This is a genomic window from Defluviitalea raffinosedens, assembly GCF_016908775.1.
GTDB lineage: Bacteria > Bacillota > Clostridia > Lachnospirales > Defluviitaleaceae > Defluviitalea > Defluviitalea raffinosedens.
On record NZ_JAFBEP010000009.1, the window covers coordinates 57,672 to 109,936 of the forward strand.

Sequence of the window (52,265 nt, forward strand, 5' to 3'; positions counted from 1 at the left end):
GGTCATTCTCCATAATTTCAGAGATAATGGCTACTATTTCGGAAATCCCATTTACCTGCATAAATATTATTTTTCCTATTATTTAGATCCTCAGACAGAACTTAAATTTGATGCAGACGATTTATTCTATTATGCTTCCCATAAAATTCACAGGAAAAACGGGTATTTTTATGTCAATGACTATGGATTTCAACAAAATATTTTAAACCGTTATGGTATCAGAAATTTTGCCGTTAAAGACAGGGATTATCGCTTTAAAAATGGGGACGAATATGACTTCAGACATTATAATATAGAAATCATAAATCCTTACTACGGCGTATGCCAGGAATTCAGAAAAAACAAATTGGTTTATGTGGCCAGAATCAATATACATGGCACCTGGACCATAGGAGTTTACTCTTCTCCTGTTAAAGCTGCCATAGCCTATAATAAAGCTGTGGATTTCGTATTGGCTCATGGAATCAGCTCAAAAAACTATGTCAAAAATTACATTGAAGAACTGAATTCCACACAATATCAAGAAATATATTCAAGCATTAAAATTTCTAAAAAGCTAAAGGAACTTGCCAAAAAGAAGACTAATTGATCCACACAGTTGTATTTCTTGGAATGGTATCATAAAACCATTTGCTGTCTTCAACAGAAAATCTTATACAACCATGGGAAGCCCTTTTCCCTAAAACATTATTTTCTAAAACATAAGTACCAGTTACATCCATAAGCACCGAGTGGTATAAGTAGTCCCCCCAAATCTGAACCCAGTTTTTGCACATATATCCTTTTCCAAAGTACGCGCCTCGTTCTTTGATTGTAAAAAAGCCTCTGGGGGTGGGAGTAATATTGCGTCCCGTAGAGCAAAGCATACTGCGAAGCAGTTTCCATCTTCCATTTTCTTTTTGGAATACATGAGTAATTTGTCTGTCTAAATCTGTCCATACAAAATAATTGGTTTGACTTGTAAATCCTTTTTTGTTCACATATGTTTCCAGTTGTTCTTTAGTCATTCGATTTTTATTGGTAGGAGGGTCCGGGGGGATGGAAACGGAACCCCAAGGAATCCTTCCTGTTTTTCCTGTGGACATACTTTTGCATTGATACCAGCTTCCGTCCTCTCCGTATAAAATTTCCACTTTTTCTCCTTTAGTAAAACCACCCACCGATCGCTTCATTGTCCCAATAATAATTGAAGGTTTTACCAGAGAAAAAAGATTCTCATCCGAGTCTTTTGAAATACCACACACATAATCAATCACTCTTTGGGATTTATAATAGTTTATGTCTTTCTCGTACAGAGGATTTACTGACAAGCTGGTCTTTTTAATGATTGTTCCTATATAAGCTTTCTTTTCGTATGATGCATATTTTTCCAGGTGGATGGTTTCAGAACCATTCTTAGGAATGCTGTAAAATATATCTTCATCCGTACTGAAAGATCTGCTTTTTTCATCATACCAAAGGTGGACGATTTCCACATCGATGGAAGCATTATTGCAATTATACACTTTATTGCCCAGCAATTTGACATTCAGTCCGTCGTTGGTCATATCATTGTTTAAAGTCAGTTTTACTTCTTTTCCATTCCATTCCACACTTCCAAACAGAGATAAATCATTAACATATATTAATGAAGAATTATTTACACTATAACAGGGAATTTTTCTATTTCCTATGTAAACAGATGTGTTTGTGTAAACCACCTTATGGTTTACTAAACTTTCTTCTCTTTTCTTTATTTCTTCTGTAGACAATCCTGTTATTGCCTGATCCTTAGCCCTTTGTATGCAAATGGCTTTAAGCGCATCATTCCAGTCCAAATTAAAGCCATATTGCTTTAAATCAGATAAAAAGATCACCGTTGAATCATTATATATAAAGGATGGGATCTGATAGCCGTTGATAAAAACTTTGGACTGATTTTTCTTTAAAATTCCCATATATGTCCCAGAGTCTATTTTCTTCGCAGCACTTTTATAAGTGGTCATGGATAAAAGTTTCTTAATCTTTTCTGCTTTATTTGTGCCAGATACTGCTTTCATTTTTCCCTTAAATGCCTGAGGATTTGCTTTATAACTTTTTATGCGGTCTAAAATAATTTCAAAATGCTCTGTTTTTACAGCATGATTGTATCCAAATTCTCCTTGATTGATCCCATCAAACAAATATTCTGCGTAAGCTGCTTTTATGTATTCTTCATTCAATTGGCCTTTTATATCACTAAACAGAGGATCTTTTGAATAAATCGGCTGAATATTTAAGACATTGCACATTATTCTTGCTAAATTTCCTCTTGTAAGGACCTGATCTTTTTTTCTATTGGGAATCCCTTTTAAATATCCCTGATTTTCTCCAAATATGATATAATCATCAACAATTTCATTCTCTTCTGTAGGTGTAAAAATTTTGACCAATTCTTTAATGCATTCTTCCAGGGTAATATCTATGTTTTCTATCTCATCTTGTGTTGTTGCATTCTTCGCATTTTCTTCTTGTGTATGACCATCTTCCTGAATCCTTTCAGTTTCATTTCCTGATTCTGTTTCCTCTATTTCTTCTCCTTCTTCTGCCACAGATCCTTCTTCTAGGTCCTGATCATCTTGTCCTGAAATTTCTTCTGTATTAGTTTCCTTATAAGTCTCTTCTATTGCTCCTGTGATCGTTTCGTCTGCATACGCAACCAAAATCGTATTAGAACCAATAAATGATGATAATATAATAATTGCTAAAATAAATATCACCCTATAAATCCATAAAAGAAGTAGTTTTCTTGTTTTCATTCTCAGTCCTCCTATACGTAATTGATGTAAAAACATAAATATAATACCAATTTTTGTAAATTATTTCAAGCAATTTTCTCTTTATTGTTTTGAGAGAAAATACATAAAATATTTGTGAGACAATTGCATTTAATCTGCAAAACTGCTATACTACTGTTCATGAGACTTATTCAAAATTATGTATGCATATGGAGGTCTAAGCAATGAACGAAAACAATGGTAAAAGATTTATTTGGTTATTTGCAGGATTATTCGTAGTATTATTGGTTTTTGCTGGATTAAATCACGCTTCTGGCAGAGCAAATAATACATCCAGTGTTTCATTGGATAAAATGATTAAGGCAATCGTTGAAAGTGATGCCGTGGTTTCTGACATCCCTGATATGCTTCCGGATGAAAGCATGGTTCCAGAAGATCTCATTCCTTATTTAAGAATAGAAAAAGAACGTGCTGCTACTCAAAAATTAGTAGGAGATCTCTTCTATGTTTATGTTCCAAGCACAGGTATCTCTTCCTTGTACTATTATATCAATAGCAGTACCATTCCTCTTTATCATTCCAATGAAGGAATTCAATTTTCCGATGAAACCTTTGCTCCATTCCTGGAAAAAGTAGAGGAAACCTATGCACAAACACTGTAACAGAGATTGATCAATTCCATTCTAAAATGATTCTAATGATAACCGCTCGAATTAATCGAGCGGTTTTGTACTATAATGATTATAGAAAGCTATTCATGAGGTGCCAAAATGGAAATTCAACTAGAAATACTAAAATACATTCAATCTTTTCGCTCTGATTTTCTGGATCATTTTTTTGAACTGATTACTCTGACTGGTGAAGAAACTTTTTTAGTTCTTGTTTTTAGCTTTATCTATTGCTGTATTCATAAAGATTTCGGTTATAGATTAGGATTTTTCTTGCTGAGCAATGTCATATTTAATTCAGGTCTCAAGAACTTTTTTCATACAGCAAGACCTATAGGAAAACTAGGCATTACATCCCTTCGTCTAGAAACTGCTACAGGTTATTCTTTCCCAAGCGGTCATACTCAAGTTGCTTCGGGCTTTTGGATGATGATTATGAATTATGTCCATAAAAAATGGATGTATATACTGGGAGCCTTTATGATTGCTCTTATAGGATTATCCAGATTATATCTGGGGGTCCATTGGCCTGTAGATGTGATTGGCGGAATTGTGTTCTCATGCATTTGGTTTGTTTTTATAAATGTTTCAATGAACTACGCAGAGAAAACTCAGAAGTCGTTAATTTTTGTTCTTATTTTTATGATTTTAGGTTTCATCATTGTTATGGTTCGTGGTGTCAATGAAATCAAAATGTTTGGATGCCTGACAGGATTATTTTTTGGTTATTTAATAGAAACTAAATATATTCATTTCAAAATTCAAGGCAATTTGGCAAGACGAATAATCAGCTGGCTTTTAGGCATTATCACGCTAATATTGATTAAGTATGGACTTAAAGCCATTTTGCCTTCCAATAATATTTCCTATTTTTTACAATATGTATTGATTTGCATGTGGATTATTGCTGGAATTCCATTTTTCTTTATCAACATCATTCAAAAAAACAACTAACTGTTTGAGGAGCTATACAAATGAATTTTATAATATTTGATCTGGAATTTAATCAAGGCTTTGATTTTAAAAAAACAGGAAAACCTGCCAACAACCCTAAATGCCCCTTTGAAATCATAGAAATTGGAGCAATCAAATTAAATGAATCTTTGGAAGCAGTAGAATGTTTTCATTCTTTAATCAAACCTAAAATCTATAAACGTCTGCATCCTTTCGTTAAAGATATCACCAAAATTTCTAATGAAGATTTAAATCATGCTCCAAGTTTTTCTGAAGTGTATAAAAATTTTCTAAAGTTCATTGACAGTGAATATGATGTTTTCTGTGTGTGGGGTACTGTGGATTTGAAAGAACTATACCGAAATGCATTATATCATCGACTTCATAAAAAACGGCTGCCTCAAAGATATATAGATATTCAGTCTATGGCTGCAACATATCTGAATAATCCTACAGGAAGCAGTATAGGTCTTAGAAATGCTGTAGAATTGCTGAATATTCCTCTTGACAATGAGTTCCACAATGCTCTTTATGATGCCGCGTATACTGCTGAAATATTCAAGCGTTTATATCATAAAAACATCAAGCCTGAAACCTATAACTATTTACCCCTCTCCACAGTCAAAAAAGCTACGCAGCCTAAAAATAAGAAACGCCTGGATAAAAAAAGTTTATTCCTACAGTTTGAGAAAATGTTTAACAGACAACTGTCCTCTGAAGAAAAGGAAATGATCAAACTAGCCTATAAAATGGGTCAAACCAATCAATTTATGATCGATAACACTAAAAAAAGCCCTTAATCCTTCACTGGATTATGGGCTTAAGTTGTTTTACGTTCGATTAAGCTAATCGGCAAAACATTTTCTCGTTCTACCTGCTTGCCCTCTATTTGATCAATTAAAACCTTTATAGACAACTCTCCCATTTCTTTAATTGGCTGTCGTATGGTGGTTAAGGGAGGCACTATAAAAGAAGCAAAACCAATATCGTCATATCCTACAATTTTTAAATCTTTTGGGACTTCTTTACCTACTTCATTTGCAACATGAATGGCAGCCGTTGCTATCATATCACTGCTGGCAAAAATACCATCTATATCCGGATGGTCTATGAAAAGACTATAAATCAGTTTTTTATAATTATTGAATAGATCCAATTTCGCTTCCTTAACAATATATTCCACATTTCTTCCTGACGCAACATCTACAAAAGCCTGATATCTTTTGTTTGCCGGAGTATTAATTTCCAATGGCCCACTTATATGAGCAAGTTTCCTGCACCCTTTATCAATCAAAAGATTTGTAGCCAAAAATCCTCCATTATAGTTGTCAGATGTTACATAAGGTATGTTGTCGGATAAATCTCTGTCTAATGCCACAATGGGAAATGTAGACGAAAGATAATCTGAAGTATCTATTGTATGACTCCCCATTATGATCCCATCTACCTGATTTCTCTTTAACATTTCTACATAATCTTTTTCCTTGGCTTTGTCCTGATATGAATTGCAAATCAAAACTTTATATCCCATTTCGTATGCATAGGCCTCAACATAACTCGTAAACTCTGCAAAAAACGGATGGGAAACATTAGGAACAATCAACCCTATAATATTAGACTTTCTCCTGTACAATGAACGGGCAAGTTCATTGGGTTGATAGTCTAATTCTTTCATAGCTTCATAAACTTTCTTTCTTGTTGCCTCGCTAATATATCCTCTGTTATTAAGTACCCTTGAAACTGTCGTTACTGTAACTCCTGCCAACTTCGCTACGTCTTTTATTGTTGCCATAGTTTCAATCATCCTTTAAAGAAAGCATAATAACTATTTCTAATTTTATCACAAGGATATGAAATTGTCCACGTCATCAGGCTGATGGTGTTCTGATCTTTCAAGATGTTTTTAACAATTCACTTAAATAACGTATTCCAAAGTTTCCCCGTCATCATTAACATATTCTATTACTGATTTATTCCTTTCTAAATCTATAAACAGCGTACAATACTTATCTTCTTTTTTCCAGCTCAGTTGAATTTCGTGATGTGAAGTATCTATAACTTCAAATTCTCCATCAAAAGCGGGATATTCATTTCTGAATCTGATCAATCTTAAAAGCCTTTGTACGACCTTTTTTTGAATGGACTGCTCAATTTCATCAAGACTATAGTTATGTCTGTTCAGTGCCCGTTTTTCACCAGTTTCTTTGAAACTGTCATAATCATTTTCTCCTGCTAAAAGACCAACATAATATACTTGTGGAATTCCAGGCGCAAAAAACTGTATTGCTCTTGCTGCCATATAAGCGTCATCATCACAGTTAAGGGCCGAATAATATGTGCAATCTATCTGATGAACATCAAAGCCATCTTTGCTCTTATGTTCTTCAGATAAAATAAGACTAAGCTGGGCACCTCTTTCAAGACATATCTCCACTACTTTCCTTGCATCATTGGTATCCAGTAAATCATCCAAATCCGGTTTAACAGGAATGCCGTCATGACAATCCAGCATTGTAAATTGATTCTTAGGCCTATTTTTCAGATAACTGCAAAGTCTTTTACTGGATTTCATAATGAGGGTTTCTAATATGGTATAAGGAAGAATAAAATCATAAATCCAGAATCCTCTCTTTGCTAATTTATATTGCGTTAAATAATGTGCGTGAACTTCCGGCAATAATTCAATGCCTAACGAATCTGCCATTTCCTTAATCCAATCTAAGAATTCATAAATTTCTGGTTCAACAAAAAAGCAGCTTGTTCCTAATTTCTTTATGACATATCCCACAGCATCCAATCTTACTATTTTCACATTGTTTCTGCTAAAATTCGCAAAGAAATCCGTTAAAAGTTGTTTTGTCTTTTTTGACTTTATATCTAAATCAATCTGTTCTGATGGATCGGTTTTCCCAAAAGTAGTCCATACTTTTTCTTCTTCTCCAGTACTTTCTATAGTAAAACTAGAATATGGTACCTGCCTTCTGAGAAACATTTTATCAATGTCTTCTTGTACTGGTTTTCCATCTTCCCAAAGTTTATCAAGAGTAATAAATAAATCGGCATACTCCGAATCTCTGCCTTTCTTTAAGAAGTCTTGAAAATATGCCGATTTTTTAGAAATATGATTCACCATCAAATCTAAGAGCACATCGAATTTTTCCCCTATTTTCTGAATATCATTCCATGTACCAAACCCAGGCTCTATTTCAAAGTAAGTAAGAGGAGCAAATCCCCTGTCCCCCGAAGAAGGAAATGGAGGTAAAATATGAACACCCCCTTTAAAAATATCTGGAAAATATTTCGTAAGCACGTTATAAAGGGTTTGCAAATCACCCCCGAGTGAATCCGGATACGTAATGAGCTGTACTTTATTTTTTAATGCCATAATCAAGCCTCCCTTTCAACAGAACTATAGTTTATAAATTCTTTTAATCTCTTCAATCCTGGGCAAGTCAACAACAGCCCCCAAATATTTGAGTTTATACGCACTGACTGCAAAGCCTAATTCTAAAGCCTCTCTGATGGTATAACCTTTTACGATTCCTGCATAAAATCCTGACCAGAAAGCATCCCCTGCTCCAGTAGTATCAACGACTTCCTTGGCCAATGTATAAAATCGTATGGTTTCTTCTCCGTTGGAAACAATCGCTCCATCAGCCCCAAGTGTCATAATCACCAGCTTAGCACCTAAGTTTAAAAATTTCTCAATTTGATGAACGGGAGTATCTTCTCCAAACAACCGTTTAGCATCATCTTCAGAAGGTTTAACAATGTCCACTTTACGAAGCATTGATCTTATATATTCTGTACCATTTTCTCCTCTTTCCCATATCATTGGATGATAGTTTGGGTCAAAGCAGATAAGTACTTTATTCTTTTTTGCAATATCGACTAGTTTTTCAATGGTAGTCCTGGAAGGCTGTTTTGAAATTGGCCAACAGGAAAAATGCAAAATCTTCGAATTCTTTACGGCTTGTTCCAGTTTTTCTGTATACTCCAAATGATAATCTGCTTCTCTGTAAAAAATGGGAATGGGACTATTTTTACTTTTCGATACAACTACTAAACTGGTTGAAAAATTGGTTTTCTCAACACAACTGCTATCAATTCCTGCTTTTTCTAAATGATGCGTTAAAAATCTTCCAAAGCCATCGTCTCCAACAGCAGACACCACTAACGAATGAATACCCAGTTTCTTGGTGTTCATGGCAATGTTAGCTGGTGATCCTCCAAAAAACTTATTAAAACTATCACAGTTAAAATCATCGCAATAATCGGAACTGATCATATCTATAAGCAATTCCCCTACTGCCAAAACATCATTTTCTCTGTATGGAAAATCAATAGTTTCGTTAAAATTAAACATTATTACACCTGCCTTAATCTTGTAATAGAAAATGTATGTCAACCGATTGACACTTTATTGAATAAAAATATAAGAGATTATTTAGCCTTTGTACTATGTCTATCTAACTAGTTTTAAAAGCTTCACACCTCTCATTTTTCTAGCCACATGCTTTTAACCACCCTTGAAATTAAACCGCATACTCATAAAATCCCCCTTAAATTTCTCTGCCTGTACTCATCATTCTTTATAAAAATACAAATCCAATGAAAAAATCAGTTTCTAAATCTGTAATTACACTTTATTATACATTGATCCAATAAGTATGTCAAACGGTTGATATAATTGTTGTATATTTTTTCGTTTGAGCAACCCTTTGACATATGTATAAAACTAACAATCCTATGATCTATTTTATCAAAAAAAATAGGCAGTCATTTAAAATGACTGCCTATTCTGATCTAACTTAATCGATTGATGGATTGCTCAACTTCTTCTGGTACCATGCCACTGGCATCAATGATCGGTACCTTGGTTGAAGTTGTTTCAATACCCATAACATTCTGGTCCATGCCTGTTACAACAATAGCATCTACATTTCCCAAGCTTTTAACTGCATTTTCTGCACTTGTATCAAATTCCTGAACATTATATCCTTTGCTGCTTAAGTAATCTTTGATAGGTGATAAACCTTTTTGAACTCCTATGTTTTTCATACTCATGCCTCCTTTAAGATTATTATTTCAAAGGGCATGAGATTCTATTCATTTAATCAAAATTTTAATCCCTTTAATTTATCTTTCAAAAGATCACCTATAGTCACTTCTTCTTCATTATTTTGAACATACTGCAGCACTTCTTCGCTCGTTCCGTCTTCTGCTTCACGAATACTTAAGCTAATTCTCTTTTCTTCTGGTTTGAGTTCTATAATCTTTGCTTTTACTTCATCTCCCACAGAAAGAACTTCTGTAACTTTTGCAATATGCTTATCCGTAATCTGAGAAATATGAACCAATCCTTCTACTCCTGGCTCAATTTCAACGAAAGCCCCGAAATTTGTAATTCTAACCACTTTGCCTTGCACAATATCATTGACTTTATATTTTTTAACAGCTTCTTTCCAGGGATCTTCTTTAACATCTTTCAAAGCAAGAGAAATTCTCTCTTTCTTTTCATCGAAATCCACTACATAAACTTCTACTTCGTCTCCTACGGAAACGACTTCAGCAGGATCTAAAACTCTTTTCCAAGATAAGTCGGATAAATGAATCAATCCGTCTACTCCTCCTAAATCCACAAAAGCACCAAATTTAGCCAATCTGGTTACAATACCTCTTCTCTTTTCTCCTTTTTTAAGAGTCTTCCATATTTCTTTTTTCTGAAGTTCTCTTTCTTCTTTTTCCACTTCTTTTCTGGATAATACAACTTTGCGGCTTTTCTTATCCAGTTCAATCAGCTTTACTTTTAAGGTTTTTCCAATATACGCATTTAAATCTTCAACATAATTTATAGAAAGCTGAGATGCGGGAATAAATGCCCTGATTCCTTTTATAGGTGCAACAACGCCACCTTTGACTACTTCTTTGACTGTTACTTCTATGGGCGTTCCAGCCTCAAAATAGTCATTCAGTTCATCCCAAACTACCACCTGGTCTGCTTGCTTTTTGGATAAAATCACATTACCTTCCCCATCATCCATCTGAAGAATAAGTACATCTATTTCATCATTGGGCTTTAAAATATCTCTGGGATCAATATTTTCATCATCCGAAATTTCTTGTCTTGGAATAATGCCATCCGCCATATATCCAATATTGACCAACACTTCATTTTCATTCACTTTAATGACTTTTCCTTTTACAATGTCCCCACTGCGAAGTCTCTTCATAGACTTCTCAATATCTTCCATCATTTGTGCCATTGTCATTTCTTCTGTATGATTATTTTCCACTTAAAACATCTCCCATCTATGCAAAATAATAATTATTAATATAATACACCATAATCAAAAAATTATAAAGGCATGCATCATCGTTCCATCTGTTCCCTGGAAAATGAATAAGATCATAAATTGGCAAATAATAGATCCAAACAATATGATTACAAAACTATAAAGTGCAAATAATATAACTGCAATAATATAAAAGGAAAGGATAAACTCTATGATTCGCATTGAAGAATGCTGGACCGCTGTAGACCAAACTGGTTATTACGGAACAGTTTATGATTCTATGGAAGATGCTTCTTTAGTCGAAAAAGAAGACCCGAATTTTAAAGTAACAAAAGGTTACAGACTTGTAGACGAATATGGCAATCCTGTTCCGAATACAGAAAGTATTTATTTCGATCTGACTGAAGCAGAAGAAGCATTGGAAAGTGTAAATATAGAGCAATTTTTCTAAACATCTTTGAGGTTTCTCAAAGATGTTTAAATTTTTGTTCGGTTGATTTTATATCCAAATATTCCTCCGCAAAATCCTCCTACAATATGGGTAAGCTGTGATATAGAATCTTTATAAAGCAATCCGGATATGATCTCTCTTCCCATAAAGATAATCACAACAATAATCAATGTTAATGGAATGGTTCCTTTCTTAATATTGGCAAAAGAGCTCAATAAAATCAGCATAAATACAACTCCGCTGGCTCCAAGCAAAGCAGTATCAAAGAATAAAATGTTAATTACTCCTGTGACAAACGCTGTAAAAGTAATCATGATCAACATATTCAAAGAACCATACTTTTCTTCCAGCATGGGTCCAATTAAAAGAATGAGTAAAAAATTATTCATATAGTGTTCCCAGCTGGCATGTCCCAATACATGTCCAAAAATCCTTATATAGAACAAAGGATCCTTGAGAGAACTTCTATAAACCGAAAAGAAAAGCATTGTAGTACTGTTTTTAGTCCATTCTCCTAAAAGATAAGCCAAAAGTGCCAAAAAAGTCAAGGTCAGGATAACCGGCGCATTGTAATGAATCTTTTTAATCATAATACTCCCCCATAGACTACCTGGATTTTTTCTTTTTCTTTGCAACTGAAAAACCAAAAGTACCTAAAGGCCTGGCCAAACCGTAATATGTACCGTGGGAATAGCAAATGGGTTTTGCCTGATCCAAATGAAATTTCTTATTGTCGTCTAAGTAATGATCATCCACGTTCACCGCTACTACTTCTGCTAAAAACATATGGTGAGATCCCAAAGGAGTAATGCTCTGTACTTTGCACTCAATATTTACCGGACATTCTTTAATTAAAGGGGCACCTACTATACTCCCATTTTGCGGTGTCAGATTCATTGCTTTAAATTTATCAACATCTCTTCCTGATCTGACTCCACAAAAATCCGTTGCACGAACCAATTTTTCTGTTGTAAGATTAATCACAAATTCTTTCGTTCTCTCAATCATTCCATAGGAATACCTTGAAGGTCTTAAAGAAATATAGGTCATCGGCGGATTCGTGCAAACCGTTCCTGTCCATGCTACCGTAATAATATTCATTGATCCGTCTGTATCTTTACAAGTCACTAAAACCGCCGGAAGCGGATAAATCATATTGCCTGGTTTCCAAGTCATCTTTCCCATGTGTTTCTCCATTTCCCTGCTCATCATTATTTTATATTACATTCAAAGTTGTATCATGTTCTTGCTTTAAAAAATTTTTCACTAAACATATCCCGATTAATACGTTCCAAACCATTATATTTTATCATAATTCATCTCTATAGATCAAAAAAATCACGTCAAAAAACGTGATTTTATTTCTTTTCATCTTGAAAAAGAGGAGAATAGATTTTTTCTTTTTCTATATATTCCTTGGCAGCTTCATCTAGTTTTCTTGGCTCTCTTTCTCTTTTTTCCTGATTCAATACACCATCTTCCATTTGAATCAGTTCCATTTCCCGCCGTGTAAAACTCATAGCATCACCTCATATTAAGTATTTGAAAATACATATGAAGTTATACTATGCCTCCATTAAAAAGATAAAACATGTGTGTTTTCATAAACTGTGAATTGAAACAGAATATCTTTATACTCCTTTATTTCGCCTTCTTCAGCCATTTTCCAGTATTCCAGTTTATCCAAATCAGGGAAAAAGGTATCTGCCTCATATTGATTTTTTATCTTTGTGACATATGCTTTAGAACAGTAAGGCAACAGCAAATTATAAATCTTCTCTCCCCCTATAACATATATATCATTACTATTGTAGTTCTCCAGAATCTCAAAAAGATTTTCAAGAGAATGGCAAATGATGGCTCCATCTGCTTTATACCCTTTATTTCTAGTCAATATAATGTTGATCCTGTCAGTTAAAGGCTTCTTATTGGGAAGAGATTCAAATGTAGCTCTTCCCATAACAACAACCTTTCCTAAAGTCTTCTCTTTAAAAAACTTCATATCTTCCGGAATTCTTTGGAGTAAATCTCCTCTGCATCCAATCCCCCAATGGTTGTCCACTGCTACTATCAAATTCATATCTTTCACCTTTCTACACTGCCACCGGAATATCTTTAACGGGCTCTCCGTATTCATACCCTTCTAATTTAAAATCATCCACTGTAAAGTCGTAAAAATTCTTAATATCCGTATTGATAATGAATTTGGGGGCTGGATAAGTCTTTCTTTCAATCAATTCTTTTACGATGGGAATATGTCTGTCGTAAATATGGGCATCCGCTATCACATGAACTAACTCTCCAACCTCCAGACCACTAACCTGTGCAAACATATGGATCAATACAGCATATTGGCATATATTCCATCCATTCGCCACTAAAATATCCTGGGATCTTTGGTTAAGAATAGCATTTAATTTATTTCCTGTAACATTAAAAGTCACGCTGTAGGCACAGGGATACAAATTCATTTCATGAAGATCATGATGATTGTATAAATTCGTCATAATCCTTCTGCTGTATGGATTGTTCTTCAAATCATATAAAACTCTGTCAACCTGGTCGAATTCTCCTTCTTTATACTTATGCTTAATACCCAGCTGATATCCGTATGCTTTGCCTATGGAACCATTTTCATCTGCCCAGGCATCCCAGATATGACTGTTTAGATCCTTTACGTTATTGGATTTCTTCTGCCAAATCCAAAGAATTTCATCTATAGCCGCTTTAAAATTAATTTTTCTTAACGTTAAAATAGGAAATTCCTTAGATAAATCATATCTATTAACAACACCAAATTTCTTGATCGTATGGGCCGGTGTTCCATCTTCCCATTTTGGTCTTACTTCCTGTCCCTCAGAGCTTATCCCCGTTTCTAAAATATCACGACACATTTCTATGAAAGCCTTATCCGCTAAACTCATAACCAACTTCCCTTCTTTCTGTATTATTCATCATAATAATACTTTATAATCTCTGCTGCTTCAATAGATAATTGCTCATTGACAATTTTAAGCAATATGTATATTTACTGACTAAAATCGTTACTGCTCTTTACTTATAGCTTAGCGGAAGGAAAGCATAAATTTATCCGTATTAACCTCATTAACTGTTATTGACTTTATACATTTAATTATATCATTTTATTTCCATTAGCGACTAATTCGAATTTTGCATTTAAAAAATCAGCCGCCCTTCTGCACATAATCATCCTGGCAAGAAAGATTTCAAAATACTCTACAAGAGAAGATATTTTCATATCGATTGTTAAGTCCAGCAAAATTGTTCTTTTTTGTTCCTCAATGATCACTTTAGATTTTTCTACGGCATAATTTACCCTGTCGTGAATATCAAAAGTAACAAATTCTTTATTTCTCACTCTGCTTCTTCTTACATCAGTTTTATCCGCTAAAATCAATGCTGCCGATACAGGGTTCGCAGCCGCCCCTGTTGATTCATCGTGGTTTCCAATAGCCGCAATGATCGTTGCTATTTCCACAGGATCCATTCCGAGCCTTGAAAGAATATTAAAGGCCATAACAGCTCCTGTCTGGGCATGGTCTATTCTATTCACCGTATTGCCTATATCATGAATATAACCTGCTATTCTCGCCAGTTCAGCTTCTCTTTCAGAATAGCCCAGTGTAAGCAGTATTTTTGCCGCTGTCTCTGCTACTTTTGTCGCATGGACTACGGAATGATCTGTATAGCCCATTACTTCTAATAATTCATCGCCTTTTTTAATATAGGTGTTAATCTCTTCATTGTTTTTAATATCCTGATATGTGATAAGTTCCATTTCAATCCTCCTAATCTCTACACATTTACTAGATAGTATGTACAATAAATCATCATGCAAACAAAAAAGCCGAGGAAAAACCTCGGCACTAAACTAATCTCTACTATTCTATTATTTTATAAGCCCAACAGACTGTTGATTTTTTCTCTGTCAAAACCCACAACAATATTTCCATCAATATCAATAACAGGTACTCCCATCTGGCCAGACTTTTTAATCATTTCAGCAGCTGCTCGCTGATCAACAGCTACATTGATGTCTTTATACTGAAAATCATTTTTCTTTAGATAATCTTTTACCATATGGCAATAGGGACAGGTTGGCGTAGAGTATACCGTAATATTTTTCATGCTAGGGCCTCCTTAAAATATTATATTGTATTAATATAATATTATTATATTACGATATCTAAATATATCAATTCTGTATTTCTTTCATCATGGCTTAAAATTTTAAAATAGCCCTGCTTTACTTAAAATATTTACGTTTATCTTAGATTTTGAATACATTCATATAATGATTCAATTATCTTTTCTTGTTGGCTGGTTCCACATTAATGGGTTTACCTTTAATTTGAGCATTGTTCATAATCTTTAAGACATCTTTTGCGTATTCCTTTGGAACTTCAACAAAGGTATATTTATCATAGACATCTATGGTTCCTATCAGTTTTCCTGATAATCCTGTTTCACCTGCAATTGCCCCTACAATATCTCTCGCTCTTACATTTTGCTTTCTTCCAATATTCATAAACAAACGTACCATACCTGGTTCAGAGCCAGTATCTTCAAAATCAAAATCTATCTCTTCTTCTGTTTCCTTTCTCATTGTCATTTTAAGAAGGGCAGCAGCTAAATCAATCGCCGTATAATCTTCTTCCAAAAGGCGTTCTGCAATCTTAATCTGTTTGCTTAAATCCTCATTTTCAATAATGTTCTTGATATTTTCTATAAGAATTTCCATCTTCGCTTCTTCCACATCATTTAGACTAGGCACTTGCTGATGTAAGATTTTCGTCTTGGTATACCTTTGGATATCTTTTAATTTATAGATTTCTTTTCCTACCACAAAAGTAAACGCTTTTCCTGAGCGTCCGGCTCTTCCTGTTCGACCAATACGATGTACATAATATTCTTCATCCTGGGGCACATCATAGTTAATAACAATCTCTACATCATCTACATCAATACCTCTTGCTGCTACATCCGTTGCTATAAGTATTTCAATATTACCATTTCTGAAGCTGTTCATTACCCGATCTCTTAAGGACTGCTTCATATCTCCGTGAAGACCATCTGCAAAATATCCTCTGCCCTGAAGATCGCTTACCAGTTCATCAACTTTCTTTTTGGTATTACAAAAAATCAGTGCCAGCTTAGGATTATACATATCGATTAATCTTGTAAGAATTTCGAACTTATTTTTTTCCTTTACTTCAAAATAATACTGTTCAATGCTTGGCACCGTTAACTCTTTATGCACCACTTTTACTATTTCCGGATTATTCTGATGAGCCTTTGCAATTTCTAAAATCTCTTTAGGCATAGTTGCTGAGAATAAGACCGTCTGACGGGTCTTAGGCATATCTTTTAAAATGGTCTCGATATCTTCTCTAAAACCCATATTCAGCATTTCATCTGCTTCATCCAAAACCACCATTTTCACCTTGTCCAGTTTTAGAGTTTTACGGCGCATATGATCCATTACTCGGCCCGGTGTACCGATAATAATTTGCACACCTTTCTTTAACGAACGGATTTGTCTTTCAATAGGCTGTCCTCCATAAATCGGAAGCAATTTTATCCCTTGAAGGTATTTTCCTAACTTTCTTATTTCTTCTGCTACCTGAATAGCCAGTTCCCTGGTTGGACATAAAACCAAGGCTTGTAAATTCTGATCCTGGGGATCAACCATTTCTAGAATTGGTATACCAAAAGATGCGGTTTTCCCAGTACCTGTCTGGGCTTGACCGATCACATCTTTTCCTTCTAAAATATGTGGAATTGCCTGAGCCTGAATGGGTGTGGTTTCTTCAAACCCCATATCCCGAATCGCTCTGTTTAATTCCTCCGATATGTTTAATTCTTCAAATCTTACAGTTTCCATATAACTCTCTCCTATTATTGTTTTATCTACAGTGTCTCCAAAGAAATGCAATTTTCATTCAGCAATGCTGTTTCATTTTATCACTCGTGTATACGTATTTCCTCTATGCCTTCATCAGTTATTTTGATTTTTCCTTCTTTAAATAATTTCCCAATAGCTCTTTTAAAGGCTCGTTTGCTCATATTAAATTCCTTTTTGATAAGATCTGGGTCACTATCGTCATTAAAAGGAAGTTTGCCTCCTTTAAGCAGTAGTTTTCCCAAGATCAGCTTAGCATCTTCATCCATTTGGATATAAGATTTTTCTCTTATGCTGATATCCAATTTTCCATCTTCTCTTACCTTTACAACTCTTCCTTCTATTTTGTCTCCCTTTTTATAGGAACCATACAATTCATTTTGCGGGATCAATCCATGGTACTTATTGTCCACAGCTACCAGGGCGCCAAGATCTTCTACTATTTTATAGATTGTCCCCTGAATCTTATCATTAACCTGATATGGAGAATTACTGTTCAAAAGTTTAGAAATATCCATAGTTGCGCACAAGCGGTTGCTTTTATCAACATATAAACCAACTAAATATTTTTTCCCTTTACGCACCGGAGAAGTCTGCTCTTTAAAAGGAAGAAACAAGTCCTTCTCCAATCCCCAGTCTAAAAAAGCTCCTATTTTACTGACTTCAACCACTTGTAAAAATGCCAGTTCTCCAAGGGTCAATCTGGGAGTCCTGGTAGTAGCAACGATACGATCTTTTGAATCTCTATATATAAAGACATCTATCTCGTCTCCAATATTTTTATCTTCAGGTATCTGCTTTTTAGGTAGTAAAACATCATCATCACTTTTGCCGTCTTTCTCATTTAAATAAGCACCGACAGAAGTCATTCGCTTAATGGTTAACTTTTGAATCTTTCCTAATTCAATCATACTGCATCTCCTTGATCATATATTCCTTATTGCTTTTCTTCTGGACAATTATATCGTATCATATTGCGTTATATCCTACAAACATTTCCTGCAATTTATCTTATCAAAATACCAATACCCAAAAACAAAGCCATTGGAATATTCATGAACACAAAATTCTGTACTGCAGTAACAAAGGTATCTTTCTTTGTCTGTTTGCTCATAAATGCCTTAATATTCTTATTCACAGGAATAAGTGTTAATAAGATCAATAAAGCAAATACAGGAGTAATTTTTAATAAGGCTAAAATGGCAATATCAACATAAGCAATATAATATAATGCTCTGAAAAGCTTTAAAGCCTTATCTTTTCCTATATAAATAGGAAGCGTATATCTTTTGTTTTCAATATCATCTTCAATATCACATATATTATTTGCCAACATAATGTTTGCAATTCCTACAACTGCAGGCAGGGCAACAAGAAAAATAAGGATTAATTCTTTGATATTGATATTTATTAATAATGAAGACTGTTCAAGTAAAATCCCTGCTAAGTCTGAATTATATACGTGAATATAAATCGAAAGAAATATAATGACAAATCCCATGAAAAAGCCTGAAAAAATCTCTCCCAAAGGCATTCTTGAGATCGGAACAGGTCCGAAAGTATATAGTATGCCAACAAGAAATGAAACCATTCCAAGTAAGAGCACAATAATACTTGTATTTAAGAACAGCACAATCCCCGACAAAGATGCTATAAGCAAAAGACCAAATATTGTAATGAGTACATCCGATTCTTTTAATTTATCCCTGACTATGGCATTGTGAGACTCATATCCATATCCATAGGTTTTATTGGCCTTTTTATAATCCAAATAATTATTGATTGCCGTTGTAGCCATATCAAACGCTATAAGAGAAAAAAACATCAAAAAAAAGTTTTTTACATTAAAACCGTTAAAATGATAAACTGCATATGTGCTCCCAATCAAAAACGGAATAACACTTGCAACTTTCGTTTGGATTTCTACTAATTTCAGAAAACTGCCCACTTTCATATTCATTTCCTCCTATGTTACAGTTTGCATACAAATATTTACTTTTAACTCAGTTATTTTACTATAACTGGCTTTATAATTCAAATTTTTATCTATCTGTTCTTCAAAAAAGATAATCAATATTATTTTCAATTGATAATTACTATAATCTTTGTAAAACTGTACACAAAACAATTTCTTTTTAATATAATGATTATTATAGTTTCAATTGATAATAAACAATATGCAATACATAGGGATACAGCCGGGCCAATGACATCTTTTCAACTACGGAACAATGATTCGGGAGGAAAAATTCTATGAGTGAGTCAAAAAAAGTTAAGATGGTACTTTGGACAGTCTTATTTGCCAATATAACTGTAGCACTCATTAAAATCACCGTGGGGCAAATCATTAAAAGTACCAGTATGACTGCTGATGGCTTTCATTCTTTTACTGACGGAACTTCTAACATTGTAGGCTTAATCGGTATTCATCTGGCCGCTAAACCAAAAGACAAAGAGCATCCTTATGGCCATAAAAAATTTGAAAACCTGGCTGGTCTTTTTATTTCCGGAATGCTCGGGATTATAAGCATTAAAATCATTACGGAAGCTTTCTCGAAATTTAAAAGCACCGTCCCTCCTGCTGTTTCTTCTGAAAGTTTGGTGATGCTCATTCTTACATTAATGATTAACATTTTTATAGCTGTATATGAATATAAGCAAGGTAAAAGTCTAAAAAGTACTATTTTGATTTCTGACTCCATGCATACTCGAAGCGATATTTTTATTTCCATAGGTGTATTGATTACTCTGATCTGTGTTCGTATGGGCATTCCAGCAATCATCGATCCTGTTGTATCCATCATTGTCTCAGGGTTTATTATGCATGCAGCATATGAAATATTCCAGACAACCTGTGGTCCTCTGCTGGATCAGGCAGTTGTTGATGCTGAGGAAATAAAGAATATCGTTTTAAGTTTCGATGAAGTGAAAGATGTTCATGAAATCAGAAGTCGGGGCAGAACAGATGAAATGTATATAGATCTTCATATATGCATAGATCCTAATACAAGTTTTTTAAAATCCCATGAGCTGACAGATGCCATCGAAAAGAAACTGAGGGATAAAATCAATGGAAATATGGAAGTGAATATTCGAACCGAACCTTTTAACCATCTTCTTTAAAAACAGTTGCAGAATTAAAAATACAGAAAATAAATTTGATATTTTTGATATGATCATTCATAATAATACTATTACTTTACATTATACTAGGAGGAATTTATATGGAGGGAAAAACCCCCAGTGAATCCATGGTTGAAATGACTGAACTGGTACTTCCTAATGATGCCAATGCTCTCGGCAATTTGCTCGGAGGCAGAATGATGCACTGGATTGATATTGCCGGTGCTATGGCTGCTATGAGGCATTCCCACAAAGCAGTTGTTACTGCCTGTGTGGACAGTTTGGATTTCAGACACCCTATTCGAGTGGGTGAATTGATTATGCTTAAGGCAAAATTAACCTGGGTGGGAAAAACTTCTATGGAAGTCAAAGTGAAGGTTTTTGTAGAAAATATAGAAACTGGTGAATTAACTTTAACCAATAAAGCATACTTGACTTTCGTGGCCTTAGATGAAGAAGGAAAACCCACACCTATTCCGCCTCTCTATCCTGAAACTGATGAGGAAAAAAGGGATTATGAAGAAGGAGAAGAAAGAAGAAATGCAAGATTAAATAAAAAAAGGGCGAGATTATAAATCTTGCCCTAAATTTTTTCCAATCCAACAGGATAGTGATCCAATCCATGACATCATCATAGATCATTACATCTTTTAGCTCATCCTTTAATCTCTCTGATACACAAGAGTAGACTATCCTCCCCTTCATTATTGGCTCTGGAATTAATGATCCTTAACCCCAGCATTGCTTCTCTTGAATTTTGGATTCTTAAAATCAATTTCCTTATGGACTACATTCAGCTTCCCACAGAAAATGGGATAATATTGAATAAATAATTTCGTTAAATATTTAAATAATAAAAGTGAAAACTATTTTTTAATGGAGGCCTAAAAATGAAAAAAGAAAAAGGATTTGCAAGCTTTACTCCTGACCAGGCTAAAGAATTTATGAAACAAGAGAAGCAAAACAAACCTCAGGATCCCTATGCAGGAGAACAAAGACATAAGCAAAAGCAGCAAGCTATGAATAAAAAGCACTAACGCCAATAAACCCATAGATGCTATTCTATGGGTTTATCTTATTAAATATTTCATCCGGGGTCTCTATGACACCTTTAGGATTTAACTTTATCAATTCTTCTCTGCTTCTAAATCCCCAGAGAACCGACACCGGTTTCATCCCTGCGGCTTGTGCTGTTTTATAATCCACTTCACTGTCTCCAACATAGACGGATTCATAAGGCTTAAAACCACCTTCTGCTGCAATCGCCAAAGCTGCTTCTGGATTTGGTTTTTTAGGATATCCTCCTTCGTCTCCGATGACTTTTACAAATTTCCATTTGCCTAAAAACTCTTTTACAATGTATTCCGTTATTCTCTGATCTTTATTGGTATTAATCCCAATAGCATATCCTTCTCCAGTCAATCTGTCCAGCATATCTTCAATCCCCGGATACAAAGATATCCCCCTGGAATAAAATTGACTATATACTTCCAGCATTTCTTTATAACATAAATCTATGGTTTCATCATCCCTATGATTTTGTGGAAGAACTGTCTTAGCAAGGCTTCTTAAGCCATTACCCACAAATCTCCTGTAAGCTTCTATCGTATGGACAGGGAAGCCATGATTTTGCAATACTTTATTCATTGAAAAACCAATGCCTTCTATTGTATCTACCAGCGTTCCATCCAAATCAAAAATAATCAGTTTATTTCTCATAACATTGTTGCTCCCTTCAAACAATATCTCCTTTGCATATTTTTAAACACTAAGGAATTTATATGCGTCCTATAAAACTATAGCACAGTTGAAAGATTATTACAAATTACTCTCCATCTGCATCTTTAGAAATAAACCGATTTCTTTGCTTTTCATATACATATCCGATAGCCCCAACCATATCACAAATGGTTTGCTCCGACAGATCATATCTTTCACATAATTGATCCAAGTCCTTACATTCATCTCTTAATTTCATATTCAACCAGCTAAGTAATATATAAGGATCTCCTAAAGGTACATAACTGTTCATCTGCTCATCTCCTCTGCAACATATCTTAAAACTATTGATATGTTATAAATTTACCATGAGTTACATCATAAAGTCCATTGGTTGTTATACGTATTTCAGGAATTACCGGTAAAGCTATAAAAGACAACGTAATAAAAGGGTCCATATCATCTGGAACTCCCATTCTGTGGGCATGATCAATCATAGTCTTTAGTCTGGAATGCACTTCATTAAATTTCAAATCACTGATCAATCCCATAATCGGTAAAGGCAAAGTTTCAAGCACCTCACCGTTTTCAACAATCGTATACCCCCCCTGAGTGCGAACCAGTTCCTTCACTGCCAGCAGGATATCACGATCATTATCTCCAATAACAATAATATTATGAGAATCATGGGAAACGCTGGAGGCTATGGCACCGTTACTAATGCCAAATCCAGTCACTACTGCAAGACCTATTTTGCCCGTTGCTTTATGCCGTTCAATAACAGCAGCTTTATTATATACTTTGTCAGGCGCAAAATATCCGCCTTGACAAGGCACCTCGGTTTTTAAATGCTTTGTAACGATTTGCTGATTGATCATTTGAAGGACTGAGACGGGATTATGGGATATCTTAATCGATAGCATTTCTTCAGTAATTTCTTTGATTTTAACCGTATTTTTAATTTGATCATCAGGCTTTGGAATCACTATTGGGGTATGGCTGCCGATTAATTTTCCCTTATGATAAACAGAATCTATTTGGATGCTTTCTAAATCTTTTAAAATTACTAAGTCTGCCTGGTATCCGGGAGCGACAGCCCCTAATTTTTTTAATCCGTAGCATCTAGCAGCATTTATTGTTGCCATCTTTATGGCTTTTAAGGGACTTAGACCCAACGAGATGGCTTTTTTAATATTATAGCTTATATGTCCTTCTTCTCTGATTTCTTCAATATGTTTGTCATCCGTACAAAAAGAAAATCGTGAAGTGTCAATATTTTTCTCTATAATTCCTTTTACAATAGCCTCAAGATTTTTGGCTGCTGACCCTTCTCTGATTAATACCTGTATTCCATTTCTGCATTCTTTTAATGCATAATCAAAATCACAGCATTCATGGTCCGTACTGATCCCTGCAAGAACATAAGCTGCCAGCTGTTCATCGGTTAAGAACGGAGCATGGCCGTCAATGACTTTATCTCTGAACAAGTCCAGCTTTTCAAACATGGATCGTTCAGCATTCACTACAGAATGATAATCCATCACTTCCCCCAAGCCCAGTATTCTTGGATGGTTAATGTATCTTTTCATTTCCTCTGCTGTAAACATAGATCCATTATCTTCCATAGGCGTTGCCGGAACACAGGAAGGCATCATGACAAATACATTGGCCGGAACTTCATTGGTCTGTTCCAAAATATATTCTATTCCATCACAGCCACTTACATTAACGGACTCATGAGGATCAACGATAAATGTCGTTGTGCCCCATAAAACTGCATTATGTATCAGTTCTGCCGGAGAAACCAAAGTGGATTCCAAATGAAGATGGGAATCAATAAAACCAGGACACACATATTTCCCTTCCAGGTCCATTTCAGTTTTTCCTCGATAATTTCCCCCCCCAACAATATAACCGTTATGAATCGCCAAATCTGCCTTATAAATTTCTTCTGTAAACACATTTATGATGTTTCCATTTTTTAAGACCAAATCAGCATCAATCTTTTTTAGGGCGGCCTGAGAAACTCTTTCATATTCTTTATAATGCATATAATCCTCCTTTTTACATAAATTTAACAACAAAATTTATAAGGAACTCATTTTATATATCTATATCTCATCTATCAATTTTCTAATAAGTAAAACATTTTTAAATATTTTATTTATAAATAATATATTATATCACAATATATTTTAGGAGCAAAGTTTTTCAGATCTCGCTTTTTATGAAAAAAAGACCCGGTTCCCCGAGTCTTTTGCTTTTAAAGTTATTCCATCTTATTATCATAATCATCCAAAAAATTATACTTAACATTACCTTTCGTATAGCCAATAACGGTATTCAAATTCACATTATGAACACTTCTGAAAATATTCATTTCAATGTTTGGATTGGTTTGTCTGAATTTCTTTATTAATGCTTTCATTTCCTGACGCTTGGAACCTCCGCCACTGTCCCCAAGCATGCAATTTTCTGTCAGTCTGCAGGCACATTGGATAAACTGCAGATCATGATGCCTTTTCCAGGCAATAATGTCCTCTTCTTTAACCAAATACAATGGTCTGATCAATTCCATTCCTTTAAAATTTGTACTATGCAATTTAGGCATCATGGTTTTTATCTGGCCGCTATAAAGGATACTCATTAAAATCGTTTCGATTACATCGTCAAAATGATGTCCCAGAGCGATTTTATTGCATCCTAAGTCCTGAGCATTTTTATACAGATATCCCCTTCTCATTCTTGCGCATAAATAGCAGGGAGAATCCGCAATATCTGCAACAATATCATATATATCCGTATTGAATATTTTTATAGGGATATTAAGATACTCCGCATTATCAATGATTCTTTGCCTGTTTATGGGATTATAACCCGGATCCATTACTAAAAACTCCAGCTCAAATTTAACCTTTCCATGTCTTTGCAATTCCTGCATACACTTGGCAAGAAGCATGGAATCCTTGCCTCCGGAGATGCAGACCGCAATCTTATCTCCTTCCTGAACAAGCTCATAATCGTTAATTGCTGTAATAAATCTGGACCAAATTTGCTTCCTATATTTTTTTATGATACTTCGCTCGATTTCTTTGTACTTTTCCATATTCCCATCCTTACTTTACTAACTTTTTATAACACTGGTCGAAGCATTTCAGAAAAGTTTCTATATCTTTTTCTGTAGTATGATGGCTCAGACTCACTCTTAAGGTACTAAGAGCCAATTTTCTGTCCTTTGTAATGGCATAGACTGCTCTCGAAGGCGTATTGGGAGCGCAACAAGCAGATTTAGTAGAAACATAAATATCATAATTTTCTAATTCCCTTTGAAATGCCATTGTATCAGCTCCCTTGATACTGATATTTAAAATATAGGGAACTGCATGATCGGTACTATTGATCCTAACATTTGGATATTGCTTCAAATGTTCTCGCAATGTGGCATTAAGCTGTTTTACATAATTATATTTGCTTTCCAGATCATCGGTTGCCAAAATCAATGCTTTTTCCAGTGCTGCCACTAAGGCAAGGGTCGGCGTACCGCTTCTGAATGGGGTAGTGCTTATTCCTCCATGAATAAGAGGTTCGATAATGATATTTTCTTTTTTGACCAATACTCCACATCCGTTAATACCATAGAATTTATGGGGAGTAAATGTAGCCAGATCAACTTTCTCTAATGAAACAGGAATCTTCCCTATAGCCTGTGTAGCATCCACATGGAAGAAACAGTGAGGATAATTTAACAGGATATCTCCTATTTGCTCAATATTCTGCTCAATTCCCAATTCACTGTCCACATAACCTATTGAAACCAGTATAGTATCTTCTCTTAATAATTCCTTCAAATGGTCTAAGTCTACTAAACCATTCTCCAAAATATCGACATAATCTATTTCATAACCTAAATTTTGTAATGCTGTCAGAGGTCCTGTAACGGACGAATGTTCCAGATAAGTTGAAATAATATGCCTGCCATATCTTTTATATCCGTTTGCAATGCCTTTAATGGCTAAATTGTTGGCTTCCGTAGCTCCTGAGGTATAGATGATTTCATTTTCTTTAACCCCAAGCAGATCAGCAATATTTTTAGTACATGAATCCAGATATGCTCCGGCTTCTCTTCCTAATTTATGAGATGAATTCGGATTACCTATATAAGATTTTGAAACATTATAAAAAACCTGTAAAACTTCTTCACAAACAGGTGTAGTAGCGGCATGATCTAAGTAAATCATTTTATTACTCCTCTTATAGTATCATATACCTAAAATTACTATGAATCATGATACGTTTTTAAATAATATTTGTCAATATAAAATTATTTCTATAACATATAACATTATGGAATAAACTTTATTACTTTTCATAAGAATTATAAATTTTTAACTGTTGACTTAATCGTTTAAAAGTTATAATAATAACTATAAAAATATCAACAATCATGATTCTTTAGAAAGGTTAATACTATGAAACTCAATTATGAAATCTGCTACGGTACTTTCATAAAACGCCCCAATCGATTTATTGCTCATGTGAATGTATCAGGAAAAGAAGTGATTTGTCATGTTCCAAATACCGGAAGACTGAAAGAATTGCTATATCCGGGAGTAAAAGTGATGCTTTCCTATCATCCTTCTTCCACAAGAAAAACCAACTATGAGCTTAGAATGGTTCAAAAGGAAAACAGCTGGATTTCAATTGACTCTCAGCTTCCTAATGCTCTTGCCCACGAAGCCGTTTTAAGCGGTATCATTGAAGAGTTAAAAGGATACCCTGTTATCAAAAAAGAAGTATCCTATTCAAACAGCCGTTTTGATCTTCAGCTTATGGGGGAAGATGGCATTTGCTTTGTTGAAGTTAAAGGTGTCACATTAGAAAAAGATCAATGGAGTTTCTTTCCGGATGCCCCTACAGAACGGGGACGTAAGCACATTGATGAAATGATTCACGCAGTTAATAACGGGTATCGTGGAGCAATACTTTTTGTCGTTCAAATAGAGTATGCAAAAGGTTTTAGTCCAAATGTTGCTATGGATCCGGCCTTTGCACAAAAAATAAAGGAAGCTCAAGGAGCAGGAGTTAAGATTCTCGCCTACAGATGCAGTATAGCTCCTGATGAAGTAAAAATCGTTGAAAGCATCCCTGTAAAAATATAAAAGCACTTACATGTTCAAATTCAACCTGATATCAGCTTAATATATACTTTTCTGTTTCTGGGGCCGTCAAACTCGCAAAAATACACGCTCTGCCAGGTCCCCAGCACCAATTTCCCTTCATGTATTATGATGGTCTTTTCTGCACCCATGTACGAAGATTTTAAGTGGGCATGGGAATTCCCTTCTATATGCCTGTAATCCCCATGTACAGGAAAAACTTTATCCAATGTTGCTATAATGTCCCTTACAACATCAGGGTCAGCATTTTCATTAATGGTAATACCAGATGTTGTATGAGGACAATATACAACGGCAATACCATTTTGAATTCTGGATTTTTCTACCGCCTGCCTGATTAAATATGTAATATCTATAAACTCTTCATTTTTCCTCGTAACCACTTGAAATTGAAATAAACTGGTTTCCATAACAATTCCTCCTTAGAAAAATAAAATTATTTCGAAACAAGAAAGATCAGGTCTTGAAAACAAGACGAATTTTCTTATTTCATAAAAAAGTTTATATTGTATTTATAATACTGTCAATTTTGATCAAAAATTATCATTAAAGCTTATAAAAATCTTATGTTTTTTTCGTTAAAGGTGTATAATGTAATTATAACAATGTTATTTGCAATATAATCAACTTCTCACAACACTCATGTGTTCACTATCAGCAGAGCAACTTTTCAGGGGGGAAATAAATGCTCTCTAAGGATTCATACATCTTTAATCGTATAGATTGGTATTTAAACATCTTTAATAACATCTCTGACTTTATTTTTCTTATAAAAGTAAACGACGACGATGATTTTCGTTATTCATTTATAAACAAAGCAGCAAAGCAATATACTGGTTTAACCGAAGATGCCATTGGACGAACTGTTCATGATATGCTGCCTAAAATATTAGCTGATTCAATCATCCATCAGTATAAATATGCTATTGCTCAAAAACATTGTATTACATATGAAGATCATGGCTTCTTTGAATCTTTTGATTCTGATAGCGATGAAAACTATAAATATTTCGAGTCAAAAATTACTCCTCTGTTTAATAATGAAGGGATCTGTACCCATATTATTGCTATTGTCAGAGAGATTACTGAAAGAAAAAGAAAAGAAAAAGCCCTGAAGGACAGCGAAAAGAAATATAGATTGATTGCCGATAATATGACAGATCTTGTCAGTATTATAGATCTTAACGGAAAAGTAATCTATGCTTCTCCTTCGCATAACGCTATTTTAGGACATGCACCCGAAAATTATGTCGGAGAGAGCTTTTTTAATTTCATTCATCCCAGCGAAATTGAAGAAGTTAAAAATCAAATCCAGGATATGTTAAAAACCAAAGAATCAGCCACATTGGAATTTCGTCATATGCATTCAGATCATTCCTGGCTGTGGCTGGAAGTCAAAATGTCTTTGGTTCTGAATGAGGATGAAAATCCAAAGCATTTTCTTTTGGTTGCAAGAGAAATCATGGAAAGAAAATTGTTTGAAGAAAAGCTAAGGTATTTGGCCTATCATGATACCTTGACCAATTTGCCCAACCGAAGGCTCTTTAAAACAAAATTAACTCAGTGTATCGATGAAGCCAGCAATCTTAATGAAAACATTGCAGTAATGTACATAGATATTGATCGCTTTAAACAGGTTAATGATACATTAGGTCACGATATAGGAGATAAATTATTGTGCCAGTTTTCTCAAAAAATAAAAGCTTGTCTGAGAAAATCCGATGTATTGGCCCGTCTGGGTGGGGATGAATTCTGTATTTTATTAAGGGTCAATCAAAAAAAAGATGCCATCAGTATAGCAAAAAGAATTATTAACGATATTCAGCCCAAATGGAAAATTAACTCCTGTGAATTTAATGCTACTTTAAGCATCGGAATGGCTTTTTACGAAGATGGCCTGGACGAAGAAACTCTGCTTAAAAGAGCAGATATCGCATTATATCATGCTAAAAAAAGTGGAAGAAATACCTTTCAAATATATAAATAAAACACAAAAAGCTGGATAACTGCTCATACAGTTTCCAGCTTTTATGTCTTTTATAAACCTTTTTATTCGTCTCCTTCATTGTACTTTGATAGAATTTCACGAATCTTGTCCTTATTTTCTATAACGTAGTCAATGAGAACTGGATCAAATTGAATTCCTTTTTGCTTTTCAAGGTAATCCATCGTATCATCAAAGCTCCAAGCTTCTTTATAGGGGCGTTTATGGGTCAGGGCATCTAAAACATCCGCAATGGATGCAATTCTGGCTTCAATAGGAATGTCCTCTCCTTTTAACCTGTCTGGATATCCTTGCCCATTCCATTGTTCATGATGGTGTCTTGAAATATTATATGCAATGGTCCGCAGCTCATGATCCAATATGCTAAAAAGCTCCAAACTAATCTCTGTATGTTTTTTCATAATTTCAAATTCTTCAGAAGTAAGCTTGTCCTTTTTATTCAAAATACTGTCAGATACAGCAATTTTGCCAATATCATGAAGAGATGTTGACAGTTCAATGTTTTTGATCATTTCATCAGGCAATTTCGCCCATTTTGCAATTTCTGCAGCTATTTTCGAAACTCTTTTTGTATGTTTACTTGTATTTAAGTCTCTTTTTTCTACAATTTCGCCCAGTGCAAAAATAAGATTTCTCTGGTTCATTATGCGAGTTTTATTTGCCAGAAAATTATCCAGTGCTGTCGATACATTTGATAAGAATACTTTTACGAGATTCAAATCAACCTCTATATTATTATGATGGATATAAAAATAATTTCTGTTGTTTGTAATTCCTTTATGATAAGCAAGCAAATAATCCTCTGAGAGTTTGATGAAATCCTCATCATGATGCTGATGAATAAGTGCTAATACCTCGTCATCTATATCTGAAAGCATATTGACTTCACTGCCAATAAATCTTTCATATTCCCCTGTAGCAGCATACACTACTAATCGATTGCCTTTATCTGAAATAACAAATCCTTTTTTCTCTTTAGTATAAGCTTCATTGATCAACATGGAATGGGTTGTATTGGTGATCAGATTATTGAATTGTACGAGAATGCCTTTAAAAAAATCCTGAAGTGACCTGTATTTAAATAAATCTTTTGAAGCATTGAGGATCATTTCAAGACCGGCTTTTTGATTCTTTATAGTAATAATATTTCTGTAATTCCTTATAGCAGAGAAAATAGTGGTATAAAGCTTTTCCACCGTTAATTCTGTTTTCGTTTTGTAATCATTGATTTCATAGTTTCTGATGATCTCTTCTTCCAGGGCGGCCCCCGGCTGCCCTGTCCTTAAAATAATCTGAATATCGTAATTTTTAAGCTTATCCCGAATAAAGCTTACTATTTCGATGCCCGATTTTTCCGTTTCCATAACTACATCCAGTAAAATAACAGCGATATCGTCATGTTGCAGCAAAATTTGCTTTGCTTCCCGTTCACTGTATGCATGCAATAACTTTAATCCAAAACTTCCGAAATCCAAACCATCTAAAACCATGTCAGTAATAACATGTACATCTCTTTCATCATCAACAATGAGTACCTTATAATACACCTTTAATCTATTATTTTCTTTGAAAATATTTGAAATTTTTCCATCTAAAGCATCTAAGGGAATATTATTACGAAAAGATACCTGCTCTGAATCCTCTGCATTAAGGTAAGACATTTTTTAACCTCCCAGTGTAGCATTGCAACATTTTGATATGAAACATCCTGATCTTTTAGAATTCCATAATTTTAAACTAAGATCTGGTGCAGATAAAAAAGATTTTTATCATATGTAGATTCTCAATCCAATTTATCAGTCCCTGAATCATTAAAACTATAATCCAACTTTAAAATGTATAAATATCCTATCCATTGATAAATCCCAACTCTGTTTCTATATAAAACATATAATTTATATAGAATGCATTCTCATTTTTATTAGATAATTCGAATAAAGTTAAATGTAGGTTTATAAGCTTTTATGTCGATTTTAAACTAATTTTAACTACTTTGTCAATGTTGCAATCTTCCTACTTACACTTAGATAGCTCTATATTTTTAATTCCTTTAGGCATATTCAATGAATCTTGAGATTTTCTAAGACCGTACATGCTTTATCGTAGTCCTTCTTATGCACATACACATAATATACATTAGAATATTTCACATCTTCCCAATGAATATGGAGGCTCTCTTCTGAAGGATGAAAACGAGTGATAATTTTATACCTGTATTGAATGCCATTGCGGGTCAAAACATCAAGTACTTCATAGAATTTTTCCGGAGAGAAACCAACATAAACTTCTTTTCGATTCAAAAATATGATCATAATGGTCCCCCTTTTAATTAATTTGGTTCAATCACATTTCCATTGTGATCTTACCCCCTATACTTTAAAATATGATTTGATTAATAAAAAGTGATATTCTTAAAAATTTTTTTAAAAGAATTATCCTCTCATTTCTGAAAAATTTCAGAAAAAATAAGCAGACTATGCCACTCAAAAAATAGTCTGCTCTTCTCGATTTATAATCTATAAGTTTTTTAAACCCTCATCATATCTGTTATCAGCCCGTTAAATGATTTTTAGTAAAATGTGCCTTTCCTTTCCATCGTATTTCTTCATGGTTTTAACGATCTCATATCCCAGCCCGGTGAAATTATTTAAACTATAAACGTTGCCAGGATGGACAGTTGCCATTAGATATGTAAATCCATCTTTTCTTAAGATAGTTTCTGCTTCCATCATAAGCAGTTTCTGCAATCCTTTACCCCTAGAAGAAGGAAGAGTAGCAACAGATTCCATATGAGCTACTTGACTTAATTTACTATGATCCAAACCAATATCATAACCTAAATTATCTTTTTCATATTTTGGAATTCTCACAATGAGAAAACCCATAATTTCATGATCGTATACTCCTTTAAGGATAAAACCTGATTCATGAATATGCCTGGTAATAAACTCCTGATTGTCTGCACAGAACCATTCCGGATCCTGAATAGCTTCTTTTACTGTATTCATAATCTGAGCAATTCGTTCTACATCTTGATCTTGAGCTTTATCGATTACAATATTCATTCTTTCACCCTTACACCCTTCCTTATTGATTTCTATCCTCAGTATAAACTTATAAAGATGATTTCATTGTAATATTTTTAAAGATTAGATTCAACAATCAATCATAATACACCAAACACTGGTTCTTTCAATCTTTCACGATAAATAAATACAACATCTAAGATATATCGATTTTTCTCCACAACTCAGATTGACAAATATCTGTATTTTATTATAGTATTAATCATTAAATCCATTACAGAAAAGGTGAAAAACATGGGTAATAAAGCCAAAACTTTTTTATCATATTACAAACCATACCTGGGATTGTTTATTGCAGATATGGTTTGTGCATTTATAGCCGCAGGAATCAACCTGATATTTCCTCTTATAGTCAGATACATAACAGGGGATGTCCTGAAATCCAGTTCTGAAATAGTAGTGGGATTAATCATTAAAATTACACTGCTTATGCTGTTCTTAATATTAGTGGAATTCTTGTGTAATTATTATATTACATCCTATGGGCACATTATGGGGGCCCGTATGGAACATGATATGCGCAATGATATTTTTGAACATCTTCAGAAACTATCCTTTAGTTACTATGATGATCAAAAAGTTGGACATATTATGTCTCGAATCACCAACGATTTATTCGACATTACGGAACTCTGCCATCACGGTCCCGAGGACCTTTTGATTTCAATTACTAAATTGGTTGGATCATTTATTATCTTAATGAATATTGATTTAAAACTGACAATTATCGTGTTTTCATTTATTCCGCTTATGTTTGTATATGCTTATTATTATAATATGAAAATGCGTGAGGCCTTTCTGAAAAACAGGGAAAAGATTTCCCTGATCAATGCCGGACTGGAGGACAGTCTCTCCGGGATCCGTGTAGTCAAATCTTTTACCAATGAAGAAATAGAATTAAAGAAATTCAAAGAAAACAATGTTGAATTTGTAAAAAGCAAAAGTCACAGTTATCACTACATGGCAAAATACCACAGCGGCATTAACGCTTTCGGCTCTCTGATTTACGTTGCTTTGATTATTGGAGCTTCTTTTTTCATTATGAAAAATCAAATCAATACCGTTGATCTGATTACATTTTTGCTTTATATTAATACCTTCCTTGAACCTGTAAGAAAACTCGTCAATTTTGGCGAACAATTTCAAAATGGTATTACTGGATTCGAACGATTTTATGAAATTCTCTCCGTTCATCCTGATATTAAGGATTCAAAAGATGCTATAGAAATTAGGGATGTCAAAGGCGATATTTCCTTTGAAAATGTTTCCTTCCAATATCATGGAACCACCGATGCGGTTTTCTCCAATATTAATTTAAAAATAAATGCCGGAGACTATATCGCTCTGGTTGGTCCTTCTGGAGTCGGAAAAACAACCCTGTGCAGCCTGATTCCCAGATTTTATGAAGTAACCAGCGGAACCATCAGGATAGACGGCACAGATATCCGGGATGTCAAATTAAAGTCATTAAGACAAAACATTGGAATCGTTCAACAGGATGTATACCTGTTTACCGGTTCTGTTATGGAAAACATTCGATATGGTAAGCCAGATGCAACTGATGAAGAGATTATAGAAGCAGCAAAAAAAGCCAATGCCCATGATTTTATTATGGAACTGCCCAATGGATATGATACGGATATCGGGCAAAGAGGAATCAAACTCTCCGGAGGACAAAAGCAAAGGATCAGTATTGCCCGAGTATTTTTAAAGAATCCTCCCATTCTTATATTTGACGAGGCAACTTCCGCCCTGGATAATGAGAGTGAAAAAGTCGTTCAACAGTCTTTAGAAAAATTGGCAAAGAACAGAACCACATTTGTCATCGCCCATAGACTTTCCACGATCAAGAATGCTAAAAAAATTCTGGTACTCACAGAAAACGGCATAGCAGAAGAAGGCAGCCACGAAGAACTATTGGCTATGAATGGTTTATACGCACAACTTTATAATATGCAATTTAAATAATACAATATAAAAATCGAGGAAGTTTAGAAAGCTTCCTCGATTTTTATAAAATCAAACAATGTTCAGGGGGTTTTACTTAAGTAACTATTATGCAATATCCAATAAACCCAGAATACTCGACTTATTATGGATCTCAAGCATACCATTCTTAAGGGAAGATATTTCTCCAATGGATAATGCTCCTTCCAGAGGATATTTCAATTTACTTTGAATATTAGTCAGTTCTTGTTTGAAAAATTCTCCTAAAAACATGGCTCTGGAAATGCAATCGAACAATAGTGGATGATATTTCATCGGAGCGTTCATAGAACACTCCCTGGCAACTTCCATGGATGAGTTCAATAATGTATCTTTATTTCCCTTAAGCACATAGATCACAGAGTTCTCCGGAACATCCGCAATACAAATAATTTCTCCCTTTTCATTCAATGCAATAGGATCTCTTACAACCAGTTCCTGCCCTGTATTTTTGACTATGCCAAAAGGATGATCTTTGGCTATTTCAAAGAAGTCTGTACTATATAATATTATATCTTCTTCATTTTCTATTATTTCCTGGTATACATCAAAAGCATTTCTACAATCTATTTCAGTTAAAGTATTTTCATTAGATTTTGTTATCGAAAACGGGCCTGCTAATTTTTCCCATCCGTGTTTTACACATAAAGTAGACTGATTAGGAATGATAGAAACAACAGCAACGTCTTCAAATACTCCTTCATTATTGAAAATGCAGGGTCTGTGTTCTAAATCGTAAAATCCTGCTCCACCGCCTACATAGGTTACTCTATTTCCCAATTTATTATAAATCGTATCTGTAAGTTTTTTCATTTTACTGGATAGTCCATCCGCAAATACAATCGCAGTACAAGAACCAATACTATCCAGGTCAACGTCTACTGACAATAAATTGGGCGCTACTAAAGATGTAAAATAAGAGTGATATTTATGTACAATGAATCCTTCTCTAATATCTTGGGTTTCTACCAAAAGACTCGGAAAAATTCCTCCAAAAAAATTAATATTTTTGCTGTTCAAATAACTAATCAGGTCATAAATAACTTTACTGGATTGTTCTCCGACTATAATCATTAACTGATCCTTTTCTTTGATTTCTAATTGATCTACATATGATTGTAATTGATTAATTGTTTTAAGATACATAATTATCCCCCTTTTTAAATTATTGCATCTTGAAATAATTATACCAATATTCAGAAATTAATTCAATAATTTCTTTCCAGGTTTTCGTTATTATTTTACAAATTACAACTATATTTCCATGTCATATTCATCATATTCAATAAAATCCCAAAGTTTGATTAGAAAAATTTTAAAAATTTTCAAACTATCAGTAGCCATTATCCTCAAAGTCAAAATAAAAGACAGATTAAGGGGACATCAAAAATATCCCTTTCTTCTGCCTTTTAATCATGCTTCTCAATCTTATTTTCTGTTTCAATCCTCTATTTCAACCAAGCAAATTTTTTTCTCAAAACCTCCTCTGTACTTTGCTTTTTCTTCCTGGATTCTTCGTACTTCTTCTCAGGTCGTATTCTTTTGCTTTATAATTCCGCTAAGTACTTCTAAAATGTCTGCCAATTCTTCTAAATCATCACTTTCAATAAACTCATTCACTTCTTCGGTCAACTTACTGACTTTAACGATTCTTCTTCATCAATATCATTCAAATTATCCAATAGTACTTTCAGCAATGCAAATTTATATGTGGTTTGTCAATACCATAATAATTACCCTTATCTATAAATTGTTGCAAATCATTATACATTTCAATATGTATCAAATATTCTACAAATCCTATTATACCTACTGAAAAAAATGAAAATTTCCCACTCCGTTGACAATATAATTTAAATAATTTATATTGTTAATTAGTTTAATAGTGTTACGTACGTAGGTGATCATATGAATTTGCTAGATACAGACTATACATATACTTTCCCTGCAATACGCGGAATTCAGGCAAAACGGGAATATTTTATTACCATGTGCCCACTTAAATTAATTCCTAAGTTGTTTTTTAATGATCTTCAGGATGTTCCTCCGGAATATCGTGCTCAACGGGTTCTGAATAAAACTCGTATTCCTGAAATAACTAAATATATTATCGATAATCCTGATGATTATGTATTTTCTTCATTAACTGCTTCTATTGATGGTGAGTTTCAATTCGTACCCTTCAGTGATGAAAATGTATTTCATGATTTGGGGAAACTGGTTATTTCTATGGATGCAAAGTTTTTAATTAACGACGGGCAACATAGAAGAGCAGCCATTGAGGAAGCACTATTTCAAAATCCTGATCTGGCCAACGAAACAATTTCAATAGTTCTTTTCAGTGATCGTGGATTAAAACGCAGTCAACAAATGTTTGCTGATCTTAATAAACATGCTATCAATACGACAAAATCCATTGGCATTCTTTTTGATCATCGTGATCCAATTCGTAATCTTACATTGGACATTATTGATCAAATTCCTTTGCTAAGAGATTTTACGGATAAAGAAAGCAATTCACTTTCCAAGTATTCGTCAAAAATATTTATTCTAAGCAACTTATATGAAGTAAATTGCAGGTTGATTTTAAATAATAAAAAGTCAAAATTAACAGAAGAAGATCAACGATTTGTTCTCTCATTTTGGTCATACCTTTGCGATTCTATTAAAGAATGGAATGATGTAAAAAATAAACTTTTAAGTGCCCGAGAACTTCGTTCGACGTACATACATTCACACGGTGTAGTTTTAGAAGCTTTAGGAATTGTGGGGAGCTATTTTTATAAAAATAAGCAAAAAGATATGAAAAAATATCTCGCTAAATTAAATAACATTAATTGGAGCCGGCAAAACATGGTTGATTGGCGAGATCGAGTCATTCGTTCAGATGGACGTATTGCAAAAAGCAATACCTTTGTGATACGTACATCTAACTTAATCAAACAAAAAATAGGGCTAGAATTAACGAATGAAGAACAGAAAATTGAACTAGAATTTTTACATCAATATAAAACCCAAAATCAATGATCATAATAATTGGAGAGAAAAACATGAATAAAATTCAATTAGAAAATTTATTAGATGAGCTTGAATATGTTTATAAATCCGATGACAGACCCTGGATCATAGGATATAGTGGAGGAAAAGACAGCAGCGTAGTAGTTCAACTGGTGTATATGATGGTTTTACGATTGTCGGAAAAAGATAGAAAAAAACATATCTATATTGTATCCTCTGATACATTAGTAGAAAACCCAATTATTAAAAGTTATCTCCACGCTTCAAGCGCAAAAATCCAAGAACATGCAAAGCAACATAACTTACCTATTTCTTCTGTAATTGTACATCCTGATCCAAAGCAAAGCTTTTGGGCAAATATTATCGGCAGAGGCTTTCCTACTCCTAAAATGAACGGACGTTTTCGCTGGTGTACGGACCGATTAAAAATCAGGCCTACCAGTGATTTTATAAAAAGCATTATTGATACTGAAAAAAATGAAGTGATCATTTTACTCGGGGTACGAAAACAAGAAAGTGCATCCAGAAAAAAAAGCATTGAAAAAAGAGAAATACATGGAAAACATCTTTCTCCCCATCCTATTGACAAAGCTTACGTGTATAATCCTATTGCAGAATTATCAGTGGATGATGTGTGGGATATTCTTAATATGAATGGTCAAATAACCCCTTGGGGATGGGATAATAGTCAGTTAATCCAGCTCTATAGTGATGCGCAAAGCGGAGAATGCCCTTTTGCAGCCGTTACAAATACTGGTGATCATACTCAAAGCTGTGGTAAATCTCGTTTTGGTTGTTGGACCTGCCCTGTTGTAAAAGATGATAAATCATTAAAAGGTTTTATAGTTGCAGGTCATAAAGAATTAATTCCCCTGGCTAAGTTCCGAGAATGGCTGATCAGTATTCGAGATCTTGACCAATATAGGGAAAGCAAACGCCGTAACGGACAAGTATATGTTCGCGCTGATGGTTCCCTGGGCCTTGGTCCTTTTACCTGGGAAGCTCGTCAAATGATTTTAAGAAAATTACTTCAGTTAGAAAAACAAATGGACTATCCTTTAATTACTATAGAAGAATTAAAAGCTATTGATCAAATTTGGGATGAAGAACTGGATTTATCAAGACGAGTTTTAGTAGATCTGTATTATGAAGAAACAGGTAAGAAACTCCCCTGGCATGATCTTAAAAAGCCTTTATTTGACGAGAAAACTCTGGATTTACTAAAAACTTATGCAAATCAATACAATCTTCCTTATGATTTGGTCAAAAAATTAATCTTATTAACCCATGAAAATAAAAATTATTCTAATCCTCGAATTCTGAAAAGCAAATTAGAAAAAGTATTCAATCAGCAATGGCTGCATCATGATTATATAGATGACTACTTAAAGGAGTTTGAAGATGAAACTGAACAAGATTATGCTAACTAACATTGCTTCCTATGAAGGGACTCACGAATTTGATTTTACCATCTCAGACCCAGAACGAAATATTATTTTAATCGGCGGCCAAAACGGTGCCGGAAAAACTTCTTTATTTAAAGCTATTCAATTGGCATTATACGGCCCCCTCTACTTTAATTATCAGGGAGTGCATCATGCCTATCTTCTGAAAATCAGAGAGTTTATAAATAATCGGACATTTACTCAAGAACATGTAGAAGCAAGTATTGAAATCAACTTTGATATCGCTGAAGGCCGTGAAGTCAACGTGTATAATATCAAACGCAGCTGGACTTTCATTGATCAAAAAATGAATGAATCCGTTGTGATTCATAAAAATGGTCATGAACTCAACAAGGACGAAGTAAATTTCTTTGAAAACTATATTCAAACCGTACTTCCTCCTCGTTTGTTTGAGTTTTTCTTTTTTGACGGTGAAGAGATTGCCTCTTTTTTCTTAAGCTCCAGATCAAACACATATATAAAAGATGCTCTGCTCACCCTTTGTGATTTTGATACCTTTGAATACATAAGAAAGTATTCTAAAAACTATGTTCAAAGAAATCAAAATGATGATGCCTTAGAGGAAGTTCAGAAGGCATATGATCATCATTTAAATCTAATTTCCTCTGTAAAAAATGAAATCTATGACATTGAAAAAAATCTGGAGTCTATCATTGAAGAATTAGAAGATGTTACAAGAATTAAATCAAATTTGGAACATTCTTTTAAAAATGCAGGAGGTTTATCCTTTGAAGAAAAAGCTGCTCTAAATGAAGCATTAAAATATCAGGAAGAAATCAGAGTAAAAGAAAGCTATAAGCAGCGCGTATTTTTTGATGAATTGCTTCCTTTTATCCTGGTTAAAGATGGAATTGCTCAAATTAAAGAGCAATTAGAAAAAGAAGCTGAAGTAGAACAATATAATTTAATCAAAAGCAAATTAAACAGTGATTTTATCACCTCGATCCTAAAAAAAGAGCTTTTAAAATCCACCACTTTTGAATCCCGGTTAGAAAAAGAAGCTGCAGAAGAATTGTCCGTTTCTTTGTGTCATCAGATTCATGAACAATTAAAACCACCGTTTTCTTTAGATTACTTTACTCCGATCCATGATGTTTCAAAAGAGCAAAAAACAGCCATTGAACAGTTCATTAATAAGATGGAATCTTTCAATCCTCAAACCATTCTGGAGTCAGTTGAAATAAAGAATAAAGCTCAGCAAATTATATCGGAGATTAATTCGAAATTAAGGAACTCTATGCCTGAAGAAGATGTAGAAAAATATATTCAGGAGCTTAATCGTATAAATGAACAACAAATAAAATTAAACGAACAGAGATTAATAAAAGCAACCGAACTAGAATCAAAGCAAAATGACTTAAATAATCTTCTTAAAGAAAAAGAACATTTATATGAAACCTTAAAAAGTAATGCCCAGAATAAAAATATATATGAAATCACAAGTGCGTTAAGCAATATGCTAAATGCATTTATTATGGATGTTTCTCAGCATAAATTTAATGACCTCAAAACAGAATTTTTAACCATGTTTAAAAAAATTATAAGAAAAGAAAATTTTGTAGATGATCTGGAAATCAATGACCAGTTTGATATACTTCTATATCGTAAAAAAATATACTCTCTTAACGAACTTCGACATCTTTTAAAGAATGTCGGACTAAAAGAATTCAAAAAACATTTAGGACATAACTCCATGGAAATTCTGATGAAGAAATTTTCAATAACCAAGGAAAATCAACTGGAAGATGCTCTGGATCAAGCTTTGTTTAACGAAGAACTTGATCTGTTTGAGAAAGTAAATATAAAGCAATTTTCTAAAGGAGAAAAGCAAATTTACATTCTATCCTTATATTGGGCAATGATTAAAATATCATCCCATGAAATACCTTTTATTATTGATACTCCTTATTCTCGAATCGATACGGAACATAGGGACAATATATCGACACTCTTTTTCCCTAAAATTAGTCACCAGGTAATCATTTTATCCACAGATGAGGAAATTAATAAGCATTACTACAGCAAGTTAAAACCTTTTATTGCCAAAGAATATCTACTGGATTATGATAAAGTTAATAACAAAACCTATGTGAGAAATAAATATTTTTTTGAGGTGACACCATGATTTTTAGATTGCGAACTTCCAAGCAAACCCAGGAAATCTTTGAGGAATTAGAAAAAAGGTCCAACTTCCGTCCTTTTACCTTGGTAAAACACGCCATTATTTGGTCTATCAAGCAAAAAACATCTGTAGCCAATTTTCAGTCCGATGCAAATGGCCTGGATTTAAATCGTCAGACAATTACTGGTGAATACGATATCTTTTTTAAGTCTTTGATCCAGCAGAACGAAGGCCGCTATTTAACAGAAGAAGAATATTTTCCTCATTATCTCAAAGCCCATATCGACCGGGGCGCTCCTATTTTACTGGATATGTACAATCATGGCAATGGGCTGGAAGGATATATCAAGCACAGTTTAGGAGTGGGGGATACGGTATGATTTATCTGGATAACAGTGCAACCAGTCCCGTCGATCCTGAAGTCCTGGATGCCATGCTGCCTTATCTTAAAGAAGAGTATGGTAATCCTGCCAGCAAGTATTATACTTTAGCCCAAAATGCCAAAAAAGCCGTTGAAGAAAGCCGGGAAAAGATTGCTGCTCTGATTAACGCCAATCCGGAAGAAATAATATTTACTGCCGGTGCTTCAGAAAGCAACAATATGATTATTAAAGGAATCGTTGATTATAAACGCTACTATGAAAACATGGGCAATCATATTATCACTTCGTCAGTTGAACATGAATCAGTATTAAATACCTGCAAGTTTTTAAATGGTGAAATCTATTCTAGCGATGACGCAACATTTTCTTTCTCCGATAAGAAACAGATTGACCGAGGTTATGAAATAACTTTTCTGCCCGTCAATGAATTTGGACAGGTTGAAGCAGAAACACTGGAAAAAGCAATAAAGTCATCCACTGTTTTGGTCTCTGTCATATGGGGAAATAATGAAACCGGGACTCTAAATGATATCGATCAAATAGGATCTCTGTGCAAAAAACATAATGTATTGCTGCATTCCGACTGTACCCAGCTATTAGGCAAATATCCTGTTGATGTCAATAAAACCCCTGTTGACTTCTTATCTTTTTCTGCCCATAAAATTTACGGACCAAAGGGTATTGGTGCAGCATATGTTCGCGGGGACGAATACGGATTGCCTCCTTTTACCTCTTTGATCCATGGCGGAAACCAGGAAAAAGGATTTCGCGCCGGAACGTTGTCCGTACATAATATCGTAGGCTTTGGGAAAGCTGCCGAAATTGCCAAGAGGGATATGGATTCTTATATAGAAAAGATCAGTACCCTTGAAAACTTGTGCCGGAAAAGATTAAAAGAAGCATTACCCAATATTGAATTTGTCGGTCATCCGGATCAAAAAATTCCAGGGATTATCAGCATTATTATCCATGATGATTTCTTCAATAATGAAAGGTTTATTAAGAAAATCAGCGATAAGGTGGCCATTTCTACTGGTTCTGCCTGCACTTCAGGAAATCCTTCCCATGTGTTGACCGCTATGGGAAAAGCACAAGACACCAAAAATGTATTGCGGATTTCAATTAATAAATATACATCTGAAAATGATTTAACTGAACTGGCTGCTTTGCTTGCAAATAATATTTAGAATATAAAAAGCTAATATCTGTACATATTTTTACAGGTATTAGCTTTTTATTATAGTCATATTCTAGACTTTATAAGAAATATTAGGCTACACAATGAACACAACCATATACAGCATTTACTTTATAATAAAAGCATATAAGTTTAAACATTCAATAATACCTCCACACATTTAAAGCTTCCTGAGCCATTCTTTGCTGTCTCGTATTTATTGAGGCAAAATCCCAAATATTATAGGTTACAGAAATATCTCTACATGGCTCCATTCGTGCTGCCTTGATTGAGCATTTGAGGGTCTTTTTGGCATTATATGTTCAATATGTTGTGATGGACTATGGGGTAAAGGGATCACTCCCGTCATCCTATTTGCTTCAAGTTCATATAAAATGTAAAAAGCCAAATTCTCTTTCCAGGTTTTCAACCGAATTACGGCCAATTGTGAAATATCTAAAACAAAAAACCAGTGTTGCATTAACCAATCTTTCAAAATTATTCATATCATCATTAAACAAGATCGCAGCAGTTAAAAGTAATGGAAGACTATGTGAAACATCTAATTTTTTAAATGCCTCAAGTTTTTTTGTAATTGACTGATTCCAATACGGTGTACCTATTAAACTGACTTTAGCAAACCATTCTGACTCCACTCTAAGCTGTTCTAAATAATCAATGGGATCCCGTGTATTAATAATATTGGTTATTGCCTTAAATAAATTCTTTGCTCAAACGGCTCACCATAGTCATTTTTTTGAAGTAAGGGTAATATAATACTTGCAATCCCTGATTGATCCTGAACGTTTTCAATTCTATAAGAGATCTCTAATAATATTTTTAAAAAAACCGTACTTACAGTTAGCTTTTGTTGTCCATCTGTAAGCAAGCTTTTATACAATGTTCTTTACCACTAAAAAAATCTTTTGGTTCTATCAATTGCACCAACTCCTTTTGATTACAACAGTGTCTCTTTTTCTTACATAGATTTATTGTATGATTTCTTAGCTTTTACTGCCCAAATACCATATACAATACTTAATACTGAAAATACGAGAATTGTTAAAAATCTCAGATGACTGTTCTGCTGTTGGCAAAAATATTGGCTTCCTGAATAAAACGTTCCATATACATGTTTCCATCCTGTATCTTCAAAAAGTGTCACATAATCATTGAATTCTGATTTGCTATTAAACACACGATTATCTATCCTATAGTGTATCCCTCTATAAAGTAGTATTTCCCAAAAAACGTACGCCTTTCAAAAATATATCCTTGTTGTGCCATCTCAGTTAAATACTTTTCTTCTTTGATCTTCTGATGGTATCGCCATAATCAATTTTTGCTTCATGGTCTACTTTCATTATCAAAAATAAAAAAATATACAGTTTGACTATATAGCATAACTTTATTATAGGTATACCATATAGTTTAACTGTATATATCAAGATTAAAATCAAGGTATTCTGGATTAAATAAATAAGCGATTGTTTCACTTTAGAGAGTCTTTAAAATTACGGACTGACATTCCACCTGGACCAGAACAAGGAATAGATTCATGCAGTGCAAAATCTGGCAGTAATCATTTTACCTGCACCCTAAACTATTTATCTCTGCCAACTATAACAAGGTTCACTGCAAGGCATATTCAACTGCAGAAATGGCATGAATTGTTGTCGTATCAAAAACAGGTATGCTAACGTCTTCCTGTTTAATGAGCAATGGTATTTCCGTGCAGCCTAACACTATTCCTTTTGCATCCTTTTGAATCAAATTATTTATTATTCTAAGATACTCTTTTTTAGAAACTTTATTTATTATGCCTTTACATAGTTCATTATATATAATATCATGAATGATCTTTCTCTCATCTTCATCAGGTATTAATACTTCAATGTTAAACTTATCTTCCAGAACTTTTTTATAGAAATCTTGCTCCATTGTAAATTTAGTACCTAATAATGCTACCTTTTTCAATCCTTTACACGCTATTTTTTCACCTGTTACCTCTGCAATGTGCAAAACTTTTATCCCTACTCTGTTTTGAATATCATAAGCCATCTTATGCATAGTATTCGTACATATAACTATAAAATCAGCACCGCCTCTTTTAAGCGCATCTGCAACATTCACCATAATTTCCGTTAACTCATTCCATTTATTCTGATGCTGCAATAATTCAATTTCACTAAAATCCACTGAGTACATCAAACATTTAGCAGAGTGAAATCCTCCCAGTTTTGTTTTGACAGTTTCGTTTATGATTCTATAATACTCCAATGATGATTCCCAACTCATTCCGCCTATTAATCCAATTGTTTTCAAAACAGTTTTTCCCCCTTAATTATTTCATATTTGCAATATATCTTTTATTTCTGCGATACAATGATTTCCCCATTCTTTTGATTGAATAGCTGGTCAATAATTGCAATTTTTGAATAGTTTTTCTTTTATTGATTTAGTATAAACTATTTTAAATAATTTTACAATATTCGATAACTATAATATAGAATATAGTAGAATGGAAATATAAAATGTTGTTTAAGGTAGACTTTATGAAAAATGAACCTCCCTCGATAGAATGTAAAAATTCAGTGTTCAAAATAAATGATACTCCTTTATTACTTCTGAATTACTCCTACAGAAGTATGGTATTTTCCAGAGATTTAGATAAATATTAGAACACAGCACATAAAAATTAAATTAGGAGGTTATATTATGTATTTTATAGGTGTTGTTATTTTCATTGCTTTTCTGGTATGTACTACTTTGCTCTCTGGTTCTTTGGCATTATTTATTGATTTTCCAAGCATATTGATTATTCTGGCTTTTAGTATTCCCATGCTTATGGCATCAGGGCTTTTTGCAGATTTTATAAGAGCTTTCAAGATTATGGGTAAAAAAATAAACGTCTGGTCCAGGATCGAATTAAATCGTACAGAAATTTCTCTGCGCCTTGCAATCAAGTTAGTATTGCTTTCCGGATCATTAGGAACCATTATTGGCATGATTGCACTCCTGTCAAATATCAGCGACAAGGCACAGATAGGACGAAATTTAGCAGTATCAATCCTTTCTATCTTTTATTCCATACTTATTATTTTCTTACTGCTCCCTTTACAGGCCAAAGTAAAGTCAATGATCCAAACAATGGATCAGGAATAATTCATGAAAAATCAATTCAATAAAATTTGGGGATTGATCTGCTATCTGTTTGTTCTGAGCCTTCTGTTTAATTTTAACTGGATGCTTCTTTTGCGCCCTAAGCCATTTTTCTCTGTCATCCTGGGGACAGTAATTTTGACCTTTTCACAATATAAAAAAGAATACAATAAAGAAGACATCACTGTAAGCTTGAGATGGAATCTTGTATTCTCCAGCTTTCTCACTACCCTCCTATCACTCCTGGCTGCCATATCAGATATGAGAGGACCTGGTATTGACACCCGGGACATTACAGAATCCCTTTTGCCCATGCTGTATGGCAGTATAATATATTTAATCCTTAATATATTGGTTAAAGAACCTGTAAAAAAAGAAACGGAAGAAAGACCTATGGAGTCTTTATCAGATAATATTGATTTGTTTGATCCTGCTCTTGCGCAAAAAATTTTTATAGAATATGGACTTACCAACAGAGAATGCCATGTGGCATTAAAACTTCTGGAAAACATATCAAACAAGGAAATCGCTTCCCAGCTTTATATCAGCGAAGCAACTGTAAAAAAACACATCCAGAATATTTATCAAAAATTTGGAGCAACAGACCGCAGCAATTTTAAAGCGATCTATCTTGAAAGCATAAAAAGTAAATCATAGCCCCTTAAAACACATAGTTACTTGAATAAAGTTTCAAAAAAACATAGAAAAATGGAGAGTTGGAAATCCAATTCTCCATTGCATTTATCATTGTATAGGAAACTCCTCCGTATTTCCTATACAATAAAAAACCTTCCGGGAAAGATAAAACTTACGCGTGTTGTATTTTATCAGCTTGCTGACCGAGCTCGGCGTGAGAGTTTTGAGGGTGAAACTCTTTCTTATAAAATCTCTTATTTCTTTAGCATTTTATTATTTTCAATATAAAACATTAATGCTTCTCCTATCAATTTCGACGCACCCTTACCGTAATTTTTATCCATTGATTCTATGAAAACAGGATTTGAGCAATACTGCTCTGCCAGATAAGTCCAATAATTTTCTCCCATTTCTACTCTTAAGTATTCATTTTGCTTTTCTGTCTCATCCACTATTTCTGAAATCATTTTTTGGACTTCGTCACATACAGGAGACTTATTTAAGTCAGAGGTAAGCTTTTTATATAATATTTCTAACTTAGGCTCAGAACTTTTTAAATTAAATTCTAAAGCTTTACCAATGAATTTTGATGCCCCACTTCCATATTTTTCATCAACTTCTTTGACCCACTCAGGTAACACCAGAAACTGCTTTACCATAGAGTACCAGTAGCTATCTCCCATATTCGTTTTAAAAACTTCATAATCCTCTTTTACTATATGTGTGATTTCCTCACAAGTTTTTTGGATCTCTTCTGAAGAAATATCTTTACTTAAATCTTCCGTAAGGACTTTGAACAGTTCTTTTAATTTCGGATGTTGATCGTAAAGAAAATCATTTTTGAAATCATCGATTTGCTTTGCTGAATTTGCTAGTATCTCATTATTTAAGTTTTTCTTCATAGCTTCAACATAGTTTTCTATGCTTCCATATTGCTTTATAGCCATTTGGGCGATATCTTTTTCTGCCTCTTTGGCTTTGGCAATCATTTCATCATATTTTTCTTCACTGCCAAACATTTTAATAACTTTCTCGTAATTTTCCCTTTTAAATTCATCTAAGGCTCTATAATATGCACTCATATCGAATTCCTTAAAACTCATAACTTGATCTCCTTCCAATATTTTATTGATCAGTTCTATCAAACTGTTTAATCGATCTCTTTTTAAAGTAATTAGTTTTTTTTGATTCTCCAGTACCTTCATCCTGTCAAAATTAGGACTGTTTATTATTTCTTTAATTTCATTCAGTTTGAAATCAAGTTCTTTGAAAAATAGAATTTGCTGTAAAGTTGCAAGAGCTTGATCATCATAAAGCCTATACCCGGATTCAGTTAACTGAGTGGGTTTTAATAATCCAATTTTGTCATAATGATGCAACATACGTATACTTACTCCTGTTAAATCTGAAATTTGCTTTACTGTTTTCATAGAATCACCTCCAGCCTTAATTTCCCAGCTTTAATATCAGCCGTCTCTTGTAACACTGTTTTCAATGAATTCTTTAATCTTCACTTTCAGCTTACACTATGACACAATGTTAGGGTCAATACTTTTGAAAAATTTTCTTGAAATATGTGAAATATAAAAAGGCTGCATTACAGAAATAATGATGTAATGCAGCCTTTTCTCCAAAATCTCATTTATAAAATTTGATTCTACCTTCCTAAGTTTAAACTCTTTTTCGTAAAGAATTTTCTCAATTTCACTCCTATTTCTCAATTAAACTCTAAACTTTTTAATAAGCTCATTCAATTCTGTTGACATTCCTCTGAGGGATTCAGCCAGTGCAGTTAATTCCTGCATAGATGCTGATTGCTCCTCAATAGAAGCTGCCACATTTTCTATATTGGCAGTTGATTTTTTTGCTATTTCTGCAGTTCTTCCGATTGATTCTTTTACTGTATCACTACCTGCAGAGATCTCTTCCGATGTTGCCGCGATTTCTTGAGATTGTCCTGCTACAGCCTCAATACTGGACACGATTTCTTGGAATGAATCTCCAGCTTCATTAATCTTAAGAATTCCGTCTTTTACCGCATCATTTCCATTTTTTGTAGCACTCTCAGCATTATGTATATCTTCTTTAATCATATTGATTAATGATTCTATTTCCTTGGTTGCATGGGCTGACTGTTCTGCCAGTCTCCTTACTTCTTCTGCAACAACCGCAAAACCTTTTCCCGCTTCACCAGCTCTTGCGGCTTCAATAGCAGCATTTAGAGCAAGAAGATTTGTCTGATCTGCTATTCCTGAAATCGTTGATACGATCCCTTCAATATTTTCAGACTTCTTCCTAAGATTTCCCATTGTTTCTACTATTCCATTTACTTGTTCTGCAATATTGTTCATTTGATCTATAGCGTTTTTAATAATCTCCCGACCATTCTTGGCTTTCTCTGATGCTTTCAATGCCGTATGGGAAGAATTTTCTATACTGGTAGCCATATGACTTAAGCCATTATTCATTTCATCAAAAACCAAATATACATTTTCGATCTCTTCACTCTGTTCTTCTATACCTTTAGCTACATCTGTAATGTTCATGCTGATCTCTTCCGTAGCTCTTGATGTCTGCTCAGCACTATCTGCCAGTCCTTCTGCTGAAATATTAACTTGCTCAGCGCTAAAGTTTACAGTCTGAACCAAACTTCTTAATTCTTCTACCATTTTATTAAAAGATGAAGCTAAGCTTCCTATTTCATCTTTGTTAGTGATTTTAACTTCGTTAATCGTCAAGTCTCCTTCAGCTATGGATCTTACTGATTTTTCTAATTTTCTAATGGGCTTTGATATATTGAATGATATAGCCACCCCTAAAAGTATTGATAATACCATAGAAACAACAGCCATTATAATAAAGATAACTCTTGAAGAATGATAAATTTCATTGGACTCTTGCCCTGCTTTTTTCACTCCGTCATATGTTAGCAAGATAATATTCTTTATTTGTCTATTCAACTTATTAAATAATTCTTCAGAACTTGTAAAACCTTCTTTTACAAATTCTATATCTCCAAGTCTGATCTTTTCTATGATTTCCTCATTGTTCTCAGTATACTTCTCCACATTTTGCTTAAAACTCATGAATAATTTTTTTATTTCTTCATCCGTATAGGCATCCATATACTTCTCTTCATACTCTTGGATCAGCTCAAAGATATTACTTTTGGTTCCAAGAAGGTTAACGAGCATCATTCTACGTTCCTCTTGATCATCAATAGTAATACTTATAAATTCATAATACCTATATTCTGTCACCAGGGTATTAAGCTCTCCTAGGACTTTTATTCCTGGAGTATACTGTTCTGCCATTTGCCTCGAATTACTGTTTATAAAGTCCATTCTTCCAATGGCTGTAATACTTATAATCATTAAGCAAATAAACCCAATAAGAAAAGAGCTTAATATTTTGGTACCTATGTTAAGCTTAATATTCATTTTATCACCAATTCTATGCTTGAGTTGGAAAACTTTCTTCCAATTCCACATCTTTTTCTTTTGTTTCATAATCTTTATTCCTCCCAGAATTTATACCAAAATCTTATCCTTTTACTTATTTACTTATATCGACATTTTTCAACATTGATTTTATATTTGTTTGAGAATATATTTCAGTTATTTTCAATTCCCTATATCTACAGTTTTCTGAGAAGCAACAAAAATCGACAGTAATCAAACTCAACCGTATTCTTTGCTCATTCATGATTTAGTGAATGAATAAGCAATCATTCTCTCAGATTAATATTCCATTTCCAAACTATTCATCAAACATTGTAAACCATCGAAAATATCCAAACTGTTGGCTCATATGTCCGTACTTGCCAGCAAATATGAAAATGTGAACAAGCAGGTACCTTACGCTTTTTATTTCTTTTCAACAAACTGAATTTTTAATCCATCAGGATCTAACACATAAAAGAACTTTACGTGAGGATTCGGTTCAAAGGGACCGCTATGAATATCTATTCCATTTTCTTTAACGAATACCATCATTTCATCAACAGAATCTACTTTAAATCCCAGTGAAATATCTTGCCCAATATTAATCACTTGGTCCTGTTGAGTGCATACTAGTTCAATTTTAGTTTCTCCATCTCCTAAAAATGCAATTTCTGTTTCCGGTCCGGCTTGAAATCTTTCAACGATTTCAAGGCCAACTATTCTCTGATAAAACTTCAGAGACTCTTCCATATTACTTACTCTTAGAGTACACCAACAGAATTTCATTCTATCACTCCTTATATATTTTCAATATTTAGTGTCATCTAGTATTCTAACATATTTGATGGATTTTATAAATATTTATGTTTTGAACTTTGCTTACTTTCTTCCATGTATATAAATTCAAAATTTCATTTCCTTTAAAATCCTTTGGATCTTCATTTATTCTAATAAAATTAAAAAGACTACATTACACAAATTAGTTGCATAATGTAGTCTTTCATAATAAAACCTATTCAAAAAACTTAATTCGTTCCTCCAAAGATTTAAATTCTTTCTCGCCAGGAGCTGCTGTTGGTTTTCCAAATGGCATTTGAGCAATAAGCTGCCAGTTGCCTGGAATATTCCATTCATTTCTTACTTCCGTTTCGATCAATTCATTATAGTGTTGAAGAGATGCACCTAAACCTTCAGCTTCCAGTGCAGTCCACACAATCAATTGGTGCATTCCGCTGGATTGCTGTGACCACTTTGGGAAATTATCCTTGTATAAAGCAAATTGCTCCTGAAGAGACTCTATGACACTTTGGTCTTCATAGAACAAAATTGTACCGTAACCACTTTTAAATGAGTTGATTTTATTTTCAGTATCACTGAATTGATTGGCTGGTACAATCTTTCTTAAGGCTTCCATTGTAATATCCCATAACCTGTCATGGTGTTTTCCAAATAAGACAACGATCCTCGCACTTTGCGAATTCATCGCAGATGGGGCGTATTTTACTGTATGTTCAATGATTTCCTTTATTCTCTGATTGGAAATAGTGGATTCCTTACTGATTCCATAAATTGAACGTCTGTTTTCCACAGCTTTTAAGAATTCTTTTGACATATTATTTTCCTCCCTTTAGAACATAAATGATTTCTTGTATTTCATCAAAAATATTTTTTCACTTTGTAATAAACTTATTATCTATCACATTAATTTTATAATAGAATGACTTTTATTTTACTAGTCTTTACATTTTCCTGATTTTATATTCTGTTTCTTATTAAAGGAGGATGATTAAACATCTCGATTTATCGGATCGTTAGTAATTTTCAGACAAATTTTGAGGATAAGAAAATTATTCAGTATTCTCGTGGAGTTAAATATCCCAGAGAAGAACGAATTCGATGTTTGTTATATCAATTAACATAATCAGCTAATTTATATTTTAATTCATGTAGATTTGAAAATGTTTGATTACAATCAAACTCATTTTTTATGATTTTAAAAGTCGTTTCAGCAACAGCATTATTATATGGAAATCCTTTATGGATCAGTGATTGACTTATATCAAATGCTTTGAGTTTTTCTTCAATTATCTATTTTTCGAATTCTTTTTAAGGATCTCTGTGAAAAATCTGTATATCTTTCAGATTACCATTAACAGTCTGAAAGGCTTGTTTTATTAGTAATGCTGTTTTATTAGATCCAGCACTATAACCGATGACTTTCCTGTTAAAGAGTTCAATAAAAACACATATATAATTCCAACTCATTCCGACTCTGACTATGTTAAATAACTTACGACTACATTTCTAAGTGATTATTGATTAAAATTTCTATTATAAATATTTTCCATATTTAGATATTCTTCCATGGGCAGAATTGAACTTATAGTGTAATTTGAAACCAGACCTTCCTGTTTCATTATCTTGCCTATCCGGCAAGACGCAATAATACCCCTTTCTTTTAGTTTTACTTTAATCTTCCGAGTATCATAGTTATTACGACTTGCTTTAAATATATCAATAATTGTCACAGTTAATCTGGTTTTATCTGGTTTTGCTTTAGCTTCATAATAGTATGTACTTCTTAAGATTCGTAGGACTTTACACATTGCTGATACAGAGTATTTGTGAGTATTCGCTTTAATCACATTTACTTTCGTCCTAAGATTAGGGCTGCTTGTTCTAAAATGTCGTTCTCCATCTTAAGTTGTTGGTTT

Annotated in this window: 55 protein-coding genes (1 of these 55 only partly in view); 18 read left to right on the forward strand and 37 right to left on the reverse strand. The window is 33.8% G+C overall.

All coding sequences use genetic code 11. The annotated features are described in order from the left end of the window. On the forward strand, positions 1-589 hold the 3' portion of the coding sequence (locus JOD07_RS08400; protein WP_158740770.1) for a hypothetical protein. The gene continues 218 nt to the left of window position 1, outside the view; the window shows 589 of its 807 coding nt (coding positions 219-807); the start codon falls outside the window, past its left edge; it ends in the stop codon at positions 587-589. Here the strand turns inward: JOD07_RS08400 and JOD07_RS08405 are convergent. Continuing rightward, positions 582-2,777, reverse strand: coding sequence for a L,D-transpeptidase family protein (locus JOD07_RS08405; protein ID WP_204613456.1), 2,196 nt, complete (start codon positions 2,775-2,777; stop codon positions 582-584). The two genes, JOD07_RS08400 and JOD07_RS08405, sit on opposite strands and share 8 nt — an antisense overlap. Before the next feature lie 203 nt (positions 2,778-2,980). Between JOD07_RS08405 and JOD07_RS08410 the strand changes: the two genes are divergently transcribed. The 3 genes from JOD07_RS08410 to JOD07_RS08420 all read left to right on the forward strand — a co-directional run bounded on the left by JOD07_RS08410 (position 2,981) and on the right by JOD07_RS08420 (position 5,178). Continuing rightward, positions 2,981-3,418, forward strand: coding sequence for a hypothetical protein (locus tag JOD07_RS08410; protein ID WP_158740774.1), 438 nt, complete (start codon positions 2,981-2,983; stop codon positions 3,416-3,418). A 108-nt stretch (positions 3,419-3,526) separates the two neighbouring features. Then, positions 3,527-4,378, forward strand: coding sequence for a phosphatase PAP2 family protein (locus tag JOD07_RS08415; protein ID WP_204613463.1), 852 nt, complete (start codon positions 3,527-3,529; stop codon positions 4,376-4,378). A 20-nt stretch (positions 4,379-4,398) separates the two neighbouring features. Further along, positions 4,399-5,178 (forward strand): 3'-5' exonuclease, encoded by a 780-nt coding sequence (locus JOD07_RS08420; protein ID WP_204613465.1) that lies wholly within the window; start codon positions 4,399-4,401, stop codon positions 5,176-5,178. 20 nt (positions 5,179-5,198) lie between these two features. On the opposite strand, the gene JOD07_RS08425 is transcribed toward JOD07_RS08420, so the two are convergent. The 5 genes from JOD07_RS08425 to rpsA form a co-directional block, all read right to left on the reverse strand. Further along, positions 5,199-6,170, reverse strand: a complete 972-nt coding sequence (locus tag JOD07_RS08425) for a LacI family DNA-binding transcriptional regulator (protein ID WP_158740779.1) — start codon at positions 6,168-6,170, stop codon at positions 5,199-5,201. A gap of 123 nt (positions 6,171-6,293) precedes the next feature. Continuing rightward, entirely contained in the window at positions 6,294-7,763 is a 1,470-nt protein-coding gene (gene gtfA, locus JOD07_RS08430; RefSeq protein WP_204613473.1) for a sucrose phosphorylase, read from the reverse strand. 24 nt (positions 7,764-7,787) lie between these two features. Further along, positions 7,788-8,744, reverse strand: a complete 957-nt coding sequence (locus tag JOD07_RS08435) for a carbohydrate kinase family protein (RefSeq protein ID WP_204613475.1) — start codon at positions 8,742-8,744, stop codon at positions 7,788-7,790. 440 nt (positions 8,745-9,184) lie between these two features. Beyond that, on the reverse strand, positions 9,185-9,439 hold the full coding sequence (locus JOD07_RS08440) for a YkuS family protein (RefSeq protein ID WP_158740785.1): 255 nt from the start codon (positions 9,437-9,439) through the stop codon (positions 9,185-9,187). A 56-nt stretch (positions 9,440-9,495) separates the two neighbouring features. Further along, positions 9,496-10,674: a 30S ribosomal protein S1 gene (gene rpsA / locus JOD07_RS08445; RefSeq protein WP_330576574.1), complete on the reverse strand. Its 1,179-nt coding sequence runs from the start codon at positions 10,672-10,674 to the stop codon at positions 9,496-9,498. Positions 10,675-10,885: 211 nt separating this feature from the next. Between rpsA and JOD07_RS08450 the strand changes: the two genes are divergently transcribed. After that, positions 10,886-11,125, forward strand: a complete 240-nt coding sequence (locus JOD07_RS08450; RefSeq protein ID WP_158740787.1) for a hypothetical protein — start codon at positions 10,886-10,888, stop codon at positions 11,123-11,125. A gap of 26 nt (positions 11,126-11,151) precedes the next feature. Here JOD07_RS08450 and JOD07_RS08455 read toward each other — a convergent pair whose 3' ends face one another. The 10 genes from JOD07_RS08455 to menA form a co-directional block, all read right to left on the reverse strand. After that, on the reverse strand, positions 11,152-11,715 hold the full coding sequence (locus JOD07_RS08455) for a rhomboid family intramembrane serine protease (protein WP_158740789.1): 564 nt from the start codon (positions 11,713-11,715) through the stop codon (positions 11,152-11,154). 16 nt (positions 11,716-11,731) lie between these two features. Then, the gene (locus JOD07_RS08460) at positions 11,732-12,310 is read right to left on the reverse strand and encodes a flavin reductase family protein (protein WP_204613477.1); all 579 of its coding nucleotides are present in this window, start codon (positions 12,308-12,310) and stop codon (positions 11,732-11,734) included. 173 nt (positions 12,311-12,483) lie between these two features. Continuing rightward, positions 12,484-12,645: a hypothetical protein gene (locus JOD07_RS08465; RefSeq protein ID WP_158740792.1), complete on the reverse strand. Its 162-nt coding sequence runs from the start codon at positions 12,643-12,645 to the stop codon at positions 12,484-12,486. 56 nt (positions 12,646-12,701) lie between these two features. After that, entirely contained in the window at positions 12,702-13,205 is a 504-nt protein-coding gene (locus JOD07_RS08470) for a dihydrofolate reductase (RefSeq protein ID WP_158740793.1), read from the reverse strand. 13 nt (positions 13,206-13,218) lie between these two features. Beyond that, complete coding sequence (gene thyA, locus JOD07_RS08475; RefSeq protein ID WP_158740795.1) at positions 13,219-14,049, reverse strand: thymidylate synthase; 831 nt, start codon at positions 14,047-14,049, stop codon at positions 13,219-13,221. Positions 14,050-14,258: 209 nt separating this feature from the next. Then, entirely contained in the window at positions 14,259-14,924 is a 666-nt protein-coding gene (locus JOD07_RS08480; RefSeq protein WP_158740796.1) for an HD domain-containing protein, read from the reverse strand. A gap of 116 nt (positions 14,925-15,040) precedes the next feature. Then, positions 15,041-15,274 (reverse strand): glutaredoxin family protein, encoded by a 234-nt coding sequence (locus JOD07_RS08485; protein WP_158740798.1) that lies wholly within the window; start codon positions 15,272-15,274, stop codon positions 15,041-15,043. 175 nt (positions 15,275-15,449) lie between these two features. After that, positions 15,450-17,030 carry a DEAD/DEAH box helicase gene (locus JOD07_RS08490; RefSeq protein ID WP_158740800.1) on the reverse strand — a complete coding sequence of 527 codons (1,581 nt, stop codon included), beginning with the start codon at positions 17,028-17,030 and terminating at the stop codon, positions 15,450-15,452. Positions 17,031-17,110: 80 nt separating this feature from the next. Further along, positions 17,111-17,959, reverse strand: a complete 849-nt coding sequence (locus JOD07_RS08495; RefSeq protein ID WP_158740801.1) for a CvfB family protein — start codon at positions 17,957-17,959, stop codon at positions 17,111-17,113. 95 nt (positions 17,960-18,054) lie between these two features. Then, positions 18,055-19,002: a 1,4-dihydroxy-2-naphthoate polyprenyltransferase gene (menA, locus tag JOD07_RS08500; RefSeq protein ID WP_158740803.1), complete on the reverse strand. Its 948-nt coding sequence runs from the start codon at positions 19,000-19,002 to the stop codon at positions 18,055-18,057. A gap of 299 nt (positions 19,003-19,301) precedes the next feature. On the opposite strand from menA, the gene JOD07_RS08505 reads away from it, so the two are divergent. The 3 genes from JOD07_RS08505 to JOD07_RS08515 all read left to right on the forward strand — a co-directional run bounded on the left by JOD07_RS08505 (position 19,302) and on the right by JOD07_RS08515 (position 21,208). Beyond that, positions 19,302-20,171, forward strand: a complete 870-nt coding sequence (locus JOD07_RS08505) for a cation diffusion facilitator family transporter (protein ID WP_158740805.1) — start codon at positions 19,302-19,304, stop codon at positions 20,169-20,171. A 101-nt stretch (positions 20,172-20,272) separates the two neighbouring features. Further along, the gene (locus JOD07_RS08510) at positions 20,273-20,746 is read left to right on the forward strand and encodes an acyl-CoA thioesterase (RefSeq protein WP_158740806.1); all 474 of its coding nucleotides are present in this window, start codon (positions 20,273-20,275) and stop codon (positions 20,744-20,746) included. A gap of 315 nt (positions 20,747-21,061) precedes the next feature. Then, positions 21,062-21,208, forward strand: coding sequence for a hypothetical protein (locus JOD07_RS08515; protein ID WP_204613479.1), 147 nt, complete (start codon positions 21,062-21,064; stop codon positions 21,206-21,208). A 25-nt stretch (positions 21,209-21,233) separates the two neighbouring features. On the opposite strand, the gene JOD07_RS08520 is transcribed toward JOD07_RS08515, so the two are convergent. The 5 genes from JOD07_RS08520 to JOD07_RS08540 all read right to left on the reverse strand — a co-directional run bounded on the left by JOD07_RS08520 (position 21,234) and on the right by JOD07_RS08540 (position 26,128). Beyond that, positions 21,234-21,890: an HAD family hydrolase gene (locus JOD07_RS08520; protein ID WP_158740810.1), complete on the reverse strand. Its 657-nt coding sequence runs from the start codon at positions 21,888-21,890 to the stop codon at positions 21,234-21,236. Positions 21,891-21,996: 106 nt separating this feature from the next. Beyond that, positions 21,997-22,203, reverse strand: a complete 207-nt coding sequence (locus JOD07_RS08525; RefSeq protein ID WP_204613481.1) for a DUF4250 domain-containing protein — start codon at positions 22,201-22,203, stop codon at positions 21,997-21,999. A 31-nt stretch (positions 22,204-22,234) separates the two neighbouring features. Further along, on the reverse strand, positions 22,235-23,941 hold the full coding sequence (gene ade / locus JOD07_RS08530; protein ID WP_158740814.1) for an adenine deaminase: 1,707 nt from the start codon (positions 23,939-23,941) through the stop codon (positions 22,235-22,237). 218 nt (positions 23,942-24,159) lie between these two features. Beyond that, positions 24,160-24,996, reverse strand: coding sequence for a tRNA 2-thiocytidine biosynthesis TtcA family protein (locus JOD07_RS08535; protein ID WP_158740815.1), 837 nt, complete (start codon positions 24,994-24,996; stop codon positions 24,160-24,162). Positions 24,997-25,006: 10 nt separating this feature from the next. Beyond that, a complete protein-coding gene (locus JOD07_RS08540) occupies positions 25,007-26,128 on the reverse strand; it encodes a cysteine desulfurase family protein (RefSeq protein WP_158740817.1) in 1,122 nt (373 codons plus the stop codon). A 231-nt stretch (positions 26,129-26,359) separates the two neighbouring features. Here JOD07_RS08540 and sfsA point away from each other — a divergent pair, with 231 nt between their 5' ends. Beyond that, positions 26,360-27,049: a DNA/RNA nuclease SfsA gene (gene sfsA, locus JOD07_RS08545; protein WP_158740818.1), complete on the forward strand. Its 690-nt coding sequence runs from the start codon at positions 26,360-26,362 to the stop codon at positions 27,047-27,049. A 20-nt stretch (positions 27,050-27,069) separates the two neighbouring features. Here the strand turns inward: sfsA and JOD07_RS08550 are convergent, their stop codons facing one another. After that, positions 27,070-27,477, reverse strand: coding sequence for a secondary thiamine-phosphate synthase enzyme YjbQ (locus JOD07_RS08550; protein WP_158740820.1), 408 nt, complete (start codon positions 27,475-27,477; stop codon positions 27,070-27,072). Between the two features lie 275 nt (positions 27,478-27,752). Between JOD07_RS08550 and JOD07_RS08555 the strand changes: the two genes are divergently transcribed. Further along, on the forward strand, positions 27,753-29,054 hold the full coding sequence (locus JOD07_RS08555) for a diguanylate cyclase domain-containing protein (RefSeq protein WP_204613490.1): 1,302 nt from the start codon (positions 27,753-27,755) through the stop codon (positions 29,052-29,054). A gap of 62 nt (positions 29,055-29,116) precedes the next feature. On the opposite strand, the gene JOD07_RS08560 is transcribed toward JOD07_RS08555, so the two are convergent. The 3 genes from JOD07_RS08560 to JOD07_RS08570 all read right to left on the reverse strand — a co-directional run bounded on the left by JOD07_RS08560 (position 29,117) and on the right by JOD07_RS08570 (position 32,137). Next, positions 29,117-30,733: a response regulator gene (locus tag JOD07_RS08560; protein WP_204613492.1), complete on the reverse strand. Its 1,617-nt coding sequence runs from the start codon at positions 30,731-30,733 to the stop codon at positions 29,117-29,119. 399 nt (positions 30,734-31,132) lie between these two features. Beyond that, positions 31,133-31,384: a hypothetical protein gene (locus JOD07_RS08565; protein ID WP_158740826.1), complete on the reverse strand. Its 252-nt coding sequence runs from the start codon at positions 31,382-31,384 to the stop codon at positions 31,133-31,135. A gap of 246 nt (positions 31,385-31,630) precedes the next feature. Beyond that, a complete protein-coding gene (locus JOD07_RS08570) occupies positions 31,631-32,137 on the reverse strand; it encodes a GNAT family N-acetyltransferase (RefSeq protein WP_158740828.1) in 507 nt (168 codons plus the stop codon). Positions 32,138-32,392: 255 nt separating this feature from the next. On the opposite strand from JOD07_RS08570, the gene JOD07_RS08575 reads away from it, so the two are divergent. After that, the gene (locus JOD07_RS08575) at positions 32,393-34,126 is read left to right on the forward strand and encodes an ABC transporter ATP-binding protein (RefSeq protein WP_204613494.1); all 1,734 of its coding nucleotides are present in this window, start codon (positions 32,393-32,395) and stop codon (positions 34,124-34,126) included. Between the two features lie 87 nt (positions 34,127-34,213). On the opposite strand, the gene JOD07_RS08580 is transcribed toward JOD07_RS08575, so the two are convergent. Together JOD07_RS08580 and JOD07_RS16065 are read right to left on the reverse strand one after the other, a co-directional pair. Then, on the reverse strand, positions 34,214-35,290 hold the full coding sequence (locus JOD07_RS08580) for an FIST signal transduction protein (protein WP_204613496.1): 1,077 nt from the start codon (positions 35,288-35,290) through the stop codon (positions 34,214-34,216). Between the two features lie 381 nt (positions 35,291-35,671). Continuing rightward, positions 35,672-35,776: a nucleoside triphosphate pyrophosphohydrolase family protein gene (locus JOD07_RS16065; RefSeq protein WP_465220793.1), complete on the reverse strand. Its 105-nt coding sequence runs from the start codon at positions 35,774-35,776 to the stop codon at positions 35,672-35,674. Between the two features lie 276 nt (positions 35,777-36,052). Between JOD07_RS16065 and dndB the strand changes: the two genes are divergently transcribed. From dndB to JOD07_RS08605, 5 genes are read left to right on the forward strand one after another with little or no spacing between them, the layout of a single operon-like run. Next, positions 36,053-37,171 (forward strand): DNA sulfur modification protein DndB, encoded by a 1,119-nt coding sequence (dndB, locus tag JOD07_RS08585; protein ID WP_204613498.1) that lies wholly within the window; start codon positions 36,053-36,055, stop codon positions 37,169-37,171. A 23-nt stretch (positions 37,172-37,194) separates the two neighbouring features. Continuing rightward, positions 37,195-38,592: a DNA phosphorothioation system sulfurtransferase DndC gene (gene dndC / locus JOD07_RS08590; RefSeq protein ID WP_204613507.1), complete on the forward strand. Its 1,398-nt coding sequence runs from the start codon at positions 37,195-37,197 to the stop codon at positions 38,590-38,592. Beyond that, positions 38,564-40,753, forward strand: a complete 2,190-nt coding sequence (locus tag JOD07_RS08595; protein WP_204613509.1) for an AAA family ATPase — start codon at positions 38,564-38,566, stop codon at positions 40,751-40,753. The genes dndC and JOD07_RS08595 overlap by 29 nt, the downstream gene beginning before the upstream one ends. Continuing rightward, complete coding sequence (locus JOD07_RS08600; RefSeq protein ID WP_204613511.1) at positions 40,750-41,130, forward strand: DndE family protein; 381 nt, start codon at positions 40,750-40,752, stop codon at positions 41,128-41,130. The genes JOD07_RS08595 and JOD07_RS08600 overlap by 4 nt, the downstream gene beginning before the upstream one ends. Next, positions 41,127-42,320 carry a cysteine desulfurase family protein gene (locus JOD07_RS08605; RefSeq protein ID WP_204613513.1) on the forward strand — a complete coding sequence of 398 codons (1,194 nt, stop codon included), beginning with the start codon at positions 41,127-41,129 and terminating at the stop codon, positions 42,318-42,320. Before JOD07_RS08600 ends, JOD07_RS08605 begins: the two co-directional genes overlap by 4 nt. 237 nt (positions 42,321-42,557) lie before the next feature. Here the strand turns inward: JOD07_RS08605 and JOD07_RS15985 are convergent, their stop codons facing one another. The 4 genes from JOD07_RS15985 to JOD07_RS08630 form a co-directional block, all read right to left on the reverse strand. Then, complete coding sequence (locus JOD07_RS15985) at positions 42,558-42,791, reverse strand: GmrSD restriction endonuclease domain-containing protein (protein ID WP_416387168.1); 234 nt, start codon at positions 42,789-42,791, stop codon at positions 42,558-42,560. After that, positions 42,697-42,966: a hypothetical protein gene (locus JOD07_RS08615; protein WP_204613543.1), complete on the reverse strand. Its 270-nt coding sequence runs from the start codon at positions 42,964-42,966 to the stop codon at positions 42,697-42,699. Before JOD07_RS08615 ends, JOD07_RS15985 begins: the two co-directional genes overlap by 95 nt. 323 nt (positions 42,967-43,289) lie before the next feature. Further along, a complete protein-coding gene (locus tag JOD07_RS08620) occupies positions 43,290-43,550 on the reverse strand; it encodes a DUF2812 domain-containing protein (RefSeq protein ID WP_465220794.1) in 261 nt (86 codons plus the stop codon). A 392-nt stretch (positions 43,551-43,942) separates the two neighbouring features. Beyond that, the gene (locus tag JOD07_RS08630) at positions 43,943-44,635 is read right to left on the reverse strand and encodes an aspartate/glutamate racemase family protein (protein WP_204613525.1); all 693 of its coding nucleotides are present in this window, start codon (positions 44,633-44,635) and stop codon (positions 43,943-43,945) included. Between the two features lie 393 nt (positions 44,636-45,028). Here JOD07_RS08630 and JOD07_RS08635 point away from each other — a divergent pair, with 393 nt between their 5' ends. Both JOD07_RS08635 and JOD07_RS08640 read left to right on the forward strand, forming a co-directional pair. After that, positions 45,029-45,475 (forward strand): MotA/TolQ/ExbB proton channel family protein, encoded by a 447-nt coding sequence (locus tag JOD07_RS08635; protein ID WP_204613527.1) that lies wholly within the window; start codon positions 45,029-45,031, stop codon positions 45,473-45,475. 3 nt (positions 45,476-45,478) lie between these two features. Continuing rightward, positions 45,479-46,129 (forward strand): LuxR C-terminal-related transcriptional regulator, encoded by a 651-nt coding sequence (locus JOD07_RS08640; protein ID WP_243429284.1) that lies wholly within the window; start codon positions 45,479-45,481, stop codon positions 46,127-46,129. 233 nt (positions 46,130-46,362) lie between these two features. On the opposite strand, the gene JOD07_RS08645 is transcribed toward JOD07_RS08640, so the two are convergent. The 6 genes from JOD07_RS08645 to JOD07_RS08670 form a co-directional block, all read right to left on the reverse strand. Then, positions 46,363-47,538: a MerR family transcriptional regulator gene (locus tag JOD07_RS08645; protein WP_158740404.1), complete on the reverse strand. Its 1,176-nt coding sequence runs from the start codon at positions 47,536-47,538 to the stop codon at positions 46,363-46,365. A 291-nt stretch (positions 47,539-47,829) separates the two neighbouring features. After that, complete coding sequence (locus JOD07_RS08650) at positions 47,830-49,617, reverse strand: methyl-accepting chemotaxis protein (protein ID WP_158740403.1); 1,788 nt, start codon at positions 49,615-49,617, stop codon at positions 47,830-47,832. A 357-nt stretch (positions 49,618-49,974) separates the two neighbouring features. Next, positions 49,975-50,337, reverse strand: a complete 363-nt coding sequence (locus JOD07_RS08655) for a VOC family protein (protein WP_158740402.1) — start codon at positions 50,335-50,337, stop codon at positions 49,975-49,977. Between the two features lie 226 nt (positions 50,338-50,563). Then, on the reverse strand, positions 50,564-51,163 hold the full coding sequence (locus JOD07_RS08660) for a nitroreductase family protein (protein WP_204613529.1): 600 nt from the start codon (positions 51,161-51,163) through the stop codon (positions 50,564-50,566). Between the two features lie 296 nt (positions 51,164-51,459). Further along, positions 51,460-51,639, reverse strand: coding sequence for an IS3 family transposase (locus JOD07_RS15990; RefSeq protein ID WP_204613541.1), 180 nt, complete (start codon positions 51,637-51,639; stop codon positions 51,460-51,462). Between the two features lie 224 nt (positions 51,640-51,863). Beyond that, a complete protein-coding gene (locus tag JOD07_RS08670; RefSeq protein WP_204613531.1) occupies positions 51,864-52,196 on the reverse strand; it encodes an IS3 family transposase in 333 nt (110 codons plus the stop codon). Between the last annotated feature and the right edge of the window lie 69 nt (positions 52,197-52,265).

Coding starts and splice junctions, on each gene's coding strand:
- JOD07_RS08405 (WP_204613456.1), bottom strand. CDS start 2,777: ATGAAAACAAGAAAACTACTTCTTTTATGGATTTATAGGGTGATATTT.
- JOD07_RS08410 (WP_158740774.1), top strand. CDS start 2,981: ATGAACGAAAACAATGGTAAAAGATTTATTTGGTTATTTGCAGGATTA.
- JOD07_RS08415 (WP_204613463.1), top strand. CDS start 3,527: ATGGAAATTCAACTAGAAATACTAAAATACATTCAATCTTTTCGCTCT.
- JOD07_RS08420 (WP_204613465.1), top strand. CDS start 4,399: ATGAATTTTATAATATTTGATCTGGAATTTAATCAAGGCTTTGATTTT.
- JOD07_RS08425 (WP_158740779.1), bottom strand. CDS start 6,170: ATGGCAACAATAAAAGACGTAGCGAAGTTGGCAGGAGTTACAGTAACG.
- gtfA (WP_204613473.1), bottom strand. CDS start 7,763: ATGGCATTAAAAAATAAAGTACAGCTCATTACGTATCCGGATTCACTC.
- JOD07_RS08435 (WP_204613475.1), bottom strand. CDS start 8,744: ATGTTTAATTTTAACGAAACTATTGATTTTCCATACAGAGAAAATGAT.
- JOD07_RS08440 (WP_158740785.1), bottom strand. CDS start 9,439: ATGAAAAACATAGGAGTTCAAAAAGGTTTATCACCTATCAAAGATTAC.
- JOD07_RS08450 (WP_158740787.1), top strand. CDS start 10,886: ATGATTCGCATTGAAGAATGCTGGACCGCTGTAGACCAAACTGGTTAT.
- JOD07_RS08455 (WP_158740789.1), bottom strand. CDS start 11,715: ATGATTAAAAAGATTCATTACAATGCGCCGGTTATCCTGACCTTGACT.
- JOD07_RS08460 (WP_204613477.1), bottom strand. CDS start 12,310: ATGGGAAAGATGACTTGGAAACCAGGCAATATGATTTATCCGCTTCCG.
- JOD07_RS08465 (WP_158740792.1), bottom strand. CDS start 12,645: ATGAGTTTTACACGGCGGGAAATGGAACTGATTCAAATGGAAGATGGT.
- JOD07_RS08470 (WP_158740793.1), bottom strand. CDS start 13,205: ATGAATTTGATAGTAGCAGTGGACAACCATTGGGGGATTGGATGCAGA.
- thyA (WP_158740795.1), bottom strand. CDS start 14,049: ATGAGTTTAGCGGATAAGGCTTTCATAGAAATGTGTCGTGATATTTTA.
- JOD07_RS08480 (WP_158740796.1), bottom strand. CDS start 14,924: ATGGAACTTATCACATATCAGGATATTAAAAACAATGAAGAGATTAAC.
- JOD07_RS08485 (WP_158740798.1), bottom strand. CDS start 15,274: ATGAAAAATATTACGGTATACTCTACGCCAACCTGTCCCTATTGCCAT.
- JOD07_RS08490 (WP_158740800.1), bottom strand. CDS start 17,030: ATGGAAACTGTAAGATTTGAAGAATTAAACATATCGGAGGAATTAAAC.
- JOD07_RS08495 (WP_158740801.1), bottom strand. CDS start 17,959: ATGATTGAATTAGGAAAGATTCAAAAGTTAACCATTAAGCGAATGACT.
- menA (WP_158740803.1), bottom strand. CDS start 19,002: ATGAAAGTGGGCAGTTTTCTGAAATTAGTAGAAATCCAAACGAAAGTT.
- JOD07_RS08505 (WP_158740805.1), top strand. CDS start 19,302: ATGAGTGAGTCAAAAAAAGTTAAGATGGTACTTTGGACAGTCTTATTT.
- JOD07_RS08510 (WP_158740806.1), top strand. CDS start 20,273: ATGGAGGGAAAAACCCCCAGTGAATCCATGGTTGAAATGACTGAACTG.
- JOD07_RS08515 (WP_204613479.1), top strand. CDS start 21,062: ATGAAAAAAGAAAAAGGATTTGCAAGCTTTACTCCTGACCAGGCTAAA.
- JOD07_RS08520 (WP_158740810.1), bottom strand. CDS start 21,890: ATGAGAAATAAACTGATTATTTTTGATTTGGATGGAACGCTGGTAGAT.
- JOD07_RS08525 (WP_204613481.1), bottom strand. CDS start 22,203: ATGAACAGTTATGTACCTTTAGGAGATCCTTATATATTACTTAGCTGG.
- ade (WP_158740814.1), bottom strand. CDS start 23,941: ATGCATTATAAAGAATATGAAAGAGTTTCTCAGGCCGCCCTAAAAAAG.
- JOD07_RS08535 (WP_158740815.1), bottom strand. CDS start 24,996: ATGGAAAAGTACAAAGAAATCGAGCGAAGTATCATAAAAAAATATAGG.
- JOD07_RS08540 (WP_158740817.1), bottom strand. CDS start 26,128: ATGATTTACTTAGATCATGCCGCTACTACACCTGTTTGTGAAGAAGTT.
- sfsA (WP_158740818.1), top strand. CDS start 26,360: ATGAAACTCAATTATGAAATCTGCTACGGTACTTTCATAAAACGCCCC.
- JOD07_RS08550 (WP_158740820.1), bottom strand. CDS start 27,477: ATGGAAACCAGTTTATTTCAATTTCAAGTGGTTACGAGGAAAAATGAA.
- JOD07_RS08555 (WP_204613490.1), top strand. CDS start 27,753: ATGCTCTCTAAGGATTCATACATCTTTAATCGTATAGATTGGTATTTA.
- JOD07_RS08560 (WP_204613492.1), bottom strand. CDS start 30,733: ATGTCTTACCTTAATGCAGAGGATTCAGAGCAGGTATCTTTTCGTAAT.
- JOD07_RS08565 (WP_158740826.1), bottom strand. CDS start 31,384: ATGATCATATTTTTGAATCGAAAAGAAGTTTATGTTGGTTTCTCTCCG.
- JOD07_RS08570 (WP_158740828.1), bottom strand. CDS start 32,137: ATGAATATTGTAATCGATAAAGCTCAAGATCAAGATGTAGAACGAATT.
- JOD07_RS08575 (WP_204613494.1), top strand. CDS start 32,393: ATGGGTAATAAAGCCAAAACTTTTTTATCATATTACAAACCATACCTG.
- JOD07_RS08580 (WP_204613496.1), bottom strand. CDS start 35,290: ATGTATCTTAAAACAATTAATCAATTACAATCATATGTAGATCAATTA.
- dndB (WP_204613498.1), top strand. CDS start 36,053: ATGAATTTGCTAGATACAGACTATACATATACTTTCCCTGCAATACGC.
- dndC (WP_204613507.1), top strand. CDS start 37,195: ATGAATAAAATTCAATTAGAAAATTTATTAGATGAGCTTGAATATGTT.
- JOD07_RS08595 (WP_204613509.1), top strand. CDS start 38,564: ATGAAACTGAACAAGATTATGCTAACTAACATTGCTTCCTATGAAGGG.
- JOD07_RS08600 (WP_204613511.1), top strand. CDS start 40,750: ATGATTTTTAGATTGCGAACTTCCAAGCAAACCCAGGAAATCTTTGAG.
- JOD07_RS08605 (WP_204613513.1), top strand. CDS start 41,127: ATGATTTATCTGGATAACAGTGCAACCAGTCCCGTCGATCCTGAAGTC.
- JOD07_RS15985 (WP_416387168.1), bottom strand. CDS start 42,791: ATGCAACACTGGTTTTTTGTTTTAGATATTTCACAATTGGCCGTAATT.
- JOD07_RS08635 (WP_204613527.1), top strand. CDS start 45,029: ATGTATTTTATAGGTGTTGTTATTTTCATTGCTTTTCTGGTATGTACT.
- JOD07_RS08640 (WP_243429284.1), top strand. CDS start 45,479: ATGAAAAATCAATTCAATAAAATTTGGGGATTGATCTGCTATCTGTTT.
- JOD07_RS08645 (WP_158740404.1), bottom strand. CDS start 47,538: ATGAAAACAGTAAAGCAAATTTCAGATTTAACAGGAGTAAGTATACGT.
- JOD07_RS08650 (WP_158740403.1), bottom strand. CDS start 49,617: ATGAAACAAAAGAAAAAGATGTGGAATTGGAAGAAAGTTTTCCAACTC.
- JOD07_RS08655 (WP_158740402.1), bottom strand. CDS start 50,337: ATGAAATTCTGTTGGTGTACTCTAAGAGTAAGTAATATGGAAGAGTCT.
- JOD07_RS08660 (WP_204613529.1), bottom strand. CDS start 51,163: ATGTCAAAAGAATTCTTAAAAGCTGTGGAAAACAGACGTTCAATTTAT.